At 40.2% G+C, this 57,671-nt stretch carries 51 protein-coding genes, 3 pseudogenes, 2 riboswitches and 1 other annotated feature; of the genes and pseudogenes, 18 read left to right on the top strand and 36 right to left on the bottom strand.

Features of this window, described 5'->3' with window-relative positions:
• Window positions 1-40 precede the first annotated feature (40 nt).
• Window positions 41-202, top strand: a pseudogene (locus ACFX4L_RS08160) (ABC transporter ATP-binding protein); the annotation flags it as partial.
• 458 nt (window positions 203-660) lie between these two features.
• Here ACFX4L_RS08160 and ACFX4L_RS08155 read toward each other — a convergent pair.
• Window positions 661-2,007, bottom strand: a complete 1,347-nt coding sequence (locus ACFX4L_RS08155; RefSeq protein WP_377384519.1) for an aspartate kinase — start codon at window positions 2,005-2,007, stop codon at window positions 661-663.
• A 203-nt stretch (window positions 2,008-2,210) separates the two neighbouring features.
• A complete protein-coding gene (gene queF, locus ACFX4L_RS08150) occupies window positions 2,211-2,711 on the bottom strand; it encodes a preQ(1) synthase (protein WP_061461394.1) in 501 nt (166 codons plus the stop codon).
• 106 nt (window positions 2,712-2,817) lie between these two features.
• Window positions 2,818-2,863, bottom strand: a riboswitch (PreQ1 riboswitch).
• Window positions 2,864-2,991: 128 nt separating this feature from the next.
• Between queF and ACFX4L_RS08145 the strand changes: the two genes are divergently transcribed.
• Both ACFX4L_RS08145 and ACFX4L_RS08140 read left to right on the top strand, forming a co-directional pair.
• Window positions 2,992-3,849 carry a DMT family transporter gene (locus tag ACFX4L_RS08145; protein ID WP_260399052.1) on the top strand — a complete coding sequence of 286 codons (858 nt, stop codon included), beginning with the start codon at window positions 2,992-2,994 and terminating at the stop codon, window positions 3,847-3,849.
• 300 nt (window positions 3,850-4,149) lie between these two features.
• Window positions 4,150-4,284, top strand: coding sequence for a BA3454 family stress response protein (locus tag ACFX4L_RS08140; RefSeq protein WP_125163276.1), 135 nt, complete (start codon window positions 4,150-4,152; stop codon window positions 4,282-4,284).
• A 275-nt stretch (window positions 4,285-4,559) separates the two neighbouring features.
• Here the strand turns inward: ACFX4L_RS08140 and ACFX4L_RS08135 are convergent, their stop codons facing one another.
• The 8 genes from ACFX4L_RS08135 to ACFX4L_RS08100 form a co-directional block, all read right to left on the bottom strand.
• Window positions 4,560-5,009, bottom strand: coding sequence for a YfmQ family protein (locus tag ACFX4L_RS08135; RefSeq protein ID WP_125163275.1), 450 nt, complete (start codon window positions 5,007-5,009; stop codon window positions 4,560-4,562).
• Window positions 5,010-5,485: 476 nt separating this feature from the next.
• Complete coding sequence (gene qoxD / locus ACFX4L_RS08130; protein ID WP_061461387.1) at window positions 5,486-5,770, bottom strand: cytochrome aa3 quinol oxidase subunit IV; 285 nt, start codon at window positions 5,768-5,770, stop codon at window positions 5,486-5,488.
• A 1-nt stretch (window position 5,771) separates the two neighbouring features.
• The gene (gene qoxC / locus ACFX4L_RS08125) at window positions 5,772-6,368 is read right to left on the bottom strand and encodes a cytochrome aa3 quinol oxidase subunit III (RefSeq protein ID WP_061461385.1); all 597 of its coding nucleotides are present in this window, start codon (window positions 6,366-6,368) and stop codon (window positions 5,772-5,774) included.
• Window positions 6,368-8,314 (bottom strand): cytochrome aa3 quinol oxidase subunit I, encoded by a 1,947-nt coding sequence (qoxB, locus tag ACFX4L_RS08120; RefSeq protein WP_061461383.1) that lies wholly within the window; start codon window positions 8,312-8,314, stop codon window positions 6,368-6,370. Before qoxB ends, qoxC begins: the two co-directional genes overlap by 1 nt.
• Before the next feature lie 73 nt (window positions 8,315-8,387).
• Window positions 8,388-9,326: a cytochrome aa3 quinol oxidase subunit II gene (qoxA, locus tag ACFX4L_RS08115; protein ID WP_377384515.1), complete on the bottom strand. Its 939-nt coding sequence runs from the start codon at window positions 9,324-9,326 to the stop codon at window positions 8,388-8,390.
• Window positions 9,327-10,623: 1,297 nt separating this feature from the next.
• Entirely contained in the window at window positions 10,624-10,938 is a 315-nt protein-coding gene (locus ACFX4L_RS08110; protein WP_061461379.1) for a hypothetical protein, read from the bottom strand.
• Between the two features lie 269 nt (window positions 10,939-11,207).
• Window positions 11,208-12,443, bottom strand: a complete 1,236-nt coding sequence (locus ACFX4L_RS08105) for a S1C family serine protease (RefSeq protein WP_377404673.1) — start codon at window positions 12,441-12,443, stop codon at window positions 11,208-11,210.
• A 202-nt stretch (window positions 12,444-12,645) separates the two neighbouring features.
• Window positions 12,646-13,365: a hypothetical protein gene (locus tag ACFX4L_RS08100; RefSeq protein ID WP_284471914.1), complete on the bottom strand. Its 720-nt coding sequence runs from the start codon at window positions 13,363-13,365 to the stop codon at window positions 12,646-12,648.
• Between the two features lie 187 nt (window positions 13,366-13,552).
• Here ACFX4L_RS08100 and ACFX4L_RS08095 point away from each other — a divergent pair, with 187 nt between their 5' ends.
• Entirely contained in the window at window positions 13,553-13,909 is a 357-nt protein-coding gene (locus tag ACFX4L_RS08095; RefSeq protein WP_284471915.1) for a hydrolase, read from the top strand.
• Between the two features lie 139 nt (window positions 13,910-14,048).
• Here the strand turns inward: ACFX4L_RS08095 and ACFX4L_RS08090 are convergent.
• The 4 genes and pseudogenes from ACFX4L_RS08090 to ACFX4L_RS08075 form a co-directional block, all read right to left on the bottom strand.
• Window positions 14,049-14,496, bottom strand: a pseudogene (locus ACFX4L_RS08090) (helix-turn-helix domain-containing protein); the annotation flags it as partial.
• 254 nt (window positions 14,497-14,750) lie between these two features.
• Window positions 14,751-14,951, bottom strand: coding sequence for a YciI family protein (locus ACFX4L_RS08085; protein WP_309145541.1), 201 nt, complete (start codon window positions 14,949-14,951; stop codon window positions 14,751-14,753).
• Between the two features lie 66 nt (window positions 14,952-15,017).
• A pseudogene (locus tag ACFX4L_RS08080) lies at window positions 15,018-15,443 on the bottom strand (aldehyde dehydrogenase family protein); the annotation flags it as partial.
• Window positions 15,444-15,598: 155 nt separating this feature from the next.
• A complete protein-coding gene (locus ACFX4L_RS08075; RefSeq protein ID WP_284471916.1) occupies window positions 15,599-15,970 on the bottom strand; it encodes a winged helix-turn-helix transcriptional regulator in 372 nt (123 codons plus the stop codon).
• Window positions 15,971-16,094: 124 nt separating this feature from the next.
• Here ACFX4L_RS08075 and ACFX4L_RS08070 point away from each other — a divergent pair, with 124 nt between their 5' ends.
• Window positions 16,095-16,718: a nitroreductase family protein gene (locus ACFX4L_RS08070; RefSeq protein WP_284471917.1), complete on the top strand. Its 624-nt coding sequence runs from the start codon at window positions 16,095-16,097 to the stop codon at window positions 16,716-16,718.
• Window positions 16,719-16,896: 178 nt separating this feature from the next.
• On the opposite strand, the gene ACFX4L_RS08065 is transcribed toward ACFX4L_RS08070, so the two are convergent.
• From ACFX4L_RS08065 to ACFX4L_RS08045, 5 genes are all read right to left on the bottom strand, one after another.
• Complete coding sequence (locus ACFX4L_RS08065; protein WP_089362559.1) at window positions 16,897-17,901, bottom strand: ABC transporter permease; 1,005 nt, start codon at window positions 17,899-17,901, stop codon at window positions 16,897-16,899.
• 1 nt (window position 17,902) lies between these two features.
• Window positions 17,903-19,405: a sugar ABC transporter ATP-binding protein gene (locus tag ACFX4L_RS08060; RefSeq protein ID WP_377387150.1), complete on the bottom strand. Its 1,503-nt coding sequence runs from the start codon at window positions 19,403-19,405 to the stop codon at window positions 17,903-17,905.
• 56 nt (window positions 19,406-19,461) lie between these two features.
• The gene (locus ACFX4L_RS08055; RefSeq protein WP_377404670.1) at window positions 19,462-20,574 is read right to left on the bottom strand and encodes a sugar ABC transporter substrate-binding protein; all 1,113 of its coding nucleotides are present in this window, start codon (window positions 20,572-20,574) and stop codon (window positions 19,462-19,464) included.
• Window positions 20,575-20,690: 116 nt separating this feature from the next.
• Window positions 20,691-20,796: riboswitch (SAM riboswitch) on the bottom strand.
• 96 nt (window positions 20,797-20,892) lie between these two features.
• Complete coding sequence (locus ACFX4L_RS08050) at window positions 20,893-23,634, bottom strand: GTPase domain-containing protein (RefSeq protein WP_284471920.1); 2,742 nt, start codon at window positions 23,632-23,634, stop codon at window positions 20,893-20,895.
• Between the two features lie 499 nt (window positions 23,635-24,133).
• Window positions 24,134-24,307 carry a hypothetical protein gene (locus tag ACFX4L_RS08045; RefSeq protein ID WP_164468807.1) on the bottom strand — a complete coding sequence of 58 codons (174 nt, stop codon included), beginning with the start codon at window positions 24,305-24,307 and terminating at the stop codon, window positions 24,134-24,136.
• Between the two features lie 210 nt (window positions 24,308-24,517).
• Window positions 24,518-24,765, top strand: a binding site (T-box leader).
• Window positions 24,766-24,861: 96 nt separating this feature from the next.
• On the opposite strand from ACFX4L_RS08045, the gene brnQ reads away from it, so the two are divergent.
• The 5 genes from brnQ (at window position 24,862) to rluF (ending at window position 28,812) form a co-directional block, all read left to right on the top strand.
• Complete coding sequence (brnQ, locus tag ACFX4L_RS08040; RefSeq protein ID WP_377387146.1) at window positions 24,862-26,196, top strand: branched-chain amino acid transport system II carrier protein; 1,335 nt, start codon at window positions 24,862-24,864, stop codon at window positions 26,194-26,196.
• A 120-nt stretch (window positions 26,197-26,316) separates the two neighbouring features.
• On the top strand, window positions 26,317-27,249 hold the full coding sequence (locus ACFX4L_RS08035; RefSeq protein WP_377387143.1) for an aldo/keto reductase: 933 nt from the start codon (window positions 26,317-26,319) through the stop codon (window positions 27,247-27,249).
• Between the two features lie 182 nt (window positions 27,250-27,431).
• Window positions 27,432-27,563 (top strand): hypothetical protein, encoded by a 132-nt coding sequence (locus ACFX4L_RS08030; RefSeq protein ID WP_377387140.1) that lies wholly within the window; start codon window positions 27,432-27,434, stop codon window positions 27,561-27,563.
• Window positions 27,564-27,620: 57 nt separating this feature from the next.
• Window positions 27,621-27,989, top strand: coding sequence for an EamA family transporter (locus tag ACFX4L_RS08025; protein WP_377387155.1), 369 nt, complete (start codon window positions 27,621-27,623; stop codon window positions 27,987-27,989).
• Between the two features lie 115 nt (window positions 27,990-28,104).
• Window positions 28,105-28,812 (top strand): 23S rRNA pseudouridine(2604) synthase RluF, encoded by a 708-nt coding sequence (gene rluF / locus ACFX4L_RS08020; protein ID WP_061461357.1) that lies wholly within the window; start codon window positions 28,105-28,107, stop codon window positions 28,810-28,812.
• Window positions 28,813-29,179: 367 nt separating this feature from the next.
• Here rluF and ltrA read toward each other — a convergent pair whose 3' ends face one another.
• From ltrA to ACFX4L_RS07965, 11 genes are all read right to left on the bottom strand, one after another.
• Complete coding sequence (ltrA, locus tag ACFX4L_RS08015) at window positions 29,180-30,454, bottom strand: group II intron reverse transcriptase/maturase (RefSeq protein WP_377404667.1); 1,275 nt, start codon at window positions 30,452-30,454, stop codon at window positions 29,180-29,182.
• Between the two features lie 544 nt (window positions 30,455-30,998).
• Entirely contained in the window at window positions 30,999-31,967 is a 969-nt protein-coding gene (locus ACFX4L_RS08010) for a sugar phosphate isomerase/epimerase family protein (protein ID WP_061461355.1), read from the bottom strand.
• A gap of 21 nt (window positions 31,968-31,988) precedes the next feature.
• Entirely contained in the window at window positions 31,989-33,029 is a 1,041-nt protein-coding gene (locus ACFX4L_RS08005) for a Gfo/Idh/MocA family protein (RefSeq protein ID WP_089362554.1), read from the bottom strand.
• A gap of 17 nt (window positions 33,030-33,046) precedes the next feature.
• Window positions 33,047-34,069 (bottom strand): Gfo/Idh/MocA family protein, encoded by a 1,023-nt coding sequence (locus ACFX4L_RS08000; protein ID WP_377404664.1) that lies wholly within the window; start codon window positions 34,067-34,069, stop codon window positions 33,047-33,049.
• Between the two features lie 18 nt (window positions 34,070-34,087).
• A complete protein-coding gene (locus ACFX4L_RS07995; RefSeq protein WP_284471923.1) occupies window positions 34,088-34,810 on the bottom strand; it encodes a ThuA domain-containing protein in 723 nt (240 codons plus the stop codon).
• A gap of 236 nt (window positions 34,811-35,046) precedes the next feature.
• Window positions 35,047-36,081, bottom strand: a complete 1,035-nt coding sequence (locus ACFX4L_RS07990; protein ID WP_377383783.1) for a LacI family DNA-binding transcriptional regulator — start codon at window positions 36,079-36,081, stop codon at window positions 35,047-35,049.
• 57 nt (window positions 36,082-36,138) lie between these two features.
• Window positions 36,139-36,957 carry a carbohydrate ABC transporter permease gene (locus ACFX4L_RS07985; RefSeq protein WP_061461345.1) on the bottom strand — a complete coding sequence of 273 codons (819 nt, stop codon included), beginning with the start codon at window positions 36,955-36,957 and terminating at the stop codon, window positions 36,139-36,141.
• A complete protein-coding gene (locus ACFX4L_RS07980; protein ID WP_377404661.1) occupies window positions 36,957-37,817 on the bottom strand; it encodes a carbohydrate ABC transporter permease in 861 nt (286 codons plus the stop codon). Before ACFX4L_RS07980 ends, ACFX4L_RS07985 begins: the two co-directional genes overlap by 1 nt.
• A 188-nt stretch (window positions 37,818-38,005) precedes the next feature.
• Window positions 38,006-39,295 carry an ABC transporter substrate-binding protein gene (locus tag ACFX4L_RS07975; protein ID WP_377383788.1) on the bottom strand — a complete coding sequence of 430 codons (1,290 nt, stop codon included), beginning with the start codon at window positions 39,293-39,295 and terminating at the stop codon, window positions 38,006-38,008.
• Window positions 39,296-39,664: 369 nt separating this feature from the next.
• Window positions 39,665-39,850: a hypothetical protein gene (locus ACFX4L_RS07970; RefSeq protein WP_061461339.1), complete on the bottom strand. Its 186-nt coding sequence runs from the start codon at window positions 39,848-39,850 to the stop codon at window positions 39,665-39,667.
• Window positions 39,851-40,002: 152 nt separating this feature from the next.
• Window positions 40,003-40,842, bottom strand: a complete 840-nt coding sequence (locus tag ACFX4L_RS07965; RefSeq protein WP_061461337.1) for a YitT family protein — start codon at window positions 40,840-40,842, stop codon at window positions 40,003-40,005.
• A gap of 493 nt (window positions 40,843-41,335) precedes the next feature.
• On the opposite strand from ACFX4L_RS07965, the gene bioF reads away from it, so the two are divergent.
• From bioF to bioC, 3 genes are read left to right on the top strand one after another with little or no spacing between them, the layout of a single operon-like run.
• Complete coding sequence (gene bioF, locus ACFX4L_RS07960) at window positions 41,336-42,532, top strand: 8-amino-7-oxononanoate synthase (protein ID WP_377383792.1); 1,197 nt, start codon at window positions 41,336-41,338, stop codon at window positions 42,530-42,532.
• Window positions 42,529-43,272 (top strand): alpha/beta fold hydrolase, encoded by a 744-nt coding sequence (locus tag ACFX4L_RS07955; protein ID WP_377404658.1) that lies wholly within the window; start codon window positions 42,529-42,531, stop codon window positions 43,270-43,272. Before bioF ends, ACFX4L_RS07955 begins: the two co-directional genes overlap by 4 nt.
• The gene (bioC, locus tag ACFX4L_RS07950; RefSeq protein ID WP_284471927.1) at window positions 43,269-44,090 is read left to right on the top strand and encodes a malonyl-ACP O-methyltransferase BioC; all 822 of its coding nucleotides are present in this window, start codon (window positions 43,269-43,271) and stop codon (window positions 44,088-44,090) included. Before ACFX4L_RS07955 ends, bioC begins: the two co-directional genes overlap by 4 nt.
• Before the next feature lie 233 nt (window positions 44,091-44,323).
• Here bioC and ACFX4L_RS07945 read toward each other — a convergent pair whose 3' ends face one another.
• The 4 genes from ACFX4L_RS07945 to ACFX4L_RS07930 all read right to left on the bottom strand — a co-directional run bounded on the left by ACFX4L_RS07945 (window position 44,324) and on the right by ACFX4L_RS07930 (window position 48,257).
• Window positions 44,324-45,001, bottom strand: coding sequence for an ABC transporter ATP-binding protein (locus ACFX4L_RS07945; RefSeq protein WP_284471928.1), 678 nt, complete (start codon window positions 44,999-45,001; stop codon window positions 44,324-44,326).
• Window positions 44,998-46,104 (bottom strand): ABC transporter permease, encoded by a 1,107-nt coding sequence (locus tag ACFX4L_RS07940; protein ID WP_284471929.1) that lies wholly within the window; start codon window positions 46,102-46,104, stop codon window positions 44,998-45,000. The genes ACFX4L_RS07945 and ACFX4L_RS07940 overlap by 4 nt, the downstream gene beginning before the upstream one ends.
• Window positions 46,105-46,203: 99 nt before the next feature.
• Window positions 46,204-47,583, bottom strand: a complete 1,380-nt coding sequence (locus ACFX4L_RS07935; protein WP_377383802.1) for a sensor histidine kinase — start codon at window positions 47,581-47,583, stop codon at window positions 46,204-46,206.
• Window positions 47,580-48,257: a response regulator transcription factor gene (locus ACFX4L_RS07930; protein WP_377383805.1), complete on the bottom strand. Its 678-nt coding sequence runs from the start codon at window positions 48,255-48,257 to the stop codon at window positions 47,580-47,582. Before ACFX4L_RS07930 ends, ACFX4L_RS07935 begins: the two co-directional genes overlap by 4 nt.
• 397 nt (window positions 48,258-48,654) lie before the next feature.
• On the opposite strand from ACFX4L_RS07930, the gene ACFX4L_RS07925 reads away from it, so the two are divergent.
• Both ACFX4L_RS07925 and ACFX4L_RS07920 read left to right on the top strand, forming a co-directional pair.
• On the top strand, window positions 48,655-49,626 hold the full coding sequence (locus tag ACFX4L_RS07925) for a bile acid:sodium symporter family protein (RefSeq protein WP_377404655.1): 972 nt from the start codon (window positions 48,655-48,657) through the stop codon (window positions 49,624-49,626).
• 301 nt (window positions 49,627-49,927) lie between these two features.
• Complete coding sequence (locus tag ACFX4L_RS07920; RefSeq protein WP_377383811.1) at window positions 49,928-51,184, top strand: DUF445 domain-containing protein; 1,257 nt, start codon at window positions 49,928-49,930, stop codon at window positions 51,182-51,184.
• Window positions 51,185-51,318: 134 nt separating this feature from the next.
• On the opposite strand, the gene ACFX4L_RS07915 is transcribed toward ACFX4L_RS07920, so the two are convergent.
• Both ACFX4L_RS07915 and ACFX4L_RS07910 read right to left on the bottom strand, forming a co-directional pair.
• Entirely contained in the window at window positions 51,319-51,492 is a 174-nt protein-coding gene (locus ACFX4L_RS07915) for a hypothetical protein (protein ID WP_377383814.1), read from the bottom strand.
• A 174-nt stretch (window positions 51,493-51,666) separates the two neighbouring features.
• On the bottom strand, window positions 51,667-53,073 hold the full coding sequence (locus ACFX4L_RS07910; RefSeq protein WP_377383817.1) for a M28 family peptidase: 1,407 nt from the start codon (window positions 53,071-53,073) through the stop codon (window positions 51,667-51,669).
• Between the two features lie 275 nt (window positions 53,074-53,348).
• On the opposite strand from ACFX4L_RS07910, the gene ACFX4L_RS07905 reads away from it, so the two are divergent.
• The 3 genes from ACFX4L_RS07905 to ACFX4L_RS07895 are packed head-to-tail and all read left to right on the top strand — an operon-like array spanning window position 53,349 to window position 57,561.
• The gene (locus tag ACFX4L_RS07905) at window positions 53,349-54,497 is read left to right on the top strand and encodes an iron-containing alcohol dehydrogenase (protein WP_377383820.1); all 1,149 of its coding nucleotides are present in this window, start codon (window positions 53,349-53,351) and stop codon (window positions 54,495-54,497) included.
• Between the two features lie 12 nt (window positions 54,498-54,509).
• Window positions 54,510-56,126: a sensor histidine kinase gene (locus ACFX4L_RS07900; protein WP_284471935.1), complete on the top strand. Its 1,617-nt coding sequence runs from the start codon at window positions 54,510-54,512 to the stop codon at window positions 56,124-56,126.
• 4 nt (window positions 56,127-56,130) lie between these two features.
• Window positions 56,131-57,561: a sigma-54-dependent transcriptional regulator gene (locus tag ACFX4L_RS07895; RefSeq protein ID WP_284471936.1), complete on the top strand. Its 1,431-nt coding sequence runs from the start codon at window positions 56,131-56,133 to the stop codon at window positions 57,559-57,561.
• The last annotated feature ends 110 nt before the right edge of the window (window positions 57,562-57,671 follow it).

Raw genomic sequence — 57,671 nt, 5'->3', positions numbered from 1 at the left:
ACGTCATGATCCTTTAAAGGCAAAGATGAGAGGGGAACGTCTTTTTTCAAGCCATATCATGGAAGAAGTAACATTGCTCTGTGACTCTGTAACAATGATGCATAAAGGGGAACTGATTTATAAAGGGAAGCTGGAATCGCTTTATATAGAAGAGAACAGCCGTGATCTAAATTATATTTTCATGTCCAAACTTGTAAGGGGGAATCATATCCGCAAGCATCATTTCGAAAACTGTAAAGGAATCACAAAACTATTTATCGCCCATTACTATGCTCGTCATTTTGCCGACATTGTTTTTAGGAGGCACAGGTTTACATGAGTTAACAAACAAGCACTTCCTGCTGCCGATTTTAAACATCTTCGCACTCTTTAAAGAATTGATATATGGTGTGATTGATATTCAGAATATCTTCCTGACAGCCAGCTCCCTCATTGTCTCGATCATCCTCTTCTTTACTGTCTCAAGGATATTATTCTTAAAGGACAAATGGGTCCTGAACTAAACATGACGCGCTACCCTCGGCGCGTCTTTTATTCACTCGAACTTAATTGTTTTCCATCATTCGTTTTTCACAATCATGGAATTCAACTTATTATTGGCGGGGACAATTCATATCCAAAAAAACCTCCCTTTTCAAGGAGGTCCCTAAACGCTCTTACTCAAAAAAATTCGTGATATAAGGCCTGAATGGCCGTCTCTTCACTGTGCCCTTTCACACCGAACATCATGCTTACTTCCGAAGAGCCTTGGTTGATCATTTCAATGTTCACCTTTGCTTCGGCCAGCGCTTTTGACGCCCTTGCCGTTGTACCGACATTATGACGCATTCCTTCACCTACAATCATGATCAAAGCAAGATCATGCTCCACATTCACCTCATCGGCATGTAGCTCTTTCTTGATTCGTGAAATGATTTTCTTCTCGGTTTCACCCTCCATCTGGTCCTGCCTTAGAATAAGTGTCACATCATCGATGCCTGATGGAATATGCTCATACGAAACTCCGTAATCTTCAAGGATATGCAGCAGTTTCCGACCAAAACCAACTTCCCGGTTCATCAAATATTTGCTAATGTAAATACTGCAAAATCCTTTATCACTTGCAATCCCAATAACCGGCCCATTCGTATTATCCCGTGAACTTACAATGCGGGTCCCTTGTGCAGCCGGATTGTTTGTATTTTGTATATGGACTGGTATTCCCGCACGGAATGCAGGAATCAACGCCTCATCATGAAATACCGAGAAACCGGCATAAGAAAGCTCCCGCATTTCACGATAGGTTAATTCCCTGATTCCCTTCGGATTGGAAACCACATTTGGATTCACCGCATAAACGGCATCCACGTCCGTAAAGTTCTCATACAAATCGGCTTTGACCCCATTCGCAAGAATCGAACCCGTAATATCGGAACCGCTTCTTGAGAATGTTAAAACCTCACCATCTAACGTGTATCCGAAGAACCCTGGGAATACTACGATTCCTGGCTCATCACGTAGAGCATATAACCGATCATACGATTCTGGCATCACCTGGGTAAATCCATCTTCATCCGTTACGATCAAGCCAGCCTTCTTTGGATTTATATACTGAGCCTCTACACCACGGCTTTGAAAATAACCTGCAACCAGCTTCGCATTATTATCCTCGCCACTGGCCATTAAAGCATCCAAATAGCGCTTCGGGTTAGATTGGTCTCCATGCAACAGTGCTTTTAGATTTCCATGAATCCCAGTGATGACCTCCTCGGATATATCCAGCTCTTCAGCAATGCTCGCATAGCGGGATACCACATCTTCTATCAAATGCTCTCCGTTATCCCCGCGCAGCTGCTGTTCCGCAGCCTCAATCAATAGATCCGTCACCTTTATATCATTTGAATTGCGTTTCCCTGGAGCCGAAACGACAACAATCTTCCTCTCTGGATCAGCAACTACAATTTCGAATACCTTTTTCAACTGTTCTCCTGACGCAAGTGAACTTCCGCCAAACTTTGCAACTTTCATCACGACATCCCCTATTTTTGAAAATATTCTGTCAAAATTAACTCTTCCTATTATTACGTTTTTTCACGAAACAATCAAGTGGTAATTCCGTTTCAGGAGGACATTTGTGTTTTTAAAAAATACAAAATAGTGAGTTTACTGAATGAGAATAACAAAAACCCAAAAAAAGACAACGGCATAAGCCAGTTGTCTTTTTCTAATCATTAGCGATTATCCACCGTTTCCGGGTATAAGTCATGATTCATCAAGCGGTAATCCGCCATTTCCTCATACTTCGTACCTGGTTTACCATAATTTGTGTAAGGATCGATGGAAATTCCGCCCCTAGGTGTAAACTTGCCCCAGACTTCAATATATTTGGGATCCATTAACTCGATTAAATCATTCATGATGATGTTCATGCAGTCTTCATGGAAATCACCATGATTACGGAAGCTGAATAAATAAAGTTTCAATGACTTGCTTTCCACCATCTTCACACTTGGAATATAGCTGATGTAAATGGTCGCAAAGTCCGGCTGGCCCGTTATTGGACATAAGCTAGTGAATTCCGGGCAATTGAATTTGACGAAATAATCCCGGTTCGGATGCTTGTTATCGAATGATTCCAGAATTTCAGGCGCATAGTCAAATGTATATTTTGTCCCTTGATTCCCAAGCAGTGTGATATCTTTTTTTAATTCTTCTTCTTTTCTTCCAGACATAAAAAGTCCTCCTCATCCACGTTTGTCAGGGGAGATTCATAAAATGGGCCTCTATATAACAAAAACCATATCTCCTCAAAGATATGGTTGATTCGCAAAAAAAATCAAAGCCATAGTTTTTTTAAGAGGGTGAAGCTATGAACCTCTCCCGTTTATCGGGAAATATTTTAAAATTGTCATAGTAAATATAGAAAAAAATATTTAATCTGTCAATCTACTTTTTATTTTAGTTTGATTCCTACACGTATTCGGCTTAAAATGTAGAAGAAGTTTATCCTACATGAAGGAAGAGATTAAAGCAATGTGGATTTTTGCGGCTCTTATCACCAGTTTATGTTTCGGAATCAATAACAGCATTTTTAAATGGAGTAGCGGAAAGGGTTACTCAAAGGTACATATCCAATTTTTCTTTTATTTTACCGCCTTCATCATGGCACTTTTATATAGCGGATTTGTAGATGGTTTGACTACTAACTGGCTATCCATCTTGCTTGGTGGAGCCATTGGTGTACTGAACGCTAACGGTAATATCCAGATGGCAAGCGCCTTTGAAAAAGGGCCGGCAAGTTTGACATCACCACTGATCGCAGCAAATGCAATATTTCCCATCCTCTGTGCTGCATTAATTTTTCATGAGCATATTTCTTCGCTGCAGTGGAGCGGAATTGTCTGCATGCTGCTCGCTACCCTTGTCATTCAGTATACACCTAATGCTAAGGGCAATCATCAATATTTACCTTGGATGATGCACACATTATTTGCGATTTTCTCATTTGGTGTGCTAGGTATCTTAATGACGACATCAACCCGTCTTCATTTAAACTCCCTTGATATCCTAGTATCAATGTATGGTGGCGGAACACTTTATCTCATTTCGGCATTAGCCATCAAGAATGAGAAGATTAAGTTAATGGAAGTGAAAATTGGATCACTCGTAGGATTATTAAGCATCATAGCCTATGGATGTTATTTCTTTGCATTAAATACTGGAATCGCCAGCATCATCTTCCCTGTCGTCAGCCTGAACTGTTTAGTTGTCGTATTCGCTGGTTGTTATTTATTCAAAGAAAAACTTAAATCCTATCAAATTGCCGGCGTACTTGCAGCATTAATCGGAATTATCTTAACTAAAATATGAATAGTTAATTTTACAAAAACAACCTGGCTGTTATACGCACACAAGCCAGGTCGTCTTTATATAGCCGCAAAAAAGGGTATGGTCTGACCCCAATACACAAGCCTTGTACACATAAAAATAAATCAGGAAATGGAGTCTGTCAAAAAAAAGTGTTGACATCCCCTTCTAAATATCAGATAATTTTGAATATTAGTTCTCCACACTTTGCTACTTCGCAATGTTTGAAAAGTCTTCCCCTACGGGTATAAAAGAAGTAGGTACAACCACCTCATTACTGAACCAAGAAAGGAAAGATGTATAATGGTAAAAGTTACAGTAACAGTTGATTTCCAAGGAAAATCTTATCAAACTAACGTCCTTACTAAACCAGGTACTAATCAAGAAGAAATATTACAACAAGCCCTTAATCAAGTGGAAAAACAATGGAAAGCTTAAAAAAGCAGGCATCGCTTTAGATACCTGCTTTTTTTATTACCCTTTTAGACATAATCATCAAAATTACTTTTCGCATTTAAATCCAGATTTATTGTATTTCATTTATAGTATTCTAATGAATTTTGTTCTATTCAAAGAACTCCTCGATAACGATTTTCCCCTAAATCCACTTTTAATAGCTTTTTTCATATGATACCAATTTAAATGCGTCAGTTTGTGAACATTAAACTCTCAATCTGAATCAGAAAAAAAGAGCGACTTTGTTTATGTTCCTTTTAAACTACATCCCTTATTAATGGCATTGAACGTTCTTGAAGGCTATTGGAGAGCAGACTATACGCAACTACTTTCTTCTTGTACTGTTTAACTACATCCACGTGGTCGTTGTAAATGTACAAAAATAACCTAACATCCTTCTTGCCTTTTTTAGTATCAATGACTAATGGAGCCCCACTGTTCTCTGGATGTAAAAATAATTGTTCGTTACCCGGAAATATATGATTCTTTTTCAAAAATTTAGCTTTGTTGAAATAATTAATAACTTGAGTTTTTTCTTCACCTTCCAACCGTTTTCCGTCAAAGGTTACGGTGGCATTCGCATCACTAAGTTCTGAATGCATTTCAAATTTGCTGAGAATCCAATTCACTGCATCTGTTGGAAGACAGGTAACTAATAATTTAATCAAACTTATGATAATTGTCAAAATCAAAACCGGCAATGTCATATTCATCATCTCCGCTAAGGCATAGTTAACTACTATATCACTTATTATATCAAAAGAGCGGAAAGCTTTTCTTAGGAAATGTGTCCGTTCTATTAACGTTTAACTATTGGTGAATATAAAAACTTTATACTAACTTAATCATCTTGATCATCTAATTTCAAAAATGGATCTTTTTGTTTACGCTAAAATTATTTTTTATAGATATATCCAATATCACGTTTGAATTTGAGTCTCATTTTCAATATATCTAAATGCAAAAAGTCCACCGTACCCCATTATAATACAGGATACACAATAAATTAAGGAGATACTTAATTATTTTCCATCACAGTATTTGCCTCTCCTAACCCCTCTTCTTTCTTATCAATACAAACTTCTATAATGCAGTGAATTGAATGTATGTAATTTTACGCTCACCATAATTTGAATACAAAAAAACTGGGCGTCATCAAGACGCCCAGTTTTGCAGGAATGGATTATTGATATCCCCAAATCATTGTTAGCATTGTACCGAAAATTGTAACCAATGCAACAAACAATCCGTAGTAAACGTTTGTGTAAATCGATGCTTTATCTTCAGACTCTCCTGCATGCATGAACATAACAAATTGAAGTGCAGCTTGCATGAAGGCTGTAACAAGTAGGATGATTAAAGCCATTTTAAGTGAGAGATCATACACTATAACTGATAGTGCAACCAAAGTCAGGACTAGTGAAAAAGCAAATCCCATAACTTGGCCCCGTGGGAATAATTCTTTCATATTACATCATTCCTTTCAGGTAGACGAAACTGAAGATGAAAATCCAGACAACGTCTAAGAAATGCCAGTAAAGAGAAAAGATGAAAGCTTTGTTTGTAGTTTCTGGAGTCATACCGCGTTTTTTAATCTGCAGAATGATGAAAGTTCCCCAGAATAAACCAAGTGTAACGTGAGCTCCATGCGTACCTAGTAACGCAAACAAACTAGATAAGAAACCACTTGTTTGAATGGTTGCTCCTTCATGTACATACTCCACGAATTCATAGATTTCGACTCCCAAAAAGCCTAAACCAAGAATAAGGGTGATAATAAAGAAACCAAGCATTGCTTTCTGTCTACCAAGTCTCATTGCATTGATTCCAAGACCAATGGTAAAACTACTGGTTAAAAGAAAAATTGTTTGAAGCATTAGGGTTGGTACTTTAAAGAGTTCGTCCCCTGTAGGACCATTTCCAGTACCATGAACTAATACAAAATAAGTGGCGAACAGTGTAGCGAAAAGAGCTATTTCTGCCCCCAGGAAAATCCAAAATCCAAAAATCTTTAAGCGATTTTCTTCCGTGCTATATTCTAGTGGCAGCGAGTTATCTATTTTCATTACTTAGCACCTCGCAATTTATTTTCAGTTTCTTCAATCTCTTCAACGGAGATATAACGTCCGTGGTCTTTTTCGAATGAACGGTGAGCCATACAAGCAAAGATACCAAGTGTGGCAATGATTGCAATGATCCACATGCTGAATACCATTGCAAAGCCCCAAACGAAGAAGATACAGCTCAAGATAAACGGCACGCCACTGTTATTTGGCATATGAATCTTTTCTACTTTACCACCAAATAATTTAAAGCCCTTTTTCTTAGAATCCCAGAATGCTTCTGTAGAATCAACTGTAGGTACAATTGCAAAATTGTATTCTGGAATTGGTGTATGTGTAGCCCATTCTAGAGAACGTGCATCCCATGGATCTTTTGAAATATTTCTTGATGCATAACGAGTACTCCAATAGATATTGTACACAATAAGCGCAAAACCTATTGCCATGCCAATTGCTCCAACGAAAGAGAGCAAATTCAATGGACCATAGCCCGTTGATTCAGAGTACGTATACATACGACGTGCTTGCCCATCTAAACCAGTTATGAACATCGGGAAGAATGTTACATTAAAGCTGATTGTAATGAACCAGAACGACCATTTCCCTATCTTTTCGCTCAACATGAAACCAAACATTTTTGGCCACCAGTACGTAAAACCAGCAAGTACGGCAAATACAGTACCAGGGATCAAAACGTAGTGGAAGTGAGCTACTAAGAACATTGTATTATGGTATTGGTAGTCAGCACTTGCCATGGCAAGCATAACCCCAGTTACCCCACCGAGAGTGAAAATCGGAATGAAAGCTAAAGAGTATAACATTGGGACGGTAAAAACGATTTTACCTTTCCAAAGTGTGAACAACCAGTTGAAAATCTTAACACCGGTCGGAACAGCAATTGCCATTGTGGTAACCGAGAAGATACCGTTAACCATTGCACCGTGACCCATTGTATAAAAATGGTGAGCCCATACAACGAAGGATAGTGTAGAAATAGCTACCATAGAGATAACCATCGAATTATACCCGTACAGGTTACGACGTGCAAAAGTCGAAATGATTTCACTGTAAATACCGAAAGCCGGAAGAATAACTATATAAACTTCAGGATGTCCCCAAACCCAGAACAAGTTTGCCCAAAGCATATCGCTACCGCCATTAGCCATCGTAAAGAACTGAGTTCCGAATAGTCGATCCATTGTCATTAACGCAAGTGCCACTGTCAATACAGGGAAAGCGAAAACGATAATAAAGTTTGTGATCAAGATAGACCATGTGAACATTGGCATTTTCATTAAGTTCATGCCAGGTGCTCTCATTTTCAAGATGGTTACGATAAAGTTGATACCAGTCAGTAATGTACCGATACCAGCTATTTGAATTGCAATCGCGTAATAGTTCGAACCTACTGATTCACTGAAATCGTTACTTGCCAGCGGGAAGTAAGATGTCCAGCCTGCATCAGGAGAACCACCGACTACGAAAGAGATGTTAAATAGCATTGCCCCCATAAAGAATAACCAGAAGCTTACTGCGTTTAGACGTGGGAATGCTACGTCACGTGCCCCTATTTGTAATGGTGTAACAATGTTCATTAACCCAATGATAAATGGCATCGCCATAAACAGGATCATGACAACCCCGTGTGTTGTAAAAATTTCATTATAATGCTGTCCATCCAACAAGCCGTTATTTGGAATAGCCGTTTGGGCACGCATCAATAGAGCATCTGCGCCACCACGGAAGAGCATAAGTAGTGCTGACAAGATGTACATGATACCAATACGTTTATGGTCAACCGTTGTTAACCACTCACGCCATAAGTAACCCCATTTTTTAAAATAGGTAATTCCGGCAACAAGCGCAATCATAGTTAGGCCAATGGCAACCATGGATGCATAAATCGCAGGACTTGGATGAGGTACGGCAAATCGATCAAAGTAATCCATACTTTTGTGACTCCTTTCAGGAAAATATTCCTTATCGTAAAACTAATTGTTTAGTAGAATGTGAGTTAAACCCTTAATGATCCATGTTCATGTTGCTGTGTTCTGAATGTTCCTCGTGTGAATCTTTGGTAGATTCATCTGATTTTTTTTCAGTATCAGATGATCCGTGGTGATGACCTGAATTTTCACCTTCTGGAGCTGGAGAAAACTTTAAGTGAGTTCCAGTATACGTGGATTGTCCCACATGACCAGGTTTTAGTAATTTATTGAATTTATCCTCAGTAATCGGTTTAGCAGTTGCTTTAATTTCTTTTACCCATTTATCATATTCTTTTTTAGGCAATACATTTACGTTGAACGTTTGCTGAGCAAAACCTGAACCACTGAAGTTTGAATTTCGACCCATATACTCCCCTGGTACTTCAGCTGCTAAGTGCAACGTGGTAACCATATCAGACATCGCATATTTTTGTCCTCCAAGTTGCGGAATCCAGAAACTAGCAATTGGTCCGTATGAATAAAGTTTAAATTCAATTGGTCGGTTAGTCGGTAAAAACAGATAGTTAACTGTTTCGATATTTTCTTCCGGATAACTAAAGTGCCACTTCCAGTTAGAAGATGCAGCGTAGATAACTAATGGTTTCTGCTTTTCGTATCCTTTAGGTGTTGCCTCGACTTCATTTGTTGTTTTAACAGTAACAACGGCAAGGAAAGCGACGATTATGATTGGGATTGCAACCCAAATTATTTCTAGAACCTTACTTCCTTCAATATGAGGTGGTTCATAATCATCACGCTGTTTGGAAGCACGATATTTCATTATCATGAAGACATACAGTACGATTACGACAAGAACGACAAAGGCCATTGTCCATATCGATATCATAATGACATCTGCTTGTGTTGCAGCTACTGGCCCTTTAGGGTCCAAGACCATTAATGGGTTATCGCAACCCGTTAGCATAGTGGCGATGGTAAAAAGTATAGTTAATAAAGCCCATTTTATTTTCATAGTACTACCCCTTTCTTACATAATAAAATTCCTATTGGTAATTATTCGGACAAAGTGTTACCATGTTCACAAACCCCGACATAACAATATTAATCCCAAGTTAAAAAAAAGACAATACAAAGTGACATCTGTCACATAAAGTTCATTAAAATACAGTAAGAAGTTGGTAAATGAACTGAAATGTTCGAAAATCTTAAGGAAATGAAATATAATAAGTGTTTAATTCCTTACATATGGAGTTTAGGATTAAAAAGTAGCTCTGCTCCATTTTCCATTTAATGTTACTTTAATATAATGAAATATAATTTTTACAATATATTCGCCGCGTACATAACCTCAAGAACAAATCTGAATTTTCTTAACACTACGAATTCCATTACCTATCATGTTAATTAGGTAACTATCGATGGGATCGTGAATGATGACGATGTTAGCCAGGATTTAATAACGAATTTTTCTAACTCGACCATGGACGTGGTAACGGCATTGTGCACACCATGTCGTTTTTTCTGCTTCAATACCCTTACGGTCCAACACTGGTCACTATATATGGAAGCAAAGAGTCTGAAATGAACATTCCGATCCTTATGATAATTACTTGATTGCCTTCCCCCAACAGCAGTTTAGGACATTAATCCAATAATTATCCCAATATGCTATTGCAAAAACCACTTCACCTCAGTTGTCCTTTTTAGTAAAACTGCATTTTGGTGCCTAGTATAAAAGAAACTCACTAGATAACTGTATTTCTTTTAGTAATCGAACATAAAAAAACGAAAAAAAATGGACATTTAAGGTGTCCATTTTTTTCGTGGGTATAGTTCATGATATAGAGTGAGAACTTTTCATTTAGGAATGTGGGCAAGTTTGGTTTGGATGGCCAAGCACGTCGAATGTACACATATTCTAAGTCAACTGGATCCGGGTTATTGAATACGCTTTCATTCGTTAGTGCACTTGGGTTATCGTTTGGTTACATTTTAATCGTGTTACAATTTTCTGCAGCACTCGTTATGCACCAAGAAATATTTCAAGCGACCCTTTAAAATTCAGAGTATTGGCCTACTCTCAATTCCAAAGTTCCCGAATACAACTTCGCTACCGTACCGACAGCTGATTCTTCACAAGCATTCCGGGTTCTAGCCTCATCTACCTGTAAGGAATGATGTAATACGAGTATGAAACAATTATTTCTACGTGGATATACAATGGGGTTCCTATTCTCCATGTTCTTACAGCCGTTGCTCTTGGTGTTGTCGTGTGGCCTTTCTTTCAGAACAGGAATGATTGTCCTTTTTTAGTTACTGTATTCGGTACTCCTTTTTGTTTTAGGAATAGCTTTTGATTTTAATTTTATAACTTTAGTTGTATCCGGTACAACTCTTTCACCCTTTTTTGTGTTCATCACCATTTCTTCTGTCAGGACAAAAAATATACCAACTAGAAAAATGGCAGCTGCGCTTAGTGTAATGGCCATCCCAACAGCGGTTAATAAATAATCCTTATTGTAATCGCTTACAAAAAAACTTAAACTAAAAATTAAAATTCCGATTACACAACCTGTGCCTGATACCCACTTCACTGCATCCATCATCTTCTGATTAGTTTCCATTATTTCATCCCCTTTCTTTCTATTTTATGACATTTCACAAATTTGTCAATTCTTTTCTATTTTTTAACATATCCACAATGTAAACCTTGACAAATAGAAGACGCCACAATTTACTTTTAGGTATTCAAGACTATATGAAAAATCTGTAAAACAGTATAAATACATTATCATTTTTTCCAATACTATCCTTTTCTATACTTTTAAAAACTTTTTGACTTCAATATCAAATAAATGACCCCTGATGAATTTATCAGGGGCCATGCATCTTTCTATGATTTCTGCAAGGTTATCGTTAACGTTTTCTTTTCAGCACCCCGATACACTTTAACCTTCACTTTATCTCCGATTTTCTTATCCGTGTATAAGACTTTCCTTAATTCTGCTGCCGTATTTATTTTCGTTCCATCAATCTCCGCGATGATATCCTGTTGCTTAAGCCCTCCATTCGCTGCTGCCGATCCCGGATCAATACTTGTAACCATGACACCCGACTTTGCAGCTTCAGGAACATTTTGTAGGTAATACTGTGGCAGTTCTTCTATACTGGCCAAGCTTACTCCTAAATACGGGCGCGTGATTTTTCCGTTTTCAATCAGTTCCGTAACAATCGGAATCACATCATTACTTGGTATGGCAAAACCTAGGCCCTCCACACCATTTTCGGAAATCTTCAAGCTGTTTATGCCTATCACTTCCCCAGCTGTATTGATCAATGCCCCGCCGCTATTGCCAGGGTTGATCGCTGCATCTGTTTGAAGGACATCAAGTTCCCACTCACCGTCCGATGTATCGACTGAAATGGAGCGTCCGGTCGCACTGACGATCCCTTGTGTAACCGAACGTGAAAAATCAAGTCCAAGAGGGTTACCAATCGCCAATACTTCTTCACCTGGACGCATGCTATCAGAATTCCCGAATTTAATTCCATCAGGTGCTTTCGAGGCATCAATTGTCAAAACTGCTAAGTCCGTTAAAGCATCCGCACCGACAACCACTGCAGTTGCCTTTTGTCCATCATATAATGAAATTTCGACTTTCTTTGCTCCCTCAATAACATGATTGTTCGTAATGATATAGGCCTTCCCATTTGCCTTTTTAAAAATGACCCCTGAACCAGTGCCGCTCGCAACCGTTTCGCTTTTCGTGCTTTGCTGCTGGAACGGGTCCTGGTTTTGCATCTCTTGTAAATTCACGACCCCTACAATCGATTTGGAGGCTGATTCCACCATCTTTGCCCTATCATTTGAATCCGTACTTGTCGATAACTTTTCTGCCGTTACACTTCTATCCTTTTCAACGTTTTCCGTTTGCTCTACATCCGCCTTTTGGGTTGACTCATTCACGGAACCTTTCCCTTGATCTATAAAATCCCCGCCAAATACAAATACAGAAGATGTAACAATAGAAGCAACTGTTCCGGAAACAAGGCCAGTTAGCAAAAGGGACTTACCCTTCTTCCTTTCTGTCTTCACTCTGGCTTGCTCATCACCATTATAATTCTCCATCTTTATCCCTCCTATGATTGTCATTTACTTGGCTCAATCATATACAGTAATTATTAAAAAATTCTTAAGAAATAAAGAAATAAGTGACCTTTTTATAAAAAAGATAAAATTTTATCAAATCCTGCTATGTGATATTATGCATGCTAGAAAACAAAAAGGCCTCAACATGGGCCCCTTTTCAATTCGACCGTTATATATACCTTTACATGACTTCATACACTTCTTTTGTCTCCTTATTCACGCCATACCAGCCCCAAGTAGCTGCATGGCCATTTTTCTGACTGCCTTCATCCACTTCGAACACTTGAAAAATGTAATCTCCCTTTTCGGCATCATGATCATATTCTATTTGCAAATGCGGGAAATTTTCCATGTCCACGTAATCCTTCACAAGCTTCTCCGCCTGAGATTTACTTAAGGTACTAACCGAATCCTTACTCTCTTCTTTTCCTTTTACCGTCTCAGCTTTTGTATCCGTTGCCGCCTTATCTTCTAATTCGGATCCAATGGTCCCTTCTTTACTTGCTTCCTCCACCGGTTCCACTTCGTCATTCCCCTCTACGGTTTCTATAGTGGCTGGGCCTGATACCGGATGCATTTCCGCCGCCTTTAAAACCATTAGTTTACCTTCCTGGTATTTTGCCTTATATGCGGTTGCTTCTTGAAAATCTCTTTGGGCCGAATCAAAATCCTGTTCGTCGTATTTCTTCATTCCACTCGCCAGAAAACCTGAAAGATCCATTAATTCTCTTACTTCCGGTGTTTTTGCTTCTATATAAGCTAATTCAAATGCCTCGTGGGCTTCTAAATAATTTTCCTCATTCAACTGACTTTTCCCCAAATCCATATTGGAATCATAATTCCTTGTTACGCAGCCTGAAGCAATCAACATCAAAAAAATAACCATGAATGTTCTCTTCACTACATCACTCCTCACTTTTCCAAAGATACTCTCCCATATTATTCTATACATCCATCTTAAACCCTTTGATAAGAAAACCGATACCTCTATTTCCTATCATTTTCATTAAGGAAATGTTGACTTTTATGATTATCTTTTTACAAAAAGTGGTACAGAAGGATAAACGGTTGAAAGGATGATGAGCAGAATGAGGCAGGACAAACAGACCTATCATGTCGATTTGGTCAGCGGCGACGTACTCGGACAAAAACTTGAAGAGAACCCGAGCTTCACTGTACACGTAACTGATGAGGAACTGGCAGAATTGAAACAATGCTTGGAGGAACACCGGACAGATGACCTGGAGGCATATGCCCGTTCACATGTGCCCTACCTTCTCTATCATCATGACCGGGCAAATGATAAATACGATGCAGCCATGAAAAAGCTTTATGCCCTCATATATAAATTTGGCGATGAAACGGCCCGAAACCATATCGAAGAAATCGGCATATTGACAGACAACAAATTCGAGGGACAAGAAGAGGTGCAAAAGTTCAAATAGAAAATATGAACAGAACCTGAAATTTAAAGGTTCTGTTTTTTTATGATCAAGTTCAATCAAATAGTCTCCCCTTCCCTTGATATAAGGAAAAAAGATTCCATTTTGTGATTCATTATACAGTTTTATACGCAGGGTCCTTTCAATCTAAATATTTATCTTTCAAATAGTCTGAACCTACACCACCAATAACCATCAAAGCTAATGGTAAAAAATTTGATACAACTGGCATACTTTCTAAAATTGTAATATCTGTGCCAACAAATTTGTTAAGTCCAAAAATAATTAATTTAGACACTAACAAAAATGCTCCAAGTAAAAACATGGTATCAAAAACACTTTCCTTTTTGGAAATGCTAGCTGCTTACTTTCCCGTATTATTTTTTCTTTCAATTCCTCGTCACTCCTTAATAATTCATCTATCGTAATATGAAATAAGTCACTTAAATTAATGAGCACTTCAATACTTGGATATTTTTTCCTGTTCCCCATTTGGACACAGATTGGCGACTCACATGAATCTTCTCTGCAAGATCATTTTGTGACCAATTTGATTTTTCTCGTTCTTTATTTAATCGTTCGCTAAAAACATAATGAGTTCATCGCCTTTCCTTACTCCTAGTATTGTGAGATGAATCATGCAAAGTAAAGATAGTAATAAGTGCATTACTTTGCAACTTAAGTGTGACACGAAGAAAACCTTGATATATCAAGGGTATCAGTTTAATTTTCCGGAACTACTGCAGAAAGCTAATATAATATTCCATTCAAAGAGACATACAAAAAACTAAAAAGAAATTGTAGCCACTCAACAAAAAAAGTGGTGGAGACTAACGTTTCGTTATTAAATGTTCCACTCTTTTAATTTCAGTCTACGAACCTTATGTACAACGTGGGGGTCATTTTCCGCCAATGAGAGTGCCTCTTCAAATGTGTCTGTAATATAGACTAACAAGCCGCATGAGCCATCTGCAAAAGGCCCTCTTGCAAAAACCTTCCCTTTACTATTAAGTTCGTTTAAATACTCGATATGCTGTGGACGCACTTCTATATTTTTTCAGCATCAATCATATGTAAAATGGCTGCATAATAAGCCATGCTTTTCCACTCCCTAATTTCGGTTCCAGACAACCAGCTTCATTTCTGTCATTTCTTCTACTGCATATTTTAATCCTTCACGGCCAGTTCCGCTTTCATATTATCCACACGGAATGTCGTTGATCATGACTCCACCAACTTGTAAATTTTCTGCCGCATTCAGTGCTTTACGTACATCGTTCGTATAAATCCCTGCTTGCAGGCCGTAATTGGAATCATTCACTAAATCAATTGCTTGTTCTACTGATTGAACCTTGTTAATCAACACGATTGGGGCGAACACTTCATGACAAGATACCTTTGAGTAAGCATCAGCATCTAATATGACGGTCGGATGAAGGATATTGCCTTCCGCTATTCCACCTGTTGCAATCTTGGCTCCATCTTGTTTCGCCTCCTCAATCCAATTGAGGGTTCTTTCAACATCATTTGGGGAGATGCTGCGATGGCAGGAAATACTTTATGGGCGACTAGATTCATGGGGAAATGGAAAGGTGTTATCGGTTCACGTACAGTGTAACAAGTCGATTTTCGCCACCTTGGGCGGCATCCAGCGTCTTGCATCACTGCTCTTGTCAAAAAAAAGCCATACTCCTAGTTGATGCAGTTCTTACTTATTTTATGATGACGACAGATTTGTTCTTGTCTTTCGAGGTTTTGTTCGACTGCATATGTATTGCCCCATTCACACATTGTATTTAATACAGGTACAAAGGATTGACCTAACTCAGTTAAACTGTATTCTACTTTTGGTGGTACTTCTTTATATACTTCTCTTCGGACAAGCCCGTCTCTTTCCAACTGCTTTAATTGGTCGGTTAAGACTTTCTGGGTAATGGCCGGTATTAGGATATAAAACTCTTTCGTCCTCATTGGTTTTTGACTCAGAAAAAAGAGGATTAAACATTTCCACTTTCCTCCTACAGTATTCATGAAAATATTTATTCCAGTATTTAGACTCTTCATTACTCATTCCTCCTGAATAGGCACATAAAGGTGGCTATGCCACTTTATTGTGCCTTATTTTCTACTGCATCATGGTCCATTATAATCGAATTATGAAGCAAATATTACATTGGGAGTGAACACGATGAGTGTAAGAGAGATTATAGAAAAAAGACGTTCCGTAAGGCAGTATGATCCCCATTATAAAATTAGTCCAGAAACGTTGTCGACATTTATTGAAGGAGCAAGTAAATCGCCTAACGGAAACAATATTCAAGCAACACGATACCTGGTTATAGATGAACCATATTTAAAGACTTTGTTACTGCCCATTGCTTTTAATCAGCAACAGGTAATTGAAGCATCAGTACTGATTGTTATACTAGGTGATTATCAAGCATTTGAAAAAGAAAATATCATAATGATACATGAGGATGAGTTTCAAAAAGGTTATTTTGACGCATCAGTAAGAGATTATCTAACAAACGCGGCAATCAATTATTATCTAAATAAATCAAAAGAAGATTTAAAGGTTGAATTAATAAGAGACGCAAGCCTGGCGTCAATGTCGTTAGTTTTATTAGCGAACGAGGCAGGTCTTGAAACCATTACAATGTCCGGGTATGATTCCGAACAATTAAAGTCAGCCTTGAAAATTTCTGATAGGTATTTAGATGTTATGCTTATTGCCATGGGGAAAGGAATTAAAGAAGGTCACAAAACAGTAAGACACGATGTTAACAAAGTCATTTATAAAAACAAAATATAGTGAGTGTAATTACTTTTTTAAAATTTGGATATTGGAAATTAGTTTGGAAAGAGGGGGAAAAAGAACCCTCTTCCCCTATCTTCTTATTCTTTCGTTAAAACTCACCACGAGTTACCAGTCTCTTATATCATCCACATGCAGACTTATCATATAGTCATATTAACGTAACAGATTCATTTTAATGTTTTTGTTTGTAATAAGTTACCGCGAGCGCAAGGGCCAGCACTGTTCCTTTGACGATATCCATTGCATAATATGGAACAGACATCATGATCAGCCCATTTTGAAGGATTCCGATCAAGATTGCACCGACGAAGGTTCCAAAGGCATTCGGTTTTCCCGCTCCTAAAACGGAGGAACCAATGAAGGCTGCTGCAACGGCATCCATTAAATAGGGGGACCCTGAATTGATTTCCGATGTCATGACCCTTGAAGCTAGGACAATCCCCCCGATTGCAGCAAATAGAGCCGAAAGCAGATAGGCAAGGACTTTGTATTTATTGACCGAAATCCCGGAAAGTCTCGCCGCTTCCTTATTTCCCCCAATCATGTACATATAACGACCGTGCTTCGTATAAGTCAAAAAGATATGGGTCGCTATCACAATGACTGCCATGATCAGGATTATCCATGGTACTTGGCCAATTTTGGCGAAAAACGGGCTGATCAGTCCTGTTGCGAATGTCCCGTCGGGCATGACCATATTTTGCGAAACCGTGGCCCCTTTTGTATAGGTAAGGGCAATTCCCTGGATAATGAACATCGTAGCCAATGTCATTAGCATGTCGGGAATTCTTAAGTTAACGATCATGAATGAATTCAATGCCCCTACGACAAGTGAGGCACCGATTGCAGCTAATATGGCAATCAATGTATCCTGTGAAAACCAGACAAACATTGATATGACGATGGCATTGGCCAATGATGCGACGGAGCCGACGGAAAGGTCGAACCCATTCACTGTCAAGGATATCGTTATGCCGATCGCAATGATGGTCACGATTGAGATGGAACGCAGGATGTTGATCAGATTAGTAGTTTGAATGAAAGATGGATTGGACACGGCAAAAATTCCAATTAGAATGACAATCGTTAATATTGTGCCGTATTTATAGAAAAATTCGAACAGGTCCACCTTTTTCTTCGCTTTCGCTGTCTGTGTAACAGAAATGGGTGTACTCATCCTAATTTCCTCCTGTTGAATAGAATAGTAGTTCTTCTTCATTCGTTTTGCTTGTTTCTAGTTCGATGACAGTGCTCCCGTCATATAACACGTATGTCCGGTTAGTAATGCCAATGATTTCGGAGAGCTCGGATGATGCATAAATGATCGCTTTCCCATCCCTCGCAAGCTTTGCAATCATTTCGAATATATCCTTCTTGGCTCCAACATCGACACCTTTCGTTGGTTCATCGAATATGTATACATCCGCAGCGGCTATAAGCCATTTTCCAATGGCAACCTTTTGCTGGTTACCACCTGAAAGGTTTTCTACTTTCACCTCCCCGGAAGGAGTTTTTATGCCGAGACTTGCGATCATTTCCTTCGCTTTTTCCATTTCCGCCTTACGATCCACAAAACTGAATGTCTTGCAGAATTTGCCGATACTGGCTGCAGTCAAGTTCGCCGATACTGATTCCTGAACAAGGACCCCTTCTTTCCTGCGTTCCTCAGGTATAAGTGCCAGACCGCTTTTTACTGCTTGGTGCGGAGATTTCAAAGAAAGCTTTCGGCCATTTAGGATGATTTCACCTGCTGTAATCGAAGTATGACCGAAAAGGCTTTTACACAACTCCGTTTTCCCAGACCCGACCAACCCTGCCAAGCCGATTATCTCCCCTGCTTTAATATGCAGACTGACATTTTTAACTTTCTCTGTATCTGACAATCCCTTCACTTCCAGAATAACGTCGCCAATCGAAGAATTCACTTCAGGGAACTGTTCATCCATGGTTTTCCCTAGCATATTCTCTATCACTTCGTTACGGGTGATGTCTTCCATTTTTCGACAAGTGACAAGCTCCCCATTCCTCATGATCGTAATTTCCTCACAGATTTCAAAAATCTCAGGCAGACGATGTGAAATGAAAATGACTCCAACACCTTTTTGCTTTAATTCATTTACAATTCGAAAAAGTTCTGTCGTTTCTGTATGACTTAACGGAGCAGTTGGTTCGTCGAGAATCAGGAATTTGCATTCTGTCGAAACGGCTCTTGCTATCAGGACCATCTGTTTTTCAGCCAAAGTAAGGTCTCTTACCAACTTTTTCGAAGGGACACGAATTTTCATATCTTCAAGAATTAAAGAGGCTTGGTTGTGTAGCTCTTTCCATTGAACTATCTGTTTTTTTCCCATGTTTTGGACCATATCATTCAACATTATATTTTCCCCAACGGTTAAATAAGGGATGAGGGCCGTATCTACTTCCTGATAAACTATTTGAATCCCCTGTTCCTGCGCCGCTTTGGGCGAGCGGATATCCTGCTTTATCCCATCAATAAAAATGTCACCTGAATAATGAACATGGGCCCCCGATAAAACCTTCATTAACGTCGATTTCCCTGCTCCGTTTGCACCGACCAATGCGTGGGTTGCCCCTGATTGTATAGAAAAGTCAACTTCACTAAGCGCCTTCACTCCTGGAAATTCAATCGAGATTTTCTTCATTTCAAGTTGCGTGCCCATGTCCATTCCCCCTTATTGAACAGACACTCCCTTCACTTGAAAGAGAGTGTCCCCTTTTACTTTTTATAATGAGCTTTCAAAACTTTCATCCAATCTTCTTCAAATTCCGTTGATACACCCCATCCTTCGACAATACCAGACAGATTTGCCATGTTTACGGCTTCTTTTGAGGCTTGGATTTGCTTTTGTGAAATAAGTGAAGCCTCTAAGTCATAGGTTTGCGGTGTTTTTTCGCCCGCTAATTTTTTTGCCAATATCCTCATATTCACTGCACCAATCAACTTGGGATCGACGGCTGCCGTGTAGGACCATGAGCTAGCGGCCGATTGGATTTCCTGAAGATCTGCATTCGATACATCAATTCCGTATATCTTCACTTCATCGCGGCCCGCTTCTTTAATCGCCCGGGCGGCACCGATAGCGAAGGCATCCCATGTTGCGAAAATGGCATCCAATTTACCTTTTGGGTATTTATTCAGCATTGCGGCTACTGCATTTTGTGTTTGAACCGAAGTATCTGCAGATGCCACTCCGAATCTTTCGACTTCCCTAATTCCAGGATTTTCTTTTAATTTTTCCTGATAAACTGAATTTCTTCTCACCATTGGAGGAAAACCATCCACCCAAAGGTAAGCAATCGCCGCTTCACCTTTCTGTTCTTCTATCAGTTTATCAAAAGCCAGTGTTGCCAACACTTCATCATCCTGTGAAGTTAATGTCACACCTTCTATTTTAGATAAATCGCTAATTGAATCGAATGTGACAACGCTTTTACCTGCATCAACCAACTTTTGAACGTCATTCACTGTTGCTGCATCATCACCATGGGAGATGATATAGCCGTCATAATCTTCCTGCAAAGCCTGCGCGATCGCATCATGGAATTTAGCCGTATCCCCATTGGCTGTATACGTATCCACTTGAAAGCCCATTGCTTCTCCTTCTTCCTTCGCTCCAGCAAGGTACTGGGCCGTATGATCATCACCGCCAATTTTACGGATCACTTTTATTTTGGCCCCTTCCCCATCAGCAAATCTTTCCGGTACATTTTCAAATGATACTTTTTCTTCTTTCTTCGATTCTGTGGAACTCTGTCCTGTAGAACAACCCGTTAAAAGCAACGCCGAAGTGATGGCTGAAACGAATATCCCTTTAATAGATCTTCCCATCTTGTTTCCCTCCACATTCTCTTATTATTCTTATCAGTTAAGTTGGTGTAAATCATAAAATAAAAACCTCTCTAGTAATAGAGAGGTTTAATCAGCTGTATTGCAGACTTATCCCTCTCTTATCTGTCAAAACATTTCTGTTTTGCAGGATTTAGCACCAATTCCTAATGGAACGGTTGCTGGGCATCTTAGGGCCAGTCCCTCCGCCACTCTTGATAAGAGAATATATCGTGTTACGTTTTTCGTAATTATCACTTTATAGGGATATAGTCGTAAAGTCAATAGTTTTTCGAATATTTGAAATGTTACCTACTACTTTTATTTTCTTTGAAGCTGGGCTAGACGCTTTTTCTCAATTTTTTCAAGTCTCTCCAACTGACGTAGTTTCACTTCGAACACAGTGATCGGATCACGGTAAACTTCCGGATTTTCTTTCATATGCTCCAATGCAGCCTGGTAGTCTTTAATTTCTGTCTGCGTTTGCTCTATTGTTTTTTGAAGTAAGGCAAATGAGCTGCGATAGAAAAGTGAGATGTCCCGATCTAAAGATTTTTCAAACAATCCAAATTGGGTAAGGAAGCGTTCAGTGATCATTTCCGCAACATCCTGGTAATCTTCACTTTCCAAGTATTTCTTATAACGATTGTACATATTGGCTTTATTTTGCGGTATTGCCCCAAACAGCTTTCCTGCTCCTTTAAGCAGCAATTGTGATGGAGTCCTTCGCAAAAGGATATTAACGTCATCGATGCGGATACTGCTTGTCATCCGGTCAGCATCACGGCGCCAGTCATCCAATACCCTGAAGTCACCTGCCAGCATAATCCGTTCTTCTTTGTATAATTCATTGAATCCGGCACTCATCTCATCCATAAACTGTTGGCTTTGTGAGAACTCCATTTGGGAACTAGCAATCCAATCTTGAAGAGAACGGTAATATTGAGGCATGATCTTGTCAGAAATGAAGGCTTGAATCCGCTCATTCATTTCATGGTTCAACTGTATATGGACCTGACTGAAATCACTGCTTTCCGTTAACGATTTAGAGCAATCTCTCAGTAATTCAGGAATTTTAGAAGAAAGCTGACTTTTCACTTCATCCTTAAGCACACGGTACGACCTTATGATATTTTCACTTTTTTCTTTTTCTAAATCAGCCAGTTGATTGACCGCACCATTCAATTTGACTTCCATCTGTTCATTCCAAGAGATGGAATGCTCGCATTTCCGTTCATTGGCTGTCCGTTTTTCTAACAGATAAGATAAAGTTTTACGAATGAAAGCAAGGATTTTTTCAGATCTTCTTTCTTTCCAATTATCATCTTGATAATTCGATTGAAGGAATGCAGAAAGGTCATTCAACTGCTGCTTGCTGTCATAAAGTTTAGAGAAAGCGAACACTTTCGCATTCGGGAAATATGCATTCACTTTATCCCATGTTTCGTCTTCCATCCGGACCGCGACTTGATCACTGTATATCGTATCCATTTTATTTAATAAGAAATGAATCGGCAGTTTCGGAGCCATCATTTGAATTTCCAATAACAGGTCCCGTTCACTACCGGTGAAAGGCGCCCGGGCATCAAGAACGAACATCAGGCCATCACTGCCATGTAAATAGCCTTGGAAATCCGATTCCACGCTTTTTTCCCCATTGAACCCCGGTGTATCCAATAATCGCAGACGATTATTTCTAAGATAGTCACTAATAAGCGTCACATCGACAATAGTCCCGCGCTGGCGGCGTGTTTCATCCAATTCAGTTAGCTCCATGACAACCTTGCTATCTGTATCGGTAATTTCAAGGATTTCCAAATCATCCCCGTCTTTGACGCTGACTAGTGAAGAATGATCTTCGGCAGCGATGCTCTCGCCAACTATTGACTGTATAAAGGATGTCTTGCCATTTCCTGTACTTCCCACAAGAAGAAGATTGAAATTTCCGGTATCCTTAAGCCCCTCGACCATCCATTTAAGCTTATTGCCAACCCTTAAATCATTCTCTTCAGCCCATTGGATGATAGAATTGAACAGTTTCTCTCCCGCTTCCAGTCCGCCTCCCAATTTAGGCGATTTCGAAAGCAGGCTTTCTGCATCCTGAATGACCAGCGCATTAATCGTATCCGGGAAGATTTCATTCCAGGACAGCGCGGATGCCGCCGCAAACAGCGAAAGCTCCCCATCTGCGATTTTCAGCCAGTTTTCCAGCAACCTTGGCACGACAGGGCTTAAATCTTTGATTAGGTGCGTTCCTTCCAACAGACCTGCATATGCATCCCTGTAATAGACGGAAAGCTCATCCCATACATCCCCTTGGTTTAATTCGATGGTATCTATCAAGTTATTAATCACTCTTAGCCATTCAAAATAAGAATCGGTATATTTATAATTTTTCCAGAGGGCAACCGTCACCTTTTCGAAACGACCCTGGTCAAGTGTGTATAGCGAACCAAGGACAGTTGAAAAGTAGTCCGGATCCATCGATTGGGCAACCCCCTGCTGGATATACGTTTTCAGCACATCGAACCAGCCCATTGATTCTGTACGGATACTTTCATTCGCCGCTAATACCACCGCACTGTTCCAATCCTTTTGTTCTTCAAAAAAGGCTCGTGCGATTTCCGTGACATTCGGATAGTCAGGTTGAAACTCTACTGCTTCTTTCACGACTTTGGAAGCCAAATCATTTCTAGATTCAACTATGTACAGGGAAAACAGTTGCAAAAGAACCTCCGTTTTCAAAACCGCTTCATTCGTATCGACGGATTTATAAATATCCTCTGCGGTTGAATACATTTCCAGTTCAAAATAAGCATCAGCGATGTTTTTCTTCGCCCATGAACCAAGTTCACCTTCTATGTTTTCCCATTTAAAAATGGCTGCTTCAAAGTCATGGTGCTGAAAGTATACTTCACCTTGAGCGAATCGAATTGCCGTTAAATCCGCTCTTTCTTTTTTTTGTTCCACGAGAAACATTTCACCCAAAGCTTGAATGGGGTGTTTCCTTGTATCCTCAATCATCGTTTCATAATATTTTTTCCCGATCAGCCGTTCGTCCATCTTTATTCCCCCGATATATTTCATATTTTCAATTAAAGGATAATCACTAATTTGAAAAGCAGTCAAGAAGCCCTAACATGCAATTAATAGGTTCCTTTAGTTAAGAAAATCATTTGTAAAACCTTAAAATGTTATTTTAACAAAACAATATGGTAACAACATGTCACCACTCTTACAATTTTAAAACAGAAACGAATGGAACTGTAATGATTTTAATGAACCGATACAGAGATGTCATTTCCATATTCGAGAAATTATGTTTTTTCTAGTTTAACCGGTATCTAAAAAGTTTAGCGAACCATTCTTTATACATCTAAATTACCAGAAGTCCAGCCCTTTAACTACCTAAAACTAAAAACGGTAATAAGACAAATCCTCTACCCCACTCATTACTAATATCCCATTTAATCGTTCATATAAAAAAGCAGCACCCTCATTCGTGAAAGGTAACTGCTCTCTGATAAGCTCCGAACAGTCATTGTCCTTTGACAAATTAGGATTATACCCCTGTACGCTTACGTTGGTTATTTGGCTTTTTGGTCAACTGGCTTTTAAGCTGTTTCGTTTTCTTCACTACGCCGGTTTCCAGTTTATCTTTACTTGATCCTGCTTGCTTTTGAGCCAGTTTTTGTTTGACTGCATCCGCCAGGCTTAACTTTTTATTTTCAGACATAATGTTGTCTCCTTTAGTGTTCTGCCTTCTATTATAATATAGTTGCGGTTAGAAAGATAATAGGGAGTTATATCCGATTCTTTTTGCAAAAAATACCCCTCGATAAAGGAAGTTTCGCCAACGGAGGACTAATTCCCTGCTTAAAAGGAATAATGAAATGATAAATTATGTTGACTTCATAATCAGAATTTGCTAAATTATCTTTATATTATAAAATCTATGAAGAGAAAGAGTAAGATTAGTACCCTGTTCCACAGAGAGTCGACATTTGGTGGAAGTCGATGTCCAAGGCCTATCCGAAAATCATCTCTGAGATGCAAAGCTGAAAATGCAGTAGGCTTTGACGGGTTTCCGCCGTTACAATGGATCACGTATGAATTCGTACGTTGACTGAGTGCCGCAGCTTCTTATGAAGTGCGGAATATGGGTGGTAACGCGAGCACAAACTCGTCCCTGATTTTCAGGGGCGAGTTTTTTATTTGCACAAAACACTTAAAATAGCCTTTTTCAGGCCAGTCGGCGGGAGTTATCATTTTAAAAAAAGGAGAATCACCATGAAAAAAACAGACACATTATTTATCGGCCTAATGCTTTTCTCAATGTTCTTCGGAGCGGGGAATCTTATATTCCCCCCATTTTTAGGGGCGTCTTCGGGAACTTCTTTTTGGCCAGCCATTACCGGTTTTATCGCCACTGGAGTCGGCCTGCCAATTTTAGTGCTTCTCGCCGTCTCACTTGTTAAAGGCGGGGCACAAACTATCGGGGCACGTGTACATCCTCTATTCAGCACGTTGTTCATGGTTGTCATTTATTTAAGCATCGGACCTTTTCTAGCCATTCCACGGAATGCGAATGTCGCCTATGAAATGGGCTTCAAGCCATATCTTGGTGACTCAATGAATCAATCCCTGTTCCTATTCATATTCACAACCATATTTTTCATCATCGTTTATGCCATTTCATTGAATCCAAAAAAAATGGAAACCTTCATGGGACGCTGGATTACACCTATTCTGCTTTTGTCCATGGTCATTCTCTGTGTTGTCGGATTCGTAAAGCTTGATGCTCCATTCAAAGCTCCAACAGACGCATATGCAGCAGGAGCATTTTCGAAAGGGTTCATTGAAGGGTACAACACGATGGATGCTTTAGCTGCCCTGGCATTTGGGATCGTCATCCTTACTTCAATCCAGCAAAGAGGGATTTCCGATCGAAAACAATTGACGAGATATACAGTAAAAGCGGGTCTCATCGCTGGTGTATTGCTTTCATTAGTCTATATCTCCTTAGGTATAATGGGAGCACGCATGGCAGCCGATGGGTCATTCGAAAACGGAACGGATATCCTCACAGTCGCATCCACCCTTTTACTTGGAACTGGCGGGAAGGCCCTTCTCGGCATCATTTTCACTTTAGCATGTTTCACCACCGTCGTCGGATTGACGACCGCTTGCGGACAGTACTTCTCGAAACTTTTTCCCAAGCTGAACTACAAAAGCGTCATTCTGATTGTAACAATCGTCGGTTTCATCCTTTCAAATATGGGTCTGAATCAAATTCTGAAAGTATCGGTACCATTCCTTGTGATGGCTTATCCGTTAACGATCGTCCTGATTGTCCTGACATTCTTCAGCCGTCATTTCAAAAACCCGAAGAAGGTTTATCGCAGTGCAATAACTTTCACAGGAGTTTTCGCCTTGATGGATGGGCTGAATGCTTTCGGCTTACAATTAGGACCCGTGCAAACCTTGACTGATGTCCTTCCCCTTTCCGCTTACGGCATGGAGTGGGTCATCCCTGCTCTCGTCGGTACAGCCCTTGGCATTCTGCTCAGTCAAATCGGACAAACAGCTCCAGCTGAGGAGTTGGAAATCAAAACATTATTATAATGAGGGAAGCAGATGATTTTACAGATCATCTGCTTATTTTTTGGACGGCCTGCATTGCTTTATTTTGGAAAACACCATCCACTTTTTGTTATGATGGGGTTAAAGGAGATGATCTGTAATATGTCTAAACAAACCCGTATTGGTAAAACAGATTTGCATGTAAATCCGATTGGCCTTGGAACGAATGCCATTGGCGGACATAACCTATTTCCTAATCTAAGCGAGGATACAGGAAGGGACGTCTTGAGAACGGCACTTGATGAAGGAATTAACTTTTGGGATACAGCTTACATTTACGGTCCGGAGCGCTCAGAAGAACTTATCGGTGAAATCCTTAAAGAGAGTCGCAAACGCGAGGATATCGTACTTGCCACTAAAGGGGCACATAAATTTTCCGATGGCAATATCGTCTTTGATAACTCTCCGGCTTTTCTGAAAAATGCCGTGGATTCGAGTCTAAAAAGGCTCCAAACAGACTACATCGACTTATTCTATATCCATTTCCCTGATGAGGGTACTCCTAAAGATGAAGCAGTAGGTGCCTTAAAGGAATTGAAGGATGCAGGCAAAATCAAGTCAATCGGAGTCTCGAACTTTTCGTTCGAACAATTGAAGGAAGCGAATAAAGACGGCTATGTCGATGTCCTGCAATCCGAGTACAATCTATTCAAACGGGAGGCAGAACAAGACCTACTGCCATATACAGCCGAAAATAATATATCCTTCATTCCTTATTTCCCCCTTGCTTCCGGTCTTCTCGGCGGCAAATATAATCAAGAATCAACATTCGAGGACGGCCGGGCAAAAAGTCCGCTTTTCCAAGGACAAGCCTTTGTAAGCAACCTGCAAAAAGTGGAAGAGGTACGGGCGATCGCCAACAGGAAGCATGCCGATGTCGCCGATGTGGTACTAGCTTGGTATTTAACTCGGCACTCGGTAGATGTCCTGATTCCCGGAGCGAAAAAGCCAGAACAGGTCACACGCAACTTAAAAGCATTGGATGTCAATCTAACCATGGATGAAATCGCCGAAATCAGTGCCATTTTCGCTTAGTATATAGAAGGAAAGGCTGTTCAGCACTGTTGAGCAGCCTTTTCTTGATTTATCCCATCTTCATTCCTAACCTGTGGTTCCAAGCTCCCTATTAATTGAACGTCTTACATTACTAGATGATTAGGATCTTCTATTTCGCTATATTTAGTGAATATTCCACCAATTAAGGAAGAGGAAGCCTGATGAAAAAATCTATTGTTATTTTATTTTTTCTCATCTTGGCCAATCTGTTCTGGGCCGGTAATTACATTTTCGACAATGGATTCAAAAGCCATATTGGAGGAGTGTATGGAAAGAATGGAGATTGCTGTTAAAGGAGAAAATTTCAGCCCTCCATGCACTCGGACTTATCATATCTTTATTGACACCTTCTGGATATTTTTCAGCTCACCACAGCCGTTTCCGTATTTCTCGGATTGATTCTCGTCGCTCCATTTGCCATTGACTCGGGATTGAATCTTGATTTAAGCAGTAAAACAAGCACAAGACTCATATACATTGGAATCTTCCCATCTGTTGGCCCCTTTATTTTCTGGAATATTTCCCTTCGTCATATCAATGCAAGCCAGGCTGGAATTTATCTAAATCTGATTGCTGTTTTTACCGCCATTCTTAACCTACTTTTAGGTCAACTGATTACTTTGGTCCAACTCCTGGACGGTCTCCTTGCCTTCATTGGTGTCTATCTGACAAGTAAAAAGAAAAAAGAATACCCGGCTGCCGTCATGAAAAACCTGTAAAAAATGTACAGAATTTCAAACCTCCTAACGCTTTCTTGTCTTTTCCCCTTGTCTACCCAGCATGATTTACGTTATCCTTTAAAGAAGAAAATCTGAATGCAAAGGTGTGCTTTAGTTGAGGATCAATAAATATATCAGTGAATCCGGAATTACCTCGAGACGAGGCGCAGATAAATGGATAGCCGATGGCCGTGTGACGATTAATGGCACAGTTGCTGAGCTTGGCAGTCAAGCTGAACCCGGGGATGATGTTCGTGTAGATGGCAAGCCAATAAAAGTGGAACAGCAAAATGTCTATATTGCACTGAATAAACCGATAGGGATTACAAGTACGACGGAAAAACACATTAAAGGGAATATTGTTGATTTTGTAAATCATCCGCTTCGCATTTTTCATATCGGACGGCTGGACAAAGACTCTAGTGGACTGATCCTGCTTACGAATGATGGAGACATCGTAAATGAAATCCTTCGTGCAGAAAACAAACATGAAAAGGAATATATCGTAACCGTGGATAAGCCACTTACCGCTTCCTTCATTCAAGATATGTCATCCGGCGTGGAGATTTTGGATACGAAAACACTTCCATGTAAGGTTAAGCAATTGACCAAATATACATTCAACATCACCTTGATGCAAGGATTGAACAGACAAATCCGCCGTATGTGCTCAGCACTCGGTTATGAGGTCCGTGATTTACATCGAATCCGAATCATGAATATCCATTTGGACGGACTGGCGCTCGGACAATGGCGCGACCTGACCAAAGATGAATTATCGGAACTATTCAAGGAGTTGGATTATACCCCTAGGCAGAGATAACTATTGAGATGCTCCCAGAATTCAGGGGGCATCGTTTTTTAATTTCAGAACATTTTTCAGCAATAATTTGCTATTTTGTTCTTTTTGGGTACTTTTACTCGTGAGTTTTGCACTTTTACTCGTGAATTTCGCACTTTTACTCGTGCGTTTTGCACTTTACTCGTGAGTTTCGCACTTTTACTCGTGAATTCCGCTCATTTACTCGTGAGTTTCGCACTTTTACTCGTGAGTTTTGCACTTTTACTCGTGAATTCCACTTTACTAGTGAATTCCACTTTTAATGGCCAAATCGAGTAGGGGGAAAATAAGTTTATTTTCGCCCCTCTCACAACACCGTACGTACGGTTCGCGTATACGGCGTTTCAATTTATATCACAGTGTGTACTTTTAGATAATGTTCTAAAGCAGAGGGGACTCCCCTCTGCTTTAGACTTTTGTTTGAGATTGCTCTTTGGACGACTTTGGATAATCCTATGAATCGGTAACCTTTTCGACAGTAGGTTAATCCTTTCGCTTCTTCCTCCGGAATTCCTAGTTGAATAAGCGATTTAATTTGTTTCTTTGCTACTTTCCATTGTTTCCATATGATGACCCTAACTCTAGAGCGAAGCTTTGTGTCTATTCGTTCCGTCATTTTTTTCATGTTTGCCACTCTGAAGTAGTTTACCCATCCAACTATTACTTGGTTCAATTTCAATATTCGGTAGTCTAGTGGAACATTCCAATTTCGCTTTGTCAGTTGTCGAAGTTTCCTTTGAAACTTCTGTACAGAACTTGGATGAGGTTTCACTTTGTAGTTGTTGTTATTAGTGTCATAATAATACCCAAATCCTAAGAATTTCAACTCTTTTGGACGTGAGATTCTACTCTTCTCTACATTGACTATCAGGCCTAATTTCTCTTCTATAAATCTCACGATTGTGCTCATTACTCGGTTCGCTGCCTTTTCACTTTTCACAAAGATAAGGGCATCGTCAGCGTACCTCACGAACCTTAGTCCTCTTTTCTCCAGTTCCTTATCAAGTTCGTTCAACATTATATTACTTAATAGTGGACTGAGGTTGCCTCCTTGCGGAGTACCGACAGGTGTGTCTTCATATTTTCCATTCACCATGACTCCACTGACTAAGTATTTTCTGATTAACGAGATGACATTTCCGTCTTTTATTGTGTTGGATATGATTCTCATGAGTTTATCGTGATGGACGGTATCGAAGAATCTTTCAAGATCAATGTCGACTACCCAATCATGTTCATCATTCAGAAACTCCAGGCTTTTAATTATCGCCATTTCACAACTTCTTTTTGGTCTGAAACCGTAACTGAATTCACTGAATTGCTTTTCAAATAGTGGACTGAGAACTTGATGAATGGCTTGTTGAACGACTCTATCCACTACTGTTGGTATTCCCAATTTGCGCATCTTTCCATTTTCTTTTGGGATCTCCACTCTTAAGGCAGCTTGTGGTTGGTATTTTCTTGTTCTGATGCGCTGACGCAGTTCATCTTTGTTCTCTTTCAGGTATTGCTTTAGTTCGTCGACTGTTACTCCGTCGACCCCACTTGCACCTTTATTTTTATAGACACGTATGTAGGCTTCGTTCATATTTTTATTACTTAGGATTTGTTCTAAAAGTTCCACACTCGTTTCTCCTTTCCTCTCACGTAGTAAGTGATATCTCCATTTTGGTTATTCTTTGAGGTACGCTCATACTTTCACCATTAACACATTCGGAGTTCGTCACTTACGCATTCGTGGCGTTGAAACACTATAAATTGTTCAGCCCTTCATGAAATTATTTCATTACTATGGCTTCTGCTGACTTCTTGCGACTAACCTTTTTCGACTGTACTTCTGTACATCCGCAAGACCTCCCAGGGTAAGACACCTATCTTTCCTCTTTTACTCGCCTGATTTACTCTATAAAGTTACGCACATCTTTTGGACTTTAACTTGTCTTGGAGTTTAATCCCTTTATAGAGCCTTAGTATCAGATTCCTGTTCGTCGAGCCAAGATTTTATTCCACGCTTCCTCCAGCCCTTACCTCACGATAAGTACCTTGCGCTTCCTTAGTGGTTGGTCGATGTGTACCCCCACAGTGGACTTTCACCACCTAGATAGTTGCCATGCCTGGCACACAATAAAAAGCAACCTCTAATAGGCTGCTCGTAATCGGCTATAAAATTATACCCACCATAAATCAGTTGGACTTTCGTTGATGAGGACAGTTTTTAAATTGGTTACCGCCCGTTGAAATCCTTCTTCGACTGACATCAGCGGATCTTCGTGTTCGATGCTGACGACGTAATCGTAACCGTATGTGCGAAGGGCGCTCATGATGTCGGACCAATCTTGCAGGCTGTGTCCGCATCCTACTGAGCGAAAGTTCCAGGCGCGGCTTTGGACATTTCCATATGGCTGCATGTCGGTTAATCCATACATATTGATATTATCCTGATCCAAGTATGTGTCTTTTGCGTGGAAGTGGTAGATTGCCCCCGCTTTCCCTAGAATTTTGATGGCTCCGACTGGCTCGATGCCCTGCCACCAAAGATGGCTTGGATCAAGGTTGGCTCCTATTGCATCCGATGTAGCTTCCCGCAGTTTTAACAAGGTGTAGGGTGTGTGAACGAGAAAACCACCGTGCAGTTCAAGTCCAATTTTTATATTGTGTTCATCGGCAATGGCAGCTACTTTTTTCCAATAGGGGATCAATTTTTCTTCCCATTGCCATTTCAGCACATCTGTATACTCATTGGGCCATGGGGCGACAGGCCAGTTTGGATATTTAGCTCCTTCGTGATCACCAGCTGTACCAGAAAAAGTATTGACGACCGGGACATTTAGTAAGGATGCAAGCTTGATTGTTTTAATCAATGTTTCATCACTTTCTTTGGCGAACGCTTTATCTGGAGAGATCGGATTGCCGTGGCAGCTGAATGCACTGATCGTTAATCCTCTCGTTTGAACGGATTCCAGGTATTTTTGGCGCTTTTCTTCACTATCCAGCAGTTCATCGAGTGGACAATGGATATTGCCTGGATACCCGCCTGTACCGATTTCAACTGTTTTTAATCCGGAATCCGCAACATAATCAAGCATATCCTCGAATGATTTTTGAGCAAATAGCACGGTAAAAACCCCTAATTTCACAAGCCCCACCTCACCTTTTCTTTAGTTTATGCTCATGACCTTCCCACTTGCCGAGCTTTGATAAATGGCTTCGATTATTTTTGAAACTTTCATGGCTTCCGATGGTTTTACCAATGGTTCCACCAATCCTAGGCAGCTGTCAATAAAGTTCTCTGCCTGCTGCAGGTCTGGTGTATCCTCCCCAGGCATCCATACTGCCTCACTATTTAATAGCATGCCGTGCTTAGCCTGATTCAAGACTAATGGGAACACATCAAGTCCGCCCTGTGTTCCGGATAAACTCAAAACAGTTGCTTCTTCACGGATATTCGCGGCCCAAGAAGTTTCGAATAATAAAGATGCTCCGTTGGCAAATTTGATATAAGCCGTGGCATGGTCATCCACTTCAAATACCGATGCATCGAAATTCCCCCATAGATTGACCTGATCGACACCCTTACTGACATAATTATATGTCGAACCTACGATTTCAATCGGTTCTGGGTCATCCATCAGCCATAAAGCCAAATCAAGCAAATGGCAGCCGTAGTCGATTACGCTTCCCCCGCCTTGCAATTCTTTGCTTGTAAATACTCCCCAGCCAGGGACTTTTCGGCGTCTGATTGCCTGTACACGCGCTACATATGGCTCACCGATTTCACCGGCCTGAATCATTTTCTTTGCAGCCTGGGCTTCCTTCATGAAGCGGTAATGATAAGCAGTCGATAACACTTTACCCGATATGTTTGCAGCCTCGGTTATTGCCTTACATTCCTCAGTTGTAATGGCCATCGGCTTTTCGCATAACACATGTACACCCGCTTGCAGGGCAGCAATTGAAATCTCCGCATGGAACTTATTTGGCGTTGCAATCGTAACAGCATCCACTTCAGCAAACATTTCTTCATAATTGGTGAAAACCTTTTCGATATGAAATTCACGTGCCACTTCTCGCGCCTTCATTTCATCTATATCCTGGATGGCGTATAAAACTACCTTATCTTGAAATTTTTGAAAAGCTGGGATATGCCTTTTTTGGGCAATTCCGCCAGCACCGATAATACCCATTTTTAATTTGTACATGATGACTATAAACCCCTTTATAAGCGGATGATTTTTCGGGATGTATTTGATTCCATCGCGCCAAGAATGACTTTTAATGATTTTAACCCTTCAACTCCGGAGACAAGAGGCTCCTCATTGTTCACCACACATTTTACAAAGTGGCTGATCACTTCGGAATCATGCTGTCCATCAGAATCATTTGTCTGGATGCATCCTAATTGGATGGTTTCTGTCTTTCCATCATCATGATGGATGATCAGTGAGTATTTCGGATCGTCTTCAAGGCGCAATACCGCTTTTTCCGTATAAATGACCGTCGCATTATCTTCTTTTGCATAAGACCAGCTGGCGGTAAGAGTACCGATGATACCGCTCTCCGTCCGGAGAATACAGGCCGCACTGTCATCAACGTCTGTGTTCTTCTTGGCAGTCGTTTCCACAAAGGCTCCCACTTCAACAAATTCCTCTCCAAGGAGATACCTTAATAAATCAGCTTTATGGACGCCTAAGTCGCCCATTGCACCAATGACTGCCTGATCCTTTTTAAAAAACCAGCTTTCCCGTCCGTCCACGCTCCAGGTTTCTGGCCCGGAATGTCCAAAGGCCGTCCGGAAGCTATAGACTTTTCCTAGCTTCCCACTCTCAATAAGCTGTTTCGCTTTTTGATGCGAAGGAACAAAACGCTGATTATGACCAATCATTAGTATTTTTCCGCTTTTCGCTGAAGCTTCATTCATTTTTTCAGCTTCATCTAAAGAAGTGGCCATTGGTTTTTCACAAAGGACATGCTTACCTGCTTCCAAGGCCGCAACTGTGATGCCTGCATGCAGGTAATTCGGTGTACATACACTGATCGCTTCAATCTCCTCATTTTTCAAAAGTTCTATATAATTAGTATATGCTTGGGCGCCATACCTTTGTGCTGCTGCATTCGCCCGGTCTGGCACAATATCACAAACGGCAATGATTTCAGTTTCCTTATGTGCATCATACTCCGGAAAATGCCTATTTTTTGCGATACTCCCGCATCCAATGACTCCTACCTTCACTTTGCCCATTCTGTTCTCTCCTTCACTTCAGCTCTTTGTTGATATGGATTCCAACGGTTCGGCTTTCCCATAGTTCGTTACCATTCCAAATTCTGGCTTGACCCAATCAACGGCATTCTTAATTACCCGTTGAATCTCTGGATTATGGAAAGTCGGATATGTTTCATGACCTGGACGGAAATAGAAAATCCTTCCTTTTCCCCGCTGATACGTGCAACCGCTTCTGAAGATCTCCCCGCCTTCAAACCAACTGACGAATATTAATTGATCTGGTGCAGGAATATCAAAATGTTCCCCATACATCTCTTCCTTCTCAAGCTCTATATATTCCCCGATTCCATCAACGATCGGATGACTGGGATCGACAACCCAGAGCCTTTCCCTCTCATCCGCCACCCGCCATTTCAAATCGCAAGTCGTGCCCATTAACTGTTTGAAGATTTTAGAGAAATGACCAGAATGAAGGACGATGAGACCCATTCCCTCGAGAACCCGCTTCTGAACCCTCGTAACAATTTCATCCTGAACTTCATCATGTGCTACATGTCCCCACCATAGAAGTACATCCGTTCGTTTCAGTGCTTCTTCGGTTAATCCATGCTCTTCTTCATCGAGAGTGGCCGTCCTCACTTCGACCTGCTCGCTTTGTAAAAAGCCGGAAATTGCCCCATGGATTCCATCTGGATATACTTCGGCTACTTCAGGCTTGGTTTTCTCGTGGCGAAACTCATTCCATACTAGGACTCTCATGAACAATCTCCTCCATATCAATTTGTCGGCATCTTGCTCCTGCTCGTATGTTAACTATTACCTCTTTATTCGTAACGCAAACGTTTGCGTTAAACGTGATCAAACCTTAGTCGATTATCAGATCATACTTATTGGCTTATAGAAAGTTGAATTTTCAAAAAAAATAGTGATAATCTATATTGTAAATTTATGTTAGCAAAAATCAAGCTTTAATTAGTAAAACATTTCTACATTTTTCATTTAATTTCCTTTTCGGCAACAAAATGCGACTCTCGCTTTATGATTTTGGTAGGGATACTTATACTTTTTTCCATCATTTCAGGATTTGCAATGAGATCGAACACGCATTTTGCCGCCTCATACCCTAACTGATACGTATGGATATCAACCGTTGTAAGCGGCGTACTTAAAAATTCTATGAATTCTGAGTGATTAAAACAGACGACACTAATTTGCTCCGGCACTTTCAAGTTCTTTTCAGCTAAAACTCCAAGCAAAAGAACTCCCAATAAAAGATCCATAACCAAAAAAGCGGTTGGAGCCTTACTTAATTCCAGCAATTCATCAATCGCCTTTATTCCATCTGTTCGATTTAAAGGGATCAATTTGATATATTCCTGTGGCACATCTAATCCAGCCTGCTCCATCGCTTGTTGAAACCCTGTCAAGCGGGCTTGAATCACTTCAAACTCTGGACTGCCTCCTAAAAAGGCGATTCGCTCATGTCCAAGGCTGATTACAAACTCCGATACTTCCCTGGCCGCTTGAACATTATCGTTATCAATGAATGTGATGCCGCCGACGTTCGTACTTGGCTTCCCTATCAAAACAAACGGAAAGCCTTGCTTTATTAAATACGGCACTACTTTATCGTCCTTTTTAGAGTATAAAACAATCATGCCATCCACTCTTCTGCCCTGAACCATTTTCACGACATCCTCAAAGATGGCATCTTCCGTCTCGCCGGTTGTCAGAGAAAGGCTGTACCCCTCTTTATTGCAGAAATCCCCGATGCCTCGGATCACTTCTGGAAAAAAGGGATTATAAAGTGATTCCCTTGCGGAACTTTTCATGACGATTCCAATGGCTTTTGTGGACTTCGTGACTAAGTTGCGGGCATTTTCATTCATATGATAGCCCATTTCTTTTAATACCTTGCGTACCTTACGCTTTGTCTTTTCACTTATTGTCGGGCTGTTATGAATTACACGCGATACCGTTGATGGAGCGACATTCGCTTTTTTGGCAACGTCCTTTATTGTAACAGACATATTCATCACCACTTCCCGTTCACCGCATATGGTTTAATATTCCCTATATTTAAATAGTTATTTAACGGCTCCATCTGCAATTCCTTTGATAATTTGCCTTTGAGCAAAAAAATACGCAATGATGACTGGAATGATGGATAAAGTAAGTCCAGCCAAGGCAAGATGCCATTGTTTCGTATATTGCCCGAAAAAGAAGAACAATTTAAGCGGAATGGTCTCCGATCCCTCGCCACCAATAACAAGGGATGGCAACAAATAGTCATTCCATATCCAAATGACATTTAAGATCCCAACTGTAATGGACATCGGTTTTAATAATGGAAAGATGATATGCCAAAATACTTGAAACCGGTTAGCACCATCAATTTTAGCTGCTTCATCAAGAGAGATGGGAATCCCTTTTAATGTACCATGGTATAGGAATATGGAAAGACTGCAGCCAAAACCTAAATACATGAAAATCAGTCCGGCCTTGTTCAACATCCCCAGCTGACCAAATTGGGCAACAAGCGGTATCATCACAGACTGAAACGGAATCAACATGGCTGCTACAAACACAAAGAAAAGCAAGGAACTTATTTTACTTTTGTTTCGGGAAAGTGCATATGCGGCCATCGCAGAAAAGATGATAATAATGACTACACTGACGCCCGATATCAATAAAGAATTGAATAAAGTCCGGAGGAAATCCAATTGCTCGAAAGCTTGAATGAAGTTTTCGAATGTCCAGGTTTCAGGCAGTCCCAGTGTATCGGCAAATATATCCCGCTTCATTTTAAAAGCATTGACAATCATTAAATAAAACGGAGTGAGCCATATTACGGCTAAAATGAAACCGATGAATCCAACCAGCCATAGCTTCCATTTTTTTCTCATTACAGCTCAACCTCCCTTTTCTTATTGATATACACTTGTGTTAAAGAAACTGCTGCCACAATTACGAAAAAGATTACGGCTTTTGCCTGTGCATATGCCATATCATTTTCGGTGAAAGCGGATTTTACAATGTTCATCGCGACCATTTCGGTTGAATTATAGGGAGCTCCGTTCGTCAAAGAAAGATTTTGATCATAAATCTTGAACGAGTGGGACAGCGTCAAAAACAAACTGACGGTAAAAGCAGGTGCCACAAGCGGGAAGGTGATATGGCGAAAGCGCTGGAAGCTGTTAGCCCCATCAATTTTTGCCGCTTCGATCAAGTCTTCAGGAACAGCCTGCAGATATGCAATATAAATGATCATGATATACCCGGCCATTTGCCAAGACGTTAATATGATCAATCCCCAAAAACCTGTTTCTGTCGTTGATAACCATCCATTAAATGCCTCGATCCCAGTCAAGTCACCAATCGCACCAAAGACCTTAATGAAAATGAACTGCCAAATAAAACCTAGGATCAAGCCGCCAATTAAATTGGGCATAAAGAAAACTGTCCGCAGTATGTTGCTTGATTTGATTTTCGATGTCACGATAAGAGCCAAACTTAAACCGATGACATTGATTACAACAATTGCCGCTACGGAAAATTTAATGGTGAACCAAAATGTATCCAGAAACCCTCTATCCGTAAACAAACCCATATAATTCTTAAGACCGATGAAAGCTGGCGTCCCTAGACCGTTCCAATTCGTAAAGGAATAATAAAATCCGTAGATGAGTGGCACGATCACCACCAAAATGAGTGCAGCAAGAACAGGTGTCAAAAACAGCCAATATGCGGCATCCCGATTCCTCAACGAAACCGACCTCCTTGAAATGATTTAATAGATAACGGATTTCAAAATATATTAAAAATCATCGATCATGACTAGTTAGTAAATGATGTATACCTTATTTACGCAATTTCCCTTAGCTACTTTCTTGTAACAGGAACAACCAATCGACACCCTTTTCATGCCGATTGGTCATTTGCCATTCCGAACACTTACTTGCTATGAATCTTCTCCCAATTTTCAATGTTCTGTTGGACAAGTTCATCCCACGTCAATTTACCAGTTACGTACTTTTGGACACTTGCACCAAGGTCATCATTCCAACCAACCGGATATCCATTAAACACCCAACCAATCGTGTTTCCATCTTGGGAGTATTTATAAATTTCTTTTGAAATTGGATCGGCTATTTTTTCTACATCATATCCTTCATAAGCAGGAATGAATTTAAAATCTTCCAAAACGGCTTTTTTCCCTTCTTCAGATGTATACATCCAGTCGAGGAACTTCTTCGCTTCTTCCTGTACCTTTTCATCCGATTTCTTGTTCACTGCCCAATAGTTCGGTACGCCGACCGGCATTCCTGCTTTGTCTCCATTAGGAATCGGAATGATACCAATGCCTTTTTCCGCTAATTCCGGGTCCATATCATATACTGTGTTATACACCCAGTTACCTTGCTGAATGATTGCAACCTTTTCAAGGGAGAACAACTCTTCCACTTGTTGGGAGTAATCAAGACTTGTTGTCGGCTGGACGGAATATTTATTTTGGATATCGACCATTTGTTTAAACTTGTCACCATCCGTGAATTTAACAGTTGGAGACTTGCTTGCTTTTAACACATTCCCATCAAACTCCGGCGCTAAGAATACATTGGATAAATGGTTTCCTGTCACCCACTTCTCTTTAACCGGGTAAGCGAAAACTGCATCGATTTTCAATTTGTCTTTCTGTGAATCCATTTTCTTAACTGCCGCCTCTAATGCTGCATAACTTGTAATTTCTTTAGGATTGATTCCGGCTTCCTTAAATATCCGTTTGTTATAAATCAAGCCGTATCCTTCCTGGTTAAATGGAAGTCCAAGAACTTGCCCGTCCTCTTCCACGCCATCCAAAGTGCCATCAAGTGCTGCTGCCGCTGCCTTCGTGTCCTTTAAATCTAATAATCTATCTTTATATTGTTTGACATCTACCGGTCCGCCAATGTTAAAAACCGCTGGCTCCTCACCTGAAGCGAACTTTGCCGTAATGGCTGATTTATAATCATTTCCACCGCCAACTGTCGATATCTTGATCTTCACATCTGGATTTTCTTTTTCATATTGTTTCACCAATGCCTCGAATTGCGACTTGAATTCTACCTTGAATTGAAAAATATCCAGAGTCACTTTATCCTTAGAGTCGCTGTTTCCACCAGTAGAAGAAGAGCATCCAGCCAAAATCACACTAAAAATTAATAAAACAGAAAAGATTCCCCCGTACCATTTTTTACGATTCATGCCTACCGACTCTCCCTTTTTTCATAATATTCATGCAATTTTAAGAAAACGTTTGCATAAAATAGTAAAATAAAAACCTTTCGTTCTACGATATGAATAGTCTATCGTACTTCTTTTACATCACCTCCTCACAAACTCTTTTGCAAACGTTTACATTTATGCGCTTTATATTACCACCAAATTCCATACTTTACAATTAAATTGTAGTATATTGTAAAAAAAGGATGTTTAAAACCTTCTCAATCTAATTATATGATTCAGAAACCATTGATTATTCCTTTAAACGATTATAAAAACTTTTTTTTGTACGGGCCATTTTCACCTCTGACATTAGTACCCAAAAAGGGAAAACCAACGGTCCCCCTCTTTTCACTTCAATACCATCTGTACATTGGATGAACCATATTCATCTTTCAGTTCATAATATTTATCGCTTGCCTGTCCAAATTCTTTAAACACACCACTAATGATCAATTCATTCGTTTCCTTATCAACTACACTGTACTTGATATTGCTTTTCCCAAACTTTCTGTCATCCACTTTTAAAAGGATCATCTTAGACACCTCCATATTTAATGGCTGCATTCCTCAGGGTGTGTGGTTTCTTACTTACATAATATAACAAATTATTCGGAATTCACAGATTTTTTTACATTGCAAAATAAAAAAGCCTATTAGGCCTTTTCATTTCGAACTAACCAATCGCTTCAGGACTTCGAGATATCCAGGAATCCTTCACCAAATACATCCCGAACGTCATGTATGGCGATAAAAGCATTGCTATCCGTTGACTGCACAATTCTCTTTAACTTGAGCACCTCTTGCTTACTTATAACGATATATAAAATATCCTTGGATGCTTTTGTATAGTATCCATGACCGCTAAAAACGGTTACACCTCGGTCCATCAATACCGTCACTTGTTTTGCAATCTGGTCCGCTTCATTTGATATGATGGTAATCGCTTTTTTCGGGTTCAATCCCTCAATAATGAATTCCATCGTTTTTGTTCCAATATAAAGCATTAGGATAGTAAGCATCAGACCTTCTGCGCCAATGATGAAATAAGATGAGAACGCAACGATTAAATCGAAAAACAGAAGTCCATAACTTAAGCTCCATCCCAAATATTTATTCGTAATTCGGGCTAGGATCGTTGTACCGGCAGTCGTACCTCCAACTCGAATGATTATTCCAATCCCTGCTCCGGCAAAAACCCCGCCAAATATCGCATTGATGACAATTTCATCGGAAGATATATTCCAACTTTCGGTTAAATGAAGGAAAAGCGAGTTGAATGCAACGGCGATGATGGTATAAATCGTTGTCATTTTCGACAGATATTTATAACCGACAATGAGCAGGAAAGCATTAATGATCAAACTTAACAGCCCTGGTGACCACTCAAAAAGATAAAATAAAATGATGGTTATCCCCGTGACTCCTCCCTCACCAAGTTCATTGGGAATAACGAAAAGATTTATTGCCAAAGCGAAAATAAAAGCTCCTATTAATATAAATAAAACATCTAAAGAAATCTTTTTCATATTTAATTACCTTCCTTTATGTAATTGTTAATGTGAAAAGAAATAGGTTAATTTCACTGCTCTATAGTAACATGGAATTCCATTTAATCCTTCAAAGATTTGAAGGTTTAACAAAAAGACTACCTTGGTAGTTAGACTATCTTCAATGAATAAGCTTAATACGTAAAAGGCACTAATTTTTTCTAAGCTCTTTTAGACATTAGCTTAACAAAGCTGCTGCCCATGGAAAACAGCAGCCATCATAATCCCCCTTACAACTTATTGTTATGGTAAAACTCTACTGCTCCACTACATGGTTCAAAGGACAAATTCTAATCAGAATGCTGATAATAGTTCTCCTCTTTCGCCCCTCGTTATCTCCCTGATCTATGAATAATTATTTTATAATCGGGTTCCTTTTCAAAGCTTGACAGTTTTATAGGGTCATGATTAGAATGTTTTATATGTTAACTAAAATTAATTTAAGTTAACATATAACAAAAGGAGAATGTCCATGCACAGTGAAAAGCAATTACCTTGGGAAGATAAAATAAAGAAAGAACTGGCTTATTTAGAAGAGATATCGCAAAAACGTGAACTCGTCACAACTGTATTTGCCGAGAAGCCATGGCTTTTGATCAACGGCCATAGGATGCTAAACCTTGCTTCCAATAACTATTTAGGATATGCAGGAGATGAACGGTTGAAAAAGGCTATGGTTGATGCAGTACATACATATGGTGCAGGAGCAACGGCTTCACGTTTAATCATTGGCAATCATCCTCTTTACGACCAAGCAGAACAAGCTCTTGTCAATTGGAAGAAAGCAGAAGCAGGTCTCATTATCAACAGTGGATATAACGCAAACTTAGGAATTATATCCACTATGCTGTCTCGTAACGATTTTATTTATAGTGATAAATTGAATCATGCAAGCATTGTCGATGGAGCTCTTTTGAGCCGTGCGAAGCATATGCGATATCGGCATAATGATTTAGATCATTTAGAAGCATTATTGAAAAAATCATCAATTGAAGCACGTAAATTAATCGTGACGGATACGGTCTTCAGCATGGACGGTGACTTTGCTTATCTTGAAGACCTTGTTCGATTAAAAGAACGTTATAACGCAATTTTAATGACAGATGAAGCACACGGAAGCGGCATCTACGGTAAAAACGGTGAAGGTTATGCCTGTCATCTCCATCTTCAAAATAAAATTGATATCCAAATGGGAACATTCAGTAAAGCGCTTGGTTCATTCGGAGCCTATGTTGTCGGAAAAAAATGGCTTATTGACTATTTAAAAAATCGCATGCGCGGATTCATTTATTCAACTGCACTCCCCCCTGCCATACTCGGTGCTATAAAGACAGCGATTGACCTTGTGCAAGAAGAACCAGAGCGCCGTGCACTGCTCCAAACACATTCGGAATACTTTAGAAAAGAACTCACATATTACGGGTTTAATATTTGTGGGAGTCAATCACATATTGTTCCTATTGTCATCGGAGAAAACGAAAAAACGATGAAATTTGCCAAACGTTTGCAGAAAGAAGGAATTGCAGCAATTGCTGTCAGACCGCCGACCGTTCCTGAAAATGAGGCGAGAATCCGGTTTACCGTGACAGCTCTCCACAATAAAGAAGATCTTGATTGGGCAGTTAAAAAGGTTTCTATTATTGGAAAAGAAATGGGTGTTATTGAATGAAAAAGCCGAATTTAATCATGCTTCCTGGCTGGGGAATGGAAGAAGGAGCATTTAAACCGTTAATCAAACCGCTGTCTGAAGCATTTAACCTTTCATTTATAGAATGGAGAGATACGAAAACACTAAATGACTTTGAAGAACGAGTCATCGACACAATCATTTCCATCGATGGTCCTATTTTTTTACTTGGCTGGTCATTAGGGGCACTCGTATCACTTGAACTTATAAGCTCATATCGAGAAAAAATAAAAGGTTTTATACTAATTGGTGCAACGAGTCGGTTTACCACGGATGAAAACTATTCATTTGGTTGGAATCCACTTATTGTCGAGCGCATGAAGAAACAACTACAGCGTAATAAAGAGAAGACTTTGATTTCATTTTATGAAGCAATGTTTTCCGAAGCAGAAAAAAAAGAAGGTTTTTATCATCAATTCAATGCGACAATTCAACGCGAGTTTCAAGGAGATGATGTGTTTTCGCTTCTTATAGGTTTGGATTATTTACTTCAGAAAGACGTAAGAGTAAAGCTCGCTCAGGTTAAAACCCCCTTTTTATTGATTCATGGAATGGAAGACAAAATTTGCCCACTCGAAGCCTCATCTTTCATTAAAGAAAATCTGGGTGGGGAAGCTGAATTCCACATTATGGAAGGTACTGGTCATATTCCATTTTTCACAAAACCACAGGAATGTGTGCAGCTCATGAAAACATTCATTCAAAAAGGAGTACATTCATGATTGATAAACGATTGTTAAGTAAGCGGTTCAGTGAACATGCGAAAACATATGATGCGTATGCCAATGTTCAAAAAAATATGGCGAGACAATTGGTTGATCTACTTCCTCAAAAAAACCCCAGTCAAAGAATTAATATTCTTGAAATTGGCTGCGGCACTGGTTACTTGACCAGGTTACTCGTTAAAACATTTCCTAATGCTGTTATTACGGCTGTTGATTTAGCACCAGGAATGGTTGAAGTGGCGAAAGGACTGACAAAGGAAGACCGTGTTACTGTTTTATGTGCTGACATCGAAGAAATGGAACTTAATGAAAACTATGACTTAGTTATTTCCAATGCAACGTTTCAATGGCTGAATAACCTTCCTGCAACCCTTGAAAAATTGTCTTCGCGTTTAACGCCTGAAGGAAGCCTGATATTTTCAACGTTCGGAACTAAAACCTTTCAAGAGCTTCATATGTCATATGAACATGCGAAAGAAAAGCTTCAACTTACCATTGATAGTTCACCTGGCCAAATGTTTTATACTCTAGAAGAATTATCGCAAGTTTGTGAAGAAGCAATCCCTTTTTCATCAGCATTTCCAATAGAGATGACAAAAATGGAAACGCTTGAACCAGAGTACTTTCAGACAGTACGTGAATTTTTCACTTCAATCAAAAAGATTGGTGCAGCTAACAGCAACAAAGAAAACTACTGCCAACGCCCCGCTTTTTTTCGAGAGTTAATCAACATATACGACACAGAATACCGAGAAGAATCAGGTGTGAAAGCAACTTATCACTGTTTGTTCTTTAAAATTAAAAAACATAATTAATCCGAAGAGAACGGTCTGGGATACCAGTATAATATCCTTTTCTTATAGCCGTTTATAAAATATGCCTTTGCCTTTGCTTACATATTTGCAGCCCGTTCCTATAAAATTATTTATAACGGTTCCATCTAGTATTTCAGAGAATTCAGGCCGCCGCCTCTCCTAATTCCTTTGGAGAGGCGGCGGCCTAGTTACCCCTTGATTCAACTCAAGGGGGCGTGTGTTTTAAGTATAACTCATCCAAATACCTTGCCATCTGTAATATTGACCACTCGATCACATAAATCTAGCATTCTTTCATCGTGCGTTACCATGATGGCCGCTTTATTTCTTGACTTCACCTCATGTGCAAGCATTTCAACAACATCCCTGCCTCTTTTGGAATCAAGACTTGCCGTTGGTTCATCCGCTAAAATGATTTCAGGATCATTCATCAGCGAACGGGCGATGGCTACACGCTGCCGCTCTCCGCCCGATAGTGCTTCAGGCAGGTGATCTGCCCGATTTCCAAGTCCAAGATGGCTAAGCAATTCGTCCGCTTTTTTCACAGTTTTTTTATCCCGCTTGCCAATCAGTTCAGAAAGTAGCAGAAGCTGATCTCGTACAGTTAAATATGGAACAAGATTCGATGACTGGAATACAAACCCGATCTTTTCAAGGCGCACCCGAGTCAATTCCTTTGAGGATAGTGATGTAATATCCTCATCATTCAGCAGTAAGCGACCTTCGCTCGGAGATAGTAACGCACCCGCTATGGAAAGAAAAGTACTTTTTCCTGAGCCTGAAGGACCCACGATCGCGACGAATTCCCCCGCTTTCACATTCAGGGAAATATTATCAAGGGCTGTCACCTTATTAACGCCTTCCCCATAAATCTTACTGACGTTTTCAAATAATAGTTTATCCCTCATCATGATACCCTCCCTATTGCTTCGATCGCGTCTATCTTCGCTACTCGGTATAGTGATAGCAGCGAACCCAATACGGATACAACCAAAAGTAACACGGAATATTTAATGACCAAATCGGTACTCAATACGAATGGCATTCCCTCTGGCATGATTAACGTGACGACATATGTCAGGGCAACACTGATGGCTATGCATGTCACTGCAAGCAGCATTACTTGACCAATAATACTTTTTGCCAGGTAGCCCGTATTGGCCCCGAGTGCTTTAAGAACTCCGAATTGATTCGTTTTTTGCAAGGTAATCACATAAAAGAATACAGCCAAAACGAATGCTGCTATGACAAACAAGAAAGCAATCATCATCGTCAATGTACCCTGTTCCTCTTTGAACCCTGGTATACTCTGAAGGGATTCATCTTTAGAAATGAGCGTTACATCCTCAGGCAATGATTCACGTACATTCTCTTCTGCCTTCGAATCCATTTGCACTGCTATGGTGCTGATTGAATCTTCCCCTTGGTTTTTCAATGCAGGATTAATCTCCTGCCATCCCTTAACATTCATGTAAACAACAGGTGAATGGCTGTAAGACTGCTTTTCTGTAAAACCAACAATGGTGAAAACCTTACCTGATAGGTCATCTTTGAGTGAATCACCTAATTTATAGCCAACCTCTTTTAAAGAACGATCAGCAACTACTTCACCTTGTTTCTTATTGTCATAGTTCCTTCCTTCTATGACCTTCGGTGCTAAAATACCATTAGCATTGGTCGCAAAAATCGTGACATCCGTTTTTTCCGTTGACCCGATTTTATTCAATGTGGTCATCATTTGCCCAAGACCCTCGGCTGCTTTAACATCCGAGGAAGCACGGATTTCATCTAGTTTTTCCATGGATATGATCGATCGGTTCAATTTATTTTTAGAGTCATGCTCCATGACAAAATAGTCGGCCTTCATATTTTGTATGGATGAAGCATTATCTGAAGAAAGTCCATTAGCTAATCCTGAAATGATAAAGACAAGCAAAGCGACCAATACCATGATCAGTCCAATCAGCAGATAACGTAACTTTGAATGCTTTAGTTCACGTATTGCCAAAAACATCATTTCATCCCCCATTCCTTTTGTTTACCGATCAATTCCTACTTGATTCGGTATGACCCGATTGTAAACAATCAATATGAATGGAAGATGAACAAATGATTACATAAGGGGCAGCCGTATATAAAAAGTGGTCCCTTTACTGAGTTCGCTTTGAACCTCGATCGTTCCGCCATGAAGTTCAACCGTCTTCTTCGTAATCGAAAGTCCTAATCCGCTGCCTGTTTCACTCCTGTTCCTCACTTTGTCGACTTTATAAAAGCGATCAAAGATATAAGGGAGGTCTTCTTCTGGAATTCCCATGCCCGTATCAGCAATCATCACTTCAACAGCACTGCCTATTTTTTTAATCCAAATATTGATTGAACTGCCGCTTTCCGAGTATTTAATGCTATTGGTTATCAAATTCGTCCATACTTGATTTAAAAGTTTCTCATCTGCAGAAATGACGGTTGAAGGCAAATCCATTTCGATCACCATATCTTTTTCCCGCCAATTCCATTCCAGCATGAACAACACTTGCCGTATTTGTTGCGCTAAATCGAAATTGGAACGTTGCAGCGGGTCATCCTCTTTATCCAAGGAAGCAAGCATTAGCAGCTGTTTGCTTAACAATGACATGCGCCTGCTTTCTTTTTCAATAATGGACAAGTAATTATTTCTTTGATCTTTTGTTAATTCCTCCGATTGAAGGGTTTGAGAAAAACCTTGGATGGATGCGAGCGGAGATTGAATTTCATGAGATACATTCGATACGAACTCCTGCCTCATATCATCCAACCGTTGGATACTATGGGTCATTTTCGAAAAATGCTGTGCCAAATCCCCTATCTCATCGCTTCGGCTGACATTTAATTCACTACTATAATCCCCATCAGCGATTCTCTTTGTAGCTTCCGTTAATTTCGTAATTGGCTTAACGATGAAACGCGTGTTTATAATAACAAATAAAAAACTGAGTAGGAGCGTAAGTACGAGCAAAACAGAAAGGTAAAAGCGGAACTCTCCAAACTGAAGTTCTATATTCGGCCTTACAAACAATGCATGCCTTTCCCCATTCACGTTCATGGGAACGCCAATGCTATTGATTAATACATCCTCAAAAAAACCGGTAATAAATAGCCCATTATTATAATTGGCGATCCCTTGATACGTTTTTCCGTTCAAAACTCCGGAAATTGTGTCTGGATCTAAAGCCGTTTCCCGAAACGGCTCCCCATATAAAGTTCCTTCACCCTGCTCATTAAATAGATACATTTGATAGTGCAATCCTGCTATATGATTTAAATAGTCATCAATATCCTGATCTGGGTTTTCCTCATATAAGGAGACAATCTCACTTGCCACTTTGCTTATCTTCTCGCCATTGTAAGGTTTCTGAACCTTATGATAATAGATATTGGAAATCAAAAAAGCGATGACACTGGCAAGCACCATGATCAAAATGGTTTGAATAACTATCCTGAAATAGAGTGTTTTCACTTCCTATTGACCTCCAGTTTATAACCTAAGCCACGGACAGTCGTTATAACAAAATCATCGGTACGCCCGGCAAAACGTTCCCTTAACCGTTTAATATGGACATCAACCGTCCGATCATCCCCTTCAAAATCAGCACCCCACACCAGTTCAATAAGCTGTTCACGCGTAAAGACCTGATCAGGAAAACTCCCAAGCTGAGCCAGCAGCTCAAATTCCTTAAGCGGCAGGAGCAGCGTATTCCCCATTATTCGAACCTCATAACTTTTACGGTCAATGACCGTTTGATTCAATGATATGGATTCAGAATTCACCATACGGTACCTTCGCAATAGCGCTTTTATCCGAAATAGAAGTTCCCGTGGCTCAAATGGCTTGACGAGGTAATCATCAGTACCCGCAAAATACCCCTTTTCCTTATCGATAAGTTGATCTTTAGCTGTCAATAAAATGACAGGCAGATCATATTGATCCCGGATTTCCTTACAAAGATCCAGTCCGTTTTTAAACGGCATCATAATATCGACAACCGCCAGATGGATCCGTTCCTTCTCCAGTATCAAGGAAGCCTCATTCCCGTCCTTCGCTTCCGATACCATGTATCCTTCCTTTTCCAAATGAAATTTAAGCAACTCCCGAATATGCCGATCATCATCCGCAATTAATATATGTATCAAAGAAACCACATCTCCACTTCTTTTATAGCTCTAGCTACACATACAATAGCAATAATTAAACCTGTAAAACAACAAATACTCATTCCAACTCCAGTTCCTTATAAATTGGTTTGCCACTAATATACAGCACCCTCTTATTTTTTATTAAAAGATAAAGTAAAAAAGCGAATAGAATCTCTAAAAACCCTGTCCGCTTTTTTCCTAGAGTAAATCCATATTCACACTAGTTCAGCGGAAGAGAATTATAGTTCCAAAAATCATCGTTTTCAATATGACTGTCCATAATGAAAATACCCAAAAGGCTGTTTAAAGATGTATTGATTTTTTAAAAAAAGGTTTAAAATATTCTGAATATAAACTATAATTGTTTTATTTTAAAACTTCTAGGAGGGTCACTATGGGAGTAGTAGAGAAAATCAGCGGATTTGCTGGTAAAACGTTTACCTTATGGGTCATTATATTTGCAGTTATTGCGTATATCTTACCTAATAAATTTATATGGATTGGAGCCTATATTGTCCCATTATTAGGAATTGTCATGTTTGGCATGGGACTTACATTATCAACAGCGGATTTTAAAGAAGTTTTCCGACGTCCGAAAGAAGTGGCACTAGGAGTAGCAGGACATTTTATCATTATGCCATTATTGGCATTTGTATTAGCATTAGGGTTCGATTTGCCCAAAGAAGTGGCTGTTGGGGTTATTTTGGTAGGATGTTGCCCTAGTGGAACAGCTTCCAATGTCATGGTGTTTCTTGCGAGAGGAAACGTTGCGCTTGCAGTTGCCATTGCTTCTGTTTCCACTATTCTAGCGCCTATCGTAACTCCCCTGCTTATTTTGCTCTTTGCAAGTAAATGGGTGGATATCAGTATTGGATCACTATTCATTTCCATCATTCAGGTGGTGATCATCCCACTGATGCTTGGATTCATTGTTAAAAAGTTTTTCGGTAAACAGGCAGAAGCTGGGGCAAAGGCTTTGCCTCTAGTATCTGTCATTTCTATCGTTCTGATCGTATCTGCCGTAGTGGCAGGCAGCCAAGCTCAGCTGGCTAAAACAGGTTTGCTCATTTTTGCAGTCGTCGTTCTTCATAATGTTCTTGGTTTTCTTCTCGGCTTTTTCTTTGCTCGTTTATGCGGGATGGATTTAGCTAAACAGAAAGCTGTCGCAATGGAGGTTGGTATGCAGAACTCTGGTTTAGGTGTAGCTATAGCAACAGCCCACTTCTCGCCTTTGGCCGCTGTACCTAGTGCCATTTTCAGTGTTTGGCATAATATATCAGGTTCCGTTCTAGCCTTTATTTTCAGTCGCATGAAAGATAAAAAAAATGCAGGGACAAATAATTCGATAAAAACAGACATATCATAATATTGTTGGATGAATAAAAAAAGCCGATTGAATAAATCGGCTTTTTTTATTGTGAATCAACCATCCTTATCATTGAAATTCAAAGGAAAATATCAATGATTGTGGGTTCGATTCATATTGCATATTTTAAGCTTTCATACTTAATAGGCGATTTTCTCATTCCCCGATAGATGAACTGACTGCCCTTGTTGGGAGTATTTTTTTGAACTACCTGCTATACTACTAGATAAAAAGTAAGTTATGGAAATTGCTAATGATTCGGGTTATAGTAATTGATATCATTTTAAGGATGAGGAATATAATGTCACCAAAAATAAAATCGTCAAGAAAAATTGCTAAATATTCACTAATGATCATGGGAGCGGGTTATATTGCAACCACTCCATTTCAAGGTACGTTGCCGCTGGATTTATTACATGGAGGGTTTGAGGCAGGATTAGTCGGTGGTCTGGCAGATTGGTTTGCAGTCACTGCATTATTCCGGCACCCGCTGGGATTACCGATCCCCCATACAGCGCTTTTGCCCAACAATCGTAAAAGAATGACCAATGCACTTGTTTCGATGCTAAAAAATGACTGGCTTTCTAAGGAAAGTATTCAAGACAAAGTAAAACATATTCCTTTTACAGAAAAATTGATCCCAATTTTAGTAAAAGAGATACAAAGTGATACTTTTAGAAAAGTCCTGATTAAACTTATCAAGCAAATGATTTGTTATATAGATATAGAAAAGGTTACACCTTTCGTTGCAAAAAAGATTGAAGCATCACTTTCTAACATAGACATGGGCAAGATTCTTCATTTAGTAAGTTCACAGTTACTCAATGAACAATTCGATAAGAAGGCCTTGGATCATGTTTTGAAAAAAGCGGAAGATTGGTTAAGAAAAAAACAAACCAGTCATCGACTTGGCACTGTTTCCATGGATGTACTCAGCAAGATTGAACTGGAAGGTATGCTTCAGTTTGCCGTCAAATCCATTCAAAGTCTACTTAACGAAGAGAAACTTGGGAATATCATACAAAACCTTTTATTAAGTGTCGTAAATAATTTACAAAACGAGAAAGAACCAAATAGAGAGGCTTTAATCCTATATATCCGAAATGAGATACAAGGCATTAACCATAACCGGGAACTGTTAGAAGGAGTTGAAAAATGGAAAAATCAACTTCTGACAAAATGGGAGCCTGAGGCGACAATAAAGGGGAGTCTACAACAAATTCAACAAGATGCGTTAGATTTCGTAGATGATGAACATTTCATGGATACTTACCTGACTCCACTGATTCAGCACGTACTGGACAACATAAAAGAAAATAGCACGCACATCGATCAATGGATACAGAAACAAATTACCGTTCTCATTGAAAAAAATCATACGCAGATCGGCAATCTTGTACAGGAAAATTTAGATAAACTAGACAATGAAACACTGATTGATATGATGGAAAATGGTGTAGGAAAAGACTTACAATGGATTCGTGTGAACGGGGCGGTCTGTGGTTTTATAATAGGGCTTATCCTAACAGGTGCACAGGCTCTACTTAAGCTGTTATAATCAAGGCACATTCGGCTGTTATTGTAACGGAAGAATACTGTCATTACTAAATCATCTGGGGCTGATTCGTTGCCTTTAGTTTGATACCCCTCATAAAAAAGGCCCTTAACCTCAAGGGCTTTTTAACGGGGAAATTAATCTAATGTATAGGGCTTCCTCTCCTCGATTATCTCCACTTCATCCCATTCCACAGATTTGGAGTACATATATTTATCTGTTCGTTCAAACCCCATCCTTTTGGCAAGTTCAGTGTTGGTTGTATCCAACAATACTTTTCCTGTTGTTCTTTCTTCTGATACTGGAAACAACTCTCCCTTATATTCAGCATAGGGATTAATAGAAAATAATACATTAACTTCATTTACATAGGGAATCCATCCCATTAGGAAGGATTATGAATTAGACTTCCCCCGTTTTTTCATTTTTTAACATAAAAAAAAGAGTGCAGCTGCACCCTCTGAAATTCATACTTTTTTAATGCATTATCTGGTTTCCTTTTCGTCAAATAAATGCGGAGCTTTCACCTTTTTCCCTTTTTTATGATTTGGATTTGGCTCTTTAGCTTCGATTTTAGCTTGGTCATAGACAGCGGTTCCGACAATTCCAGCAACATCTTGAAGCTTTTCTTTTGAGATTTTATCAATGGAATCATCAGGAGTATGATACCAAGGTTCTGATGGACTGTGGATGAATAAAGCAGCGGGAATCCCAGCCTCAGCGAAAGATACATGGTCACTACGTCCGCCTTGTCCATATGGAGTAGGCTCGCCATTCAGCCTTGTACTTGATGCCTGAGCCAGCTCGGTCACAAGATTCAACTCTCCATCATTAGTCAAAATGACCAAATCTCCAGCGTCCTTGCTTCCCACCATATCCAGGTTGAAGTTTGCAATCGTCCGCTTGATCTCATCATCAGAGAGGTTCTCCACATAATTCTGTGAACCAAGCAATCCATTTTCCTCGGCCCCAAAGGTGACGAAGCGAAGTTCCGTATCTGTAGGAAGATTCTTCAGTGCACGTGCAAGTTCAAGTGTGACGGACGTGCCTGATGCATCATCATTCGCTCCAGGTGCCCCAGCGACGGAATCATGATGTCCAGTGATATAGATGATATCGCTCTTCTTAGCTTTAATGGTTTTTGTTGCTTTTTTTGTTGCCACCACGTTATAAGAGCTTTTCTCTCCGGTATAAGCTCCTTCAATCTTTAATGATGCTGTCAGTTTAACTCCAGCATTCAATTTTTCAAGCAGTGCTTCTCCATCCTTTTTCGTTATCGTGACAGATGGAATATACTGATCATTAGCTCCTCCAAGGGTCCCATTTAATTCCCCATCTGCATTATTGAATAGGATGACACCTGCTGCCCCTTTTTCTGCTGCATTCAATACTTTCTCTGCAAAAGTGAAGCTGCCTCTTTGTATAAGGGCGATCTTACCTGTAACACCCGCTTTTTCAAGCTCTTCCTTCGTTCCTAAGCCGGCGTATACCATTTCACCGGATAGATCACCATTTACTGAATAAGTTAAATGGTTCGCTTGGATTTCCCTGTCAAACCCGTCAACGGACAGCTCGACCAGATTTGGATCTGTATAGGATAAAAAACTGAACTCGTCAATATCGGCTTTATAGCCATAAGATTCGAACTGCTTTTTGATGAATTGGACGGCCTTATACTCCGAATCAGTACCGGCAACTCGAGGTGTTTGTGAGAGGTATTCAATATTCTTGTAGATTTTGTCGACATCGATCCTTTTAACGATTTGCTTGTCTGTGGATGGCGCATGATGTACTGGAGAAGAACTCGGTGTTGCTAAAGCGGTAGTAGTGGTCCCGGTTGCTCCGAATGTTAATGCCGCAACTAATGATACGGATAGAAATTGTTTTTTCATAGATTGCCTGCCTCCTATTTTAATAGATCCCCTCCATTATTTTACAATATACGGAAAATTCTAACTAGGTAGGTTTATCCCTATTCATCCATGTCTAAAGTAACGAATCTACAAACAAAAGAAATGATTAGGTGATTTGGCGCATAACAAAAGTCCTCAATCATTTGATATTTTGTCATATTATATAAAAAACCTGGTATCCAAACAGGATTTTCGTTCTTTTTCGGGAAAATAATACAAGAGAAATTGAATTTTTATAGGGAGAAGGCGCAAAGATGTCGATAACTAAATTTGTGATGCCGGAAGTAATTTTTGGAAAAGGTTCGATAGAACAAGCTGGCGAGGCCTGCTTGCGGTTGGGTGCCAAAAAGGCGTTGATAGTCAGCGACTCCGGTGTTGCCAATGCTGGCTGGTTAGATAAAGTCATTGAATCCTGCCAAGAAGTGGGTCTTGCCTTTGCTACCTTCATTGAAATGACGACCAACCCGAAAGACACGGAGATTGAAGCCGGCTGTTTGGCATTTAATGACCAAGAATGCGATGCCATCATTGGTTTGGGAGGAGGCAGTGCTTTGGATGTCGCCAAAGGGGTAGCCCTTTTAGCTACGAATGGTGGCATCATCAGTGATTATGAAGGTGTTGATAAAGTCCACTCTCCCCTTCCACCCATGGTGATGATTATGACTACGGCAGGATCAGGATCAGAGGTCTCTCAGTTTTCGGTGATCGTCGATTCATTCCGCGAGAAAAAAATGACGATCATTTCAAAATCACTCGTCCCCGATATTGCAATAGTCGATCCTGGTACCTTAACCACCTTGGGACCGGATTTGACCGCGGCTACTGGAATGGATGTTTTAACCCACGCCATTGAATCCTACGTTTCTATCGCTGCGACACCGTTGACCGATGTACAAGCTAAAAACGCGTTGTCCATCGTTTCCCGTCACTTACGCCCCTCTGTAGCATCCAGGCATAATGAGGAAGCAAAAAAAGCGATGGCAATGGCGAGTCTGCAAGCTGGACTAGCTTTTTCCAATGCCATTTTGGGAGCGGCCCATGCCATTTCACATGCAATTGGCGGAAAATACCTTCTTCCGCATGGTGAAATCAATGCGATACTGCTTCCCCATGTCATGGATTTCAATCGAATTGCCTCACCAAGGCGATTCAGCGAGATGGCAGACATCATGGGCATCGATACACGGGCATTGACCGAGCAGCAAGCTGGAATGGCAGCCGTTCACTTCGTAAGGGAATTATCCCAGGATATAGGAGCTCCCAAGAGTTTAAGTGATGTCGGCATTACGAAAGAAATGATAGAACCCATAGGGATGACCGCACTTGAGGATGCCTGCATGATCACAAATCCTCGTGATATGTCATTAGAACAGATTAATCAGCTGCTTCTTACAGCCCTTTAAGAGGTGAAAGGCATGAATAAACTTGAATTGATAGATTTAATGACAGGTGTGAAATCTTCAAAAAAAACGTATTACACGGAACTTAAGAAAACCGTGGATCAGTTGAAGAAGAAAAATATGCAGCTTGAAATTATGAATGACATCACTAAAAATATGAATATTGAAATCGACATCCAGGAAATTCTCCGAAATGTCATTGCGAAACTCAAGCAGCTCATTACATTCGATGACAGTCATTTTGTCATATTGTATGAGGAAGAACCTGCCCTGCTTCATATCTGCCCCAATGGTCACTGCGAACTTGAAATGGATTCCAATAACCTGTTACACCCTTTTCAGGATTTCTCGTCCGTCTTGAAAGACAAGCAGCCCATTCAGGTGGAAGTTACACGGTTACCGGACTTCCCAGAAAAAGAACGTCTAATATCCCTTGAAATTGAAACACTTCTATTAGTCCCTTTGTACGGAAAAAGTAAAAAAATCGGAATCTGGACTTTCGGCAGGAAGAAAAAGAAAACATGGCATAAAGATGAACTGGATTTTCTTGAGCAACTATCCAATCAGCTTGCACTGACTTTGGAGAATGCCCAGCTTTATAAGGAAGTTCTTCATTCCAAACAGGAGTGGGAGGATACGTTCAAGGCAGTTGAAGATATGATCATCGTCTTTGATCACAAAGGATCTGTCTATCAATCCAATGATTCTGCCCGGGACTTTTCCGACTTGGTTCCTTTAATTGAAGCATCCCAATCTCTTATTCAAGATACCTTTTCATTTAATATACCAGGATTTCAGGAAATTCTCCTTCAGCATGATACCATCTTGGAAATGCATGCCTACCCGATTCAGAATAAGGAGCATCAAGTATATGGGGTCATTGCTTATTATAAAAATGTCACTGAAAGAAGACAAATGGAAGTCCAGCTATTACATGCCGGTAAACTTGGGGCGATTGGTGAAATGGCAGCAGGGATTGCCCATGAATTGAATAGCCCATTAACGGCCATTCTTGGTAACTCGCAGATTTTATTACGGAAAACCCCACAGGACAATCTGGACTATATGCTATTGAACGATATTAAGATTTGCGGTGACCGATGCAGGCAAATAGTGAAAAGCCTGCTTACCTTTTCAAGGCAGGATGAGTATAGATTCCACTATTACTCTGTTAACGAAGCAATTCACCAGGTTCTGAACCTTTTGAAGTTTCAACTTGGGAAGAAACAAATTTCCCTCCATCTTTCCCTTCAGGAAGACCTTCCGTTCATAAAGGGCAGCCAGCCTCAGATAGAACAGATCATCATCAACTTGCTATTGAATGCAAAGGACGCATTGGATGAGTCCGCTCTATCTGAAAAATCGATTGCGATCACTACCTATTCAGAAGACGAGTTCATGGTGATTCAGGTGACTGATAACGGAACAGGGATTGAAAAAGACCGCCTGCCCTTCATATTCCATCCCTTTCATACGACTAAAGATCGGGAAAAAGGTACAGGTTTGGGGCTGTCTGTAAGCCTTGGCATCGCCAAAGACCACGGAGGCAAGATCGACGTTTCGAGCACGCCAGGAAAAGGAAGCACTTTTTTCCTGAGGCTTCCCTTACAAGCAGAAGAGGAAAGGGGATGATAAGGTGATTCAGTTACTTGTGGTAGACGATGAGAAAGAAGTTGGGACTTTTCTTTCCCGCCTTTTTACGATGAAAGGTTACCTCGTACAAGTTGTGAACAGCGGGAAGGATTTTCATGAAATCGATTGGAATCAGCAGCGTTTTGATGTAGCAATGATAGACCTGAAGCTTCCGGATTGTGATGGCCTTTCCCTCCTGCAGCATTTAAAACAACAACAGCCGCGTTGCAAGGTACTGATCATGACCGGATACAGCACCGTAAAGACCGCTGTTGATGCAATGAAACTTGGCGCGAGTGATTTTATGGAAAAACCCTTTGCGGATATTGAAGTATTGGAAAGGCAGATTGACAACCTATTGAATGAAAATGAAGATTTGAATCAACATTTCATCCATAAGCTAGCCGAGGAATCAGGACTAATTGTCGGTGAAAGTACTTTAATGAAGAGTTTGATTGAAACGGCTTTCAAGGTTGCCCAAAAATCAGTCAATGTATTAATCGAAGGAGAAACCGGAAGCGGCAAAGAAGTGCTTTCACGCTTCATCCACTTAGCCAGCCCCCGTAACCATGGTCCTTTTATCGGCATCAATTGTGGAGCGATCTCTGAATCCCTGCTTGAAAGCGAATTATTCGGTCATGAAAAGGGGGCTTTCACCGGAGCGACCCAACTGAGAAAGGGTTTTTTCGAAATTGCAGGGAACGGGACGCTTTTCCTTGATGAAATTGCTGATGCAAGTCCGGCCATTCAAGTCAAATTACTTCGAGTTTTGGAAACGCGGGAATTCATGCGGGTTGGTAGTAGCGGGACATTACGGACGAACGCCCGTTTAGTGGCGGCCTCCAATGAAAACCTGCAGCAGGCAGTTGACAAAAAAACATTCCGGGAAGATCTATTTTATCGACTGAACGTTGTGACTCTAGAAATCCCGCCTTTAAGGAAACGTAAAGAGGATATTCCCCTGCTTGTCCGGCATTTGATTGAGAGAAATGGTCAGGGAGATATCTCTTTTTCCAATGTAGCCATTGAAAAGTTACAGCAACACAACTGGCCAGGCAACATACGCGAACTATCTAATGTGGTCATGCGGACGCTGACTCTCGCAGACCATAAGTCAGAAATAACCGCCAATGATATCTCACTAACTAACAGCCAGATTACTCCGAACAAGAAAGAGCCTCCGAATGAGACTGAGGCAACTGAAAACCTTCTTGAAGAGTGGCGAAAAAAGCTGGTGGCTGACTTTAATGAGAAAGATGAACTGATGCTTGAAGAAATCCTTACAGAAATCAAACAGCTTCAATCCACAATTGGAAAGGAACTCGTCTTGCAGGCGCTGAAAAAAACATACGGCAACCGGAATGAAGCTGCCAAACGCTTGCAGATATCCATAAGGAAACTGCGCTATATATTAAATGAGAAGAACCAGACATAAGACAAAAATACAAAAAAGGAGGATGCCCTTTTCTTAAACTGTACCCTATGTAAAGGACAATTTTAAAAAAAGGTTAGGCTATCTCTAGAAGATGATCTCTGTATTGAACA

It is taken from the genome of Peribacillus sp. YIM B13482 (genome assembly GCF_042787975.1).
GTDB lineage: Bacteria > Bacillota > Bacilli > Bacillales > DSM-1321 > Peribacillus > Peribacillus simplex_A.
The sequence above is the reverse complement of the archived record's forward strand: the minus strand, read 5'-3'. Positions and strand labels throughout refer to the sequence as shown.

Bases quoted from the DNA above. Each gene is read 5' to 3' on its own strand.
- ACFX4L_RS07945 (WP_284471928.1), bottom strand. From the start codon at position 45,001: ATGATGAGGGATAAACTATTATTTGAAAACGTCAGTAAGATTTATGGG.
- ACFX4L_RS08060 (WP_377387150.1), bottom strand. From the start codon at position 19,405: ATGGGCACGCAACTTGAAATGAAGAAAATCTCGATTGAATTTCCAGGA.
- ACFX4L_RS08105 (WP_377404673.1), bottom strand. From the start codon at position 12,443: ATGGAGAATTATAATGGTGATGAGCAAGCCAGAGTGAAGACAGAAAGG.
- ACFX4L_RS08000 (WP_377404664.1), bottom strand. From the start codon at position 34,069: ATGGGCAAAGTGAAGGTAGGAGTCATTGGATGCGGGAGTATCGCAAAA.
- ACFX4L_RS08045 (WP_164468807.1), bottom strand. From the start codon at position 24,307: ATGTCTGAAAATAAAAAGTTAAGCCTGGCGGATGCAGTCAAACAAAAA.
- ACFX4L_RS08055 (WP_377404670.1), bottom strand. From the start codon at position 20,574: ATGGGAAGATCTATTAAAGGGATATTCGTTTCAGCCATCACTTCGGCG.
- ACFX4L_RS07970 (WP_061461339.1), bottom strand. From the start codon at position 39,850: ATGATCCTTTTAAAAGTGGATGACAGAAAGTTTGGGAAAAGCAATATC.
- qoxC (WP_061461385.1), bottom strand. From the start codon at position 6,368: ATGAAAATAGATAACTCGCTGCCACTAGAATATAGCACGGAAGAAAAT.
- ACFX4L_RS08005 (WP_089362554.1), bottom strand. From the start codon at position 33,029: ATGTACAAATTAAAAATGGGTATTATCGGTGCTGGCGGAATTGCCCAA.
- brnQ (WP_377387146.1), top strand. From the start codon at position 24,862: ATGAAAAAAACAGACACATTATTTATCGGCCTAATGCTTTTCTCAATG.
- ACFX4L_RS07925 (WP_377404655.1), top strand. From the start codon at position 48,655: ATGGGAGTAGTAGAGAAAATCAGCGGATTTGCTGGTAAAACGTTTACC.
- ACFX4L_RS08050 (WP_284471920.1), bottom strand. From the start codon at position 23,634: ATGGACGAACGGCTGATCGGGAAAAAATATTATGAAACGATGATTGAG.
- ACFX4L_RS07995 (WP_284471923.1), bottom strand. From the start codon at position 34,810: ATGAGAGTCCTAGTATGGAATGAGTTTCGCCACGAGAAAACCAAGCCT.
- ACFX4L_RS07900 (WP_284471935.1), top strand. From the start codon at position 54,510: ATGAATAAACTTGAATTGATAGATTTAATGACAGGTGTGAAATCTTCA.
- ACFX4L_RS08065 (WP_089362559.1), bottom strand. From the start codon at position 17,901: ATGAGTACACCCATTTCTGTTACACAGACAGCGAAAGCGAAGAAAAAG.
- ACFX4L_RS08140 (WP_125163276.1), top strand. From the start codon at position 4,150: ATGGTAAAAGTTACAGTAACAGTTGATTTCCAAGGAAAATCTTATCAA.
- ACFX4L_RS08095 (WP_284471915.1), top strand. From the start codon at position 13,553: ATGAGGCAGGACAAACAGACCTATCATGTCGATTTGGTCAGCGGCGAC.
- qoxA (WP_377384515.1), bottom strand. From the start codon at position 9,326: ATGAAAATAAAATGGGCTTTATTAACTATACTTTTTACCATCGCCACT.
- ACFX4L_RS08135 (WP_125163275.1), bottom strand. From the start codon at position 5,009: ATGACATTGCCGGTTTTGATTTTGACAATTATCATAAGTTTGATTAAA.
- ACFX4L_RS08035 (WP_377387143.1), top strand. From the start codon at position 26,317: ATGTCTAAACAAACCCGTATTGGTAAAACAGATTTGCATGTAAATCCG.
- ACFX4L_RS07985 (WP_061461345.1), bottom strand. From the start codon at position 36,957: ATGAGAAAAAAATGGAAGCTATGGCTGGTTGGATTCATCGGTTTCATT.
- ACFX4L_RS07955 (WP_377404658.1), top strand. From the start codon at position 42,529: ATGAAAAAGCCGAATTTAATCATGCTTCCTGGCTGGGGAATGGAAGAA.
- ACFX4L_RS08075 (WP_284471916.1), bottom strand. From the start codon at position 15,970: ATGAAGAGTCTAAATACTGGAATAAATATTTTCATGAATACTGTAGGA.
- ACFX4L_RS07940 (WP_284471929.1), bottom strand. From the start codon at position 46,104: ATGTTTTTGGCAATACGTGAACTAAAGCATTCAAAGTTACGTTATCTG.
- ACFX4L_RS07975 (WP_377383788.1), bottom strand. From the start codon at position 39,295: ATGAATCGTAAAAAATGGTACGGGGGAATCTTTTCTGTTTTATTAATT.
- ACFX4L_RS07910 (WP_377383817.1), bottom strand. From the start codon at position 53,073: ATGAAAAAACAATTTCTATCCGTATCATTAGTTGCGGCATTAACATTC.
- bioC (WP_284471927.1), top strand. From the start codon at position 43,269: ATGATTGATAAACGATTGTTAAGTAAGCGGTTCAGTGAACATGCGAAA.
- queF (WP_061461394.1), bottom strand. From the start codon at position 2,711: ATGTCTGGAAGAAAAGAAGAAGAATTAAAAAAAGATATCACACTGCTT.
- ACFX4L_RS07920 (WP_377383811.1), top strand. From the start codon at position 49,928: ATGTCACCAAAAATAAAATCGTCAAGAAAAATTGCTAAATATTCACTA.
- ACFX4L_RS08145 (WP_260399052.1), top strand. From the start codon at position 2,992: ATGAAGGAAGAGATTAAAGCAATGTGGATTTTTGCGGCTCTTATCACC.
- ACFX4L_RS08110 (WP_061461379.1), bottom strand. From the start codon at position 10,938: ATGGAAACTAATCAGAAGATGATGGATGCAGTGAAGTGGGTATCAGGC.
- ACFX4L_RS08070 (WP_284471917.1), top strand. From the start codon at position 16,095: ATGAGTGTAAGAGAGATTATAGAAAAAAGACGTTCCGTAAGGCAGTAT.
- ACFX4L_RS07905 (WP_377383820.1), top strand. From the start codon at position 53,349: ATGTCGATAACTAAATTTGTGATGCCGGAAGTAATTTTTGGAAAAGGT.
- ACFX4L_RS08030 (WP_377387140.1), top strand. From the start codon at position 27,432: ATGAAAAAATCTATTGTTATTTTATTTTTTCTCATCTTGGCCAATCTG.
- qoxB (WP_061461383.1), bottom strand. From the start codon at position 8,314: ATGGATTACTTTGATCGATTTGCCGTACCTCATCCAAGTCCTGCGATT.
- bioF (WP_377383792.1), top strand. From the start codon at position 41,336: ATGCACAGTGAAAAGCAATTACCTTGGGAAGATAAAATAAAGAAAGAA.
- ACFX4L_RS08155 (WP_377384519.1), bottom strand. From the start codon at position 2,007: ATGAAAGTTGCAAAGTTTGGCGGAAGTTCACTTGCGTCAGGAGAACAG.
- ACFX4L_RS07990 (WP_377383783.1), bottom strand. From the start codon at position 36,081: ATGTCTGTTACAATAAAGGACGTTGCCAAAAAAGCGAATGTCGCTCCA.
- qoxD (WP_061461387.1), bottom strand. From the start codon at position 5,770: ATGAAAGAATTATTCCCACGGGGCCAAGTTATGGGATTTGCTTTTTCA.
- ACFX4L_RS07965 (WP_061461337.1), bottom strand. From the start codon at position 40,842: ATGAAAAAGATTTCTTTAGATGTTTTATTTATATTAATAGGAGCTTTT.